The organism is Novosphingobium sp. Leaf2 (assembly GCF_001421325.1).
Lineage (GTDB): Bacteria > Pseudomonadota > Alphaproteobacteria > Sphingomonadales > Sphingomonadaceae > Novosphingobium.
This window is the reverse complement of the sequence record NZ_LMJY01000002.1, coordinates 1-57,671: the sequence shown is the minus strand read 5'-3', so window position 1 is coordinate 57,671 and position 57,671 is coordinate 1. Positions and strand designations below refer to the sequence as shown.

The following is a 57,671-nucleotide window of genomic DNA, read 5'->3' as shown; positions in this document are numbered from 1 at the left end:
TTCTTCTCCGGGCGGGAAACCACCGTGCTGCTGGTGGATGACATGACCGCATCGGGCGACGTGCGCGATTCGCAGCTCCACAGCCTGTGCCACGGGGTAATCACGCTGGAACGCCTGACGCTGGAGTTCGGCGCGGCACGCCGGCGCATGCAGGTGCAGAAGCTGCGCGGCGTCGATTTCATCGCCGGCTTCCACGACATGGTGATCCGCAAAGGCGGGGTCGAAATCTTCCCGCGCCTGATCGCGGCCGAGCATCATGCGTCTTACGCCGAAGATACCGTGCCAAGCGGGGTTGCCGAGCTGGACGCGCTGCTGGGCGGGGGGCCTTTACGCGGCAGCAGCATTCTCGTCACCGGTCCTGCCGGCTCGGGCAAGACCACTATCGCGCTGCAATACGTCTTCGCCGCGTGTGAGCGCGCGGAACGCGGCACGATCTTCCAGTTCGATGAGCGGGTTACCACCCTCATCTCCCGGTCGCGCGCGTTCGGCCTCGATATTGCCGGTCATCTCGAGTCCGGCTGCCTGAAGCTGGAGCAGATCGACCCGGCCGAAATCTCGCCCGGTGAGTTCGCGGCCCGCGTACGCCATGAGGTGGAACAGCGCGGCGTGCGCATGATCGTGATCGACAGCCTGAACGGCTACGTGGCCGCGATGCCGCAGGAACAACAGCTGATCCTGCAGATGCACGAACTGCTGTCCTATCTCAGCCAGCGCGGGGTGATCACCTTCCTGATCAATCCCCAGCACGGGCTGGTCGGATCGATGATCACCAATCTCAACGTCTCTTACGTGGCGGACGCGGTGGTGCTGCTGCGCTTCTTCGAGGCGGAAGGGCGCATCCGCAAGGCAATTTCGGTCCTCAAGAACCGGGGCGGCCAGCACGAGGATGCGATCCGCGAATTCCGCATCGACGGTCAGGGACTGCGCGTGGGCGATACCTTGCGGGGCTTCAAGGGCGTGCTGACCGGCACGCCCGAATACACCGGCGCCAGCGAACCGCTGATGGAGGACCGCCTGCATGGCGGCTAGAACCGCGGCCGAAGGCTACCGCGTTCTGGTTTGCGCACCGTATGGCCGCGATGCCCAAAGCGTGGCCGAATTGCTGGGCAGGCAGAATTACACAGTGCGTATCTGCGATGATATCGTCGCGGTGGCGCAGGCGCTGGACGATCATGTGGGCACCGTGCTGGTCACCGAAGAGGCGCTGAACGGCAATCTTGAACCGCTATCACGTGCGCTGGCGCAGCAGCCGGCGTGGTCGGATCTGCCGTTCGTCATCCTCAAGGCCCAGCGATCGACCTATAATGCGCGCTACGCCGCCCGCGAACTGAACTTCGATGACCTGCCTGGCAACAAGGTCGTGCTGGAACGCCCCTTGGGCGTCGCCTCGCTCGTCAGCACCATCGCTTCGGCCTTGCGCGCCCGGCAAAAGCAGTTCGAGATGCGCGACCGGCTCGCCGAGCTGGCCAACAGCGAAAGCCGCCTGCGCCTGGCTACCGCCGCCGCCAATATCGGCACTTGGGATTATGATCCGGTTTCCGGCGAACTGCGCTGGGACGAGCGCTGCAAGGCGATGTTCGGCCTGTCCCCCGATGCGCCCATCACGTTCGACGGCAGTTTCCTGGCCGGCCTGCATCCTGATGACCGGGCTTTCACTGAAAACGCGGTGCGCCTTGCGCTCGATCCCAGCGGCGATGGGTCCTATGACATCCACTATCGCACGATCGGTCTGGAGGACGGGGTCGAGCGCTACGTTTCGGCGCGCGGCGGCGCGGTGTTCGAAAACGGCGTGGCTGTGCGTTTCATCGGCACCGTGATCGACATCACCGCAGCCAAGGAAGCCGAAGCCGCGCTGGCCGCCTCCGAAGCCGCACTGCGCGAGGAAAGCCGCGCGCTGGAAACGCTGAACCAGACCGGCGAGCGGGTGGCGGCAGAGCTTGATCTCGATACGCTGGTCCAGTCCGTCGTCGATGCCGGGCGCGACCTTACGGGGGCGCAATACGGCGCGTTCTTCTACAACCAGGTGGATGAGCGCGGCGAGACCTACAAGCTTTACAGCCTTTCGGGCGCACCGATGGAGGCGTTCAGGAACTTCACCACGCCGCGCAACACCACCTTGTTTGGCCCCACGTTCAACGGGGAAGGCATTGTGCGCTCAGGCAACATCACCAAGGATCCTCGCTATGGCAACAATGCGCCGCATTGGGGAATGCCCAAGGGCCACTTGAAAGTCTTAAGCTACCTTGCGATCCCGGTCGTTGCCCGTTCGGGCGAAGTGATCGGCGCCCTGTTCTTCGGCCACCGCGAGGCGGACCGGTTCGATACGCGGTCCGAACGCCTGGCCGCCGGGCTTGCCGCGCAGGCCGCGATCGCCATCGACAATGCCAGGCTGATCAAGACCGCGAACCGCCTCAACCAGACGCTTGAGCAGAAGGTGATCGAACGCACGCAGGCGCTGGAAGAGGAAATGGCCAACCGCGCGAATGCCGAAGCCGCGCTGCGGCAAAGCCAGAAAATGGAAGCCGTGGGGCAGCTGACTGGCGGCATCGCCCACGATTTCAACAACATGCTCACCGGCGTCATCGGCAGTCTGGACCTGATGAAGCGGCGCATCGCGTCCAACCGGATGGACGGTCTGGACCGCTACATGGACGCGGCGTCCACGTCAGCGCAGCGCGCCGCCGCGCTCACCGCGCGGCTGCTGGCGTTTTCACGCCGCCAGTCGCTCGATGCCAAGCCGGTGGATGTCAACGCGCTGGTCCAGTCGCTGGACGATCTGCTGCGGCGGACCATCTCCGAAAACATTCGGCTGGACATCGTCGAAGCGCCAGGAAACCCGCACGCCATCGCGGATGCCAATCAGTTGGAAAGCGCGATCATCAACCTGGCGATCAATGCGCGCGATGCCATGCCGGACGGGGGCCAGCTCACGGTGGAGGTGGCCACCGTAGACCTCGACCCCTCGTACGCAATCGCCGAGCCCGACATAAAGCCGGGTCCGTATGTGATCATCGCCGTGTCGGACACAGGCGTGGGCATGTCCAGCGACGTCATGGAAAAGGTGTTCGAGCCGTTCTTCACCACCAAGCCGATCGGCCAGGGCACCGGGCTTGGCCTGTCGATGGTGTACGGGTTTGCCCGCCAGTCTGGCGGCCAGGTGCGCATTCACAGCAAGCCGGGCGGCGGCACCTCGGTCAAGCTCTACCTCCCGGCGGGCGAAGGCGTGCACCAGCCGACCAAGGCGGCGCCAGCTGCCACCAGCACCGGTAGCGGCCAGACCGTGCTGGTCGTGGAAGACGATCCGGCGGTGCGCCTGCTGGTGTGTGACGTGCTGCGGGAACTCGGCTACACCACGCTGGAGGCAGGCGATGCCGTGGAAGCGATTCCGATCCTGCGCTCGGACGATCATCTCAATCTGATGGTGTCCGATGTCGGCCTGCCCGGCATGAACGGGCGGCAACTTGCCGAAGTGGCGCGTGGACACCGCCCCGATCTGCCGATCCTGTTCGTCACCGGTTATGCCGAGAACGCCGCGATCCGCGCCGGCTTTTTGGGCACGAACATGGGGATGATCACTAAGCCCTTCGCGCTGGACGATCTCGCGTCCAAGGTCGCAGAAATGATGGCCTGACAAGCAGGGGAGCAGGCGACAGCCCGCTCCCCGTCTTTGCGCGCTTACAGGCCGTCCAGCCCCTTGCTGACCAACACGTTCACCGAAACGCGGCGGTTCTGCGCCTTGCCTTCGGGCGTGCTGTTGTCCGCCAGCGGGTCCGCTTCGGACATGCCGGTGGGGGTCAGCATCCGGTAGGGCTTCCAGTGGCAGGCCTGCTGGAGATAGTTCACGACATTACCCGCTCGCTTTTCGCTAAGCGTCTGGTTGAATTCGGGGGTGCCGGTGGAATCGGTGTAACCCACGACCAGCAGCAACGCGTTGTCCATGCCGTCCGCGGCCGTAGCAGCGGCACACAGATCGGCCTTGGCCTGAGGTGAGAGCACAGCCTTGCCGGTGTCGAAGTTCACATTGATCGTGTTCTTGACGTTATATTTGTCGATATCCCCCATGCGACCGCGCAAGGCCTCGGTAGCGGCGGTCTGTTCGGAGAACCGCTGGTCGGTGCCGTTGTGGATCATTGCGGCGGTGCGCAGATCCTTGCCCTGCAGGGTAATGTCGCTAGCGAGCAGTCCGTCGCCGCCCTGCACGGTCTTGACCGTCACCGGCAGGCCATTGAGCAGCGAGGTGGACGCCAGCTTGCTGCGGTTCATGCCGAACAGGCCTTTGACCGCGGTGATCTTGGTCCCGTCGTCGATAGTCACCACGGTCTTGGTGCCATCATCGGCAGTAACCTGCATCCTGTCGCCGCTGCGCGCGGAGATGATGCCCTTGATTTCCGGCCCCTGCACGGGCCGGGTGCCCGGTACGGTTGCGGTGACATCGGCCGGCGGCGGCGCTTCAGGAGCTGGGGCTGCCGCATCTGCTGGCGGGGGCGCATCCTGCGATTGCGCGGACACGCCTGCGCCAGCGGTGCCGGCCAGCAATGCTACTGCCATAAGCATCTTTGGGTGTTTGGAAACGATCATTGCGGTACTCCTTCAAACTCGACCATCGGGCCTGCATGACCGCAGCTTCGTCCGGCTGCCCGGCCTTGAAAAGTGCCGTGAGCCGCCGGAGCCCCCGTGTATAAATCTTCCCCGGAGGTGCGGCATGACGCCGCACCTGAATGCCGTGGAGCCCTTGCGTGTTCAGGATATCCTTTCGGATACATGAACACTCCGCCATACCACATTGCTGCACGGGCCGTGCGGGCGCGGGGTGCGACGAACGGAGGCGCGCTTGGCCGATACGCTCGCGACTGCCGGCCTCCATTTTAGTTGATCTGTGATGGGCGACCGGATCTTGCGGCGGGCTTCGAACGCTGGGGGATCAACACGATCTGCACGGGCAGACGCAAGAAAAGGAGACGATCATGAGCATCGAAGGCAAAGCCAAGGAAGCCGCCGGTTTCATCAAGGAAGAGATGAACGAGCACGGCAAATCAGCCGAGAGCCAGAAGAAGGCCGAGGAAGGCCGCGAACTTCGCAATGAAGGCCGGATCGAAGACGGCAAGGCCCCCAAGACCACAGAGCCCGGCACCGGCGCGAAGTAACTTCGCACAAGGTTGCACCATTACCCCCGCTTTGGCGGGGGTAATTTTTTGCCTGCCGACAAAAAAACGGCGCGGATGATAACCCACCCGCGCCGCTCTTTGTTCGCCGTCAACTTCGCTGTAAGCCAGCGGGCTTCGCGTCGAGATCGACCTTCATTTCACGCGGCCAATGGCGCAGGGCGCGGCAGGCTTGCACGAACGCCGCGGTGTCCTTTGCATTTTCCAAAGGCATGCACGCCTCGTCCAGGTCACCGGCAATGCCCGCCTTGGCGAAGAGGGGCTCGGCCTCCGGCGTAAACGCGATGAACTTGCAGTGCGCGAAGGCATCCGTCACGAAATCCTTCGCCGCCGCATCCATCGACAACAGGTCCGCCCCTTGCGCGGACACCACGATCGCTACTGCATCGAACAGTACGGACGGCCCGCCATCCACCTTCTGCTTGGCCGCAACGGTAGTACCATCGGACAAGGTAACCCCCGAAATCCGGGGCGCGATGACTTCGTACACCGCATCTTCGGCCTCCACGGCCTTGAGCAGGGCCTTGAATACCGCCACATCGGCGCCATCGCTGAGCAGGATACCCAGCTTGCGGCCCTTGAAGCTGTCAGGCCCGTTCTTGAGGATGCTCAGCTTTTCAGATGCCGGCAGGTCGGTAATCGGCGGGCGGGCAGCAACCGCCGCATCCGGCACCGCCAGACCCAGCCCATCGGCTACCGTTGCCGCAAGCCCGGCATCGATGTTCACAAGGTGAGACACGGTCCGCGAGCGGATGTCCGGCCGCTCGACTTTAGAAAGCTCGAACACCAGCGCATCGCCGATGTGCTTTTGCTCCACAGGCGTCTGGCTGACGAAGAACTGCCGGGCCTGACTGTAATGGTCAGCGAACGTTTCGGAGCGTACCCGTTGCTTCGGGCCGTCCGCCACTTCGGCAAAGCTGGTGAAGCCGCGGGCCGGATCTTCGCGCGGGCCGCCTTGCGTTGCACCCCAGCTATTGGGCTCGTAATTCGCGCGGCCCTTGGGGTTGTGCATCGCCATGTGCCCATCCTGCTGGAAGTGCGCCATCGGGCACTTGGGCGCATTGATCGGAATGTGCGTGAAGTTGGGGCCGCCCAGCCGCTTGAGCTGCGTATCCAGATACGAGAAATTGCGCCCCTGCAGCAGCGGATCGTTGGAAAAATCGATCCCCGGCGGCACGTTCTGGGTGCAGAACGCCACCTGCTCGGTCTCAGCAAAGAAGTTGTCCACCACGCGGTCCAGCACGAGACGACCGACGATACGCACCGGCACCAGTTCTTCGGGGATCAGCTTGGTCGCGTCCAGGACGTCGAAATCGAAACTGTCGGCAAAGGCATCGTCGAACAACTGCACGCCCAGTTCCCACTCGGGGAAGTCCCCGGCACTGATGGCATCCCACAAGTCGCGGCGATGGAAATCGGGATCGGCGCCATTGATCTTGACCGCCTCGTTCCAGACCACCGATTGCAGACCCTGCTTGGGCTTCCAGTGGAACTTGACGAAAGTGGACTTGCCTTGCGCATCCACCAGACGGAACGTGTGAACCCCGAAGCCTTCCATGGTGCGCAGCGAACGCGGAATGGCCCGATCGGACATCGTCCACATCACCATGTGGAAGCTTTCCGGCGTCAGGCTGATGAAATCCCAGAAATTGTCATGCGCAGTTTGCGCCTGCGGAAAGGCGCGGTCAGGCTCAGGCTTGGCTGAATGGATAAGATCGGGAAACTTGATCGCATCCTGGATGAAGAACACCGGGATATTGTTGCCCACCAGATCCCAGTTGCCTTCCTGCGTGTATATTTTCACGGCAAACCCGCGCACGTCGCGGGCTAGATCCGCCGAACCCTTGGAGCCCGCCACGGTGGAGAACCTGACGAACGCGGGCGTACGCTCGCCCACACGCTGGAACACATCGGCACGGGTTACGTCGGACAGGCTGTCGGTCAGCTCGAAGAACCCGTGCGCGCCATAGCCGCGGGCATGCACCACGCGCTCGGGGATGCGCTCATGATCGAAATGGAACATCTTTTCGCGGAAGTGGAAGTCTTCCAACAGCGACGGACCGCGCGCACCCTGCTTCAGGCTGTTCTGATCGTCGGCAACCGGGATGCCCTGCTGCGTGGTCATCGTGGCCACACCGTTGCCGGCGATCTGGTGCGTTTCACCGCCAGCGCCTTGCGGACCGTCGAACGCATACGCGATATCGGCGTCCGCCGGAACGGGAGTAGCCTTCTTCGCGGTCTCGCCGCCGATATCTGCGCCGGCAATATCTGCCGGCTTGGTGGATGACTTCGTGTTCGGCTTGGGGGGCGTTTTGGCCATGGGCAGTACCTCTTGTGCTTCACCCTAGGCAACCACCCCGCCCGTTCGCAGTTGCCGCAAGGTCTGCTCGCCTAAACCTCGATCAGGACAATCGTCAGTCTGAGCGCGGGCGGCGGCGGGATTTGGTGTTGGTGTGGAGATCGGGCTTTGCCGGCGGCTTCCAGCCCGGTGGCGGCGCCGTGCGAAGGTGATTGGTGCCAAGCCCCATCGCGCCGGGCTGCTGGCGCACCATGCCGGAAAGGTCCGCCGCGCTGGCCTCTGCTGAAGACGCGCCGCCCCTCAGCAGGCTGATCTGGTCGCGCAGCCGCCGCGCCTCCTCGAAATCGAGAGCCTTGGCGGCGGCATCCATGCGCGCGTACAAACTGGCAAGATCGTCGGACATGCAACCCTAACGCCGCCGGGCGCCACTTGGTGGCAGATCGCAAACCCGCCGGCCGCGCCCCGCGAGCGTCTGCGCACGGATCAGCGGCAGTGGCTTGCCCGCCATCGCAGGCAAACCGCCCGCCTGGCAAGCAATCCCAACCACGGCTCAGTCGCGTTCCTGGGCTCGCATAGTTTCGAACTTGCGGACCTTTGCACCAGAACCGTCGCGTTGGAGCAGCGCGTCGCGCAAGGTGACTGAACTGGCGATGGCCGCCTAGTGATTGACTGTTTGCAAGTGCGGCTGACCCTGGCGCCACGTTGCTCCAGCCACATCGTGCGACGGATCGTCACTTCCACCGGGCAATCCAGATACGCAACCGCCTCCAGCGGGGCGTTCATGCCCTTGACGTAGTGCGCACAAAGGGCGGCGCTGGGCCACCCAGCGGCGTTGCGCCATCAGAGCGGTGCCGCGCGGGTTGGACCCGGCGCAGCGCGCACGCCCACGCACGGTTGAGGTATGCGTCCTGGCGCGCGAATTCCGCCTGATAGCACCGGACATTGCCGGATGGCGGGGTCGCGGCGTCTCGGCGTCTCGGCAGGCCTTCGACTGGGCCGTGTAGCGGCGCTGGATCGCCGGATTGACCGGCCCTCCTTCGGCGTCACGCGCAAGGTATACGCAAGTGCGTCGGTTTGCGCGCTGGCGACCGGGATCGCCACCGGCCTCAGGCTAGGTGGTATCCGCTCACCCGACTCGCCGCGTCTTGAGGGATGACGCGGACTAGTAATCGATCCTTGTCGCCTTTCGTTCAACTACATCAGGCGATGGGCAAAAAACTGGCAAACGCCAGGTTCGTTCCGGATCGCCGGGCAATACTGGCCGGTACGATTGCGCCGACATGCCCCGCTATTCGTCACGCGTCCCGTGGCGCGGACCTACCATCCCGAACGGATAGTGCTGCGGATCGACGAGCTTGACCGAATAGTTACCACCCGGGATCTGGTCCGGCCCCTGGATGACTGCGCCACCGTTCGCGCGCACCGCCTCGACCGCGTCGTCGATATCGGCGACCTCGACATACCAGGTCCACCCAGCCGGCGCGCCCGTTGCGGTGCTGGACATGATCGCGCCGGGGTTCAGAGCACCGGCGCCGATGAAGGCATAGTCGCCCATCGGGCCCATCGGCATCGCACCGGCTTTCGTCCATCCGAACAGGTCGCCGTAGAAGACGAAGGCAGCATCAGTATCCGGCGTCGCCAGTTCGATCCAGACTGCATGGCCCAGGCTACCCCCGCCCTCCATCTGCAGGAAAGCCTTGCTGGTATCTTCGCCCGCACCGGTCATGATGAAAAACACGACGCCTTGGGGGTCGGCGCACACCGCGAACCGGCCCACGTGCGGAATGTCCATCGGGCCGAAGTTCACGCTGCCGCCCAGCGCCTTTACCCTTGCGGCGAAGGCATCGGTATCATCGACACCGAGATAGACTGCCCAGCCGCCGAATGCGGGCGCACCTGGCGGCGAGGTCATCATCCCGGCCACCGGCATTCCGTCCGGCGCGCTGGCGATGCGGTAGCCGCCATGCTCCGCCACAGGCGATTGCGCGACGCTCCACCCCGTAATTGCTGTGTAGAAACGCTCTGCCGCGCCAGTGTCGGGCACGTTAAGTTCGAACCAGACTGGCGTACCGCTGCCGGTTGTCATTGCGTCCACTCCTGCCTCATGCGTCTACGATGGTCGAAAAACCGCCGAAGATCATGCGCTCGCCATCGAAGGGCGGAACCCGGTCTGCCAGACGCGGATCGTCCATGATCTTGCCCCAGCCGGCGTCGCGTGTAGGCTTGTCGGGCCACTCGACCCACCCGAACGCAGGAATTTCGCCGTCCTCCACGTTCACCGCGCGCAGGAAATCCGTTACCTCGCCGGCCGCCACATCGTCGGCTACAGAGTCCAGAATCCGCAGCGCGCCATGATCGAGAAACGTGGCCGTGGTCGCCGCCGCAAACCCGGCGTATTCGTCGCATCGGTCGGCCTTGAGCGGCAGCACAACGCCATCGACATACCCCGGTGCACACGCTTCACCCGCTTCGCTGACGCTTTCGAACCCGCCCCAGACCATCCGCTGTGTATCGAAGGGCACCGCGTCCATCATGCCCGCCAGGCGTGGATCGTTCATCAGTTTGCCGACCGTCGCATCGCGCGTCGCACGGTCGGGATACTCGAACCATGAAAACACCACGGTCTCGTCTTCGCGCGCGTCCACCGCCATCCACATGTCGTTGACCTTGCCGCGCGGAACGTCATCGCCCCAAGCCTCGACGATGCGCACGACGCCAAGGTCGCGCAGCACCGGCGTGGCCTGACGGGCATGGGCAATGTATGCCTCCTTGTTGGCGAGCGGAACGGGCGAGAGGAACCCCTCTACATACGTCATGCGGCGTCTCCGTCAGAAGCGGGCGGCGCCGCATTCATGTCCATATGGAACGGGCCCCAGCCGTGGCCGTCCAGATCCTCGAACGCGCGGCTGTACATGTAGCCCATGTCCTCTGCCTCGTGCGCCTCGCGGCCACCGGCGTCGATCGCGGCCTGCGTGATCGCATCCACTTGCGCGCGATCGTCGAGCGAGAGCGCGAACACCGCGCTGGTGTGCGTGCGTGGATCGACGATGGTCTTGGGCGTGATCACCGAAAAGAACGCATGATCCATCAGCATCACATGGATCGTGTCGGACCAGTTCATCGCAGAGACCTGCGCGTTCGAGAACGCCTCGTTCTTCACGAAGCCGACCGCTTCGTAGAACGCCGTCGCCTTGGCCACGTCCGTGACGGGCAGGTTTACAAAAATCATCTTCGCCATTTCATCCGCTCCCTTGCAACCGACTCAACGACGCAATATCTGCACTTGGTAGTTATAAAAGGCAACCATGTCGTTAGAAAAGATAACTTTGATTGATTCAGCCCCATCCAAGCGGCGGTACGACGACGCGTGCGCGGCTGTGCATGCGATGGACCTGGTGGGGGAACGGTGGGCGCTGCCCGTCATCCGCGAACTCATGCTGGGGCCGCGTCGCTTCTCGGAATTGCGCCGCAGCCTGCCCGGTATCAGCGCGAATGTCCTCACCCAGCGGCTTGAAGGACTGGAAGCGGCGGGCGTGGTACTGCGTGAAACACTGCCGTCCCCTGCCCGCGTCCAGGTCTATGGATTGACCGAATGGGGCCAGGAATCGCTTCCGGTGTTCGAAGCGCTGGGGCGCTGGGCGGCGCGATCCCCGCGCCACGACCCCACCGCCCCGTTCAGCCCGGTGGCCTTGATCTTGTCGCTGCGCACGATGATCGATCCTGTGCTCGCAAAGGCCCTGAACCTGCGACTAGGCTTCCGGTTCGACGATGATACCTTCCATTTCGTCCTTAGCGACGGCACCGTCACCGCCGGCAGGGGATTGCCCGACGACCCGGAAATCGTGTTCTCCGGCAATCCCAGCGGGGTGGCCGCGCTTATCTACACCGATGCGTCCATAGCTATGCTGGAATCAGCAGGCCTTCTGCTGGTAGAGGGCAACCGCGAACGCGCAGCCGGGCTGGGGCACTATTTCCCCCTCCCCGACAAGGCCTTGGTCTGCTGATCGCCCTACGCCATAGCCCCAGCCAAGAGGGCTGCGGTCAGACGTTGGCGATGTGCGTGCCCAGATGCCGACCGGCGATATAGCCGAACGTCATTCCCGGCCCCAGGGTACCGCCCGCACCGCCATACGCCTCGCCCAGCACCGCCGCCATGGCATTGCCGGCCGCGTATAGCCCGGGAATCGGATTGCCGCTCCAGTCCAGCACTTGCGCCTCCGCATTGGTGCGCGGACCACCGGCAGTCCCCAATGCTCCAGCCTCCATCTTCACCGCATAGTACGGCGCCTGATCGATGACCCCCAGCGTGCGATATGGCGGCTCAAAATCGGCGTCGCCCCACATGTAGAAGTTGTCGTAGGAATTGTCGCCGCGATTGAAATCGTCATCGTGGCCGTTGCGGACCATTGCGTTGAAGCGGGCCACGCTGGCCACCAGACCCTCGGCATCAATGCCGGCCATCGTCGCCAGTTCCTCCAGCGTATCGGCCTGCATCATGAAGCCGGGCGTGGGGCCTGCGGGCGGTGTGTTGAAAGTCTGGTACTTGTTGCGGTACCGCTGGTCGATGATCAGCCAGTACGGCAGGTTCGCATAGGTGTGCGTGCCCGCATCGAACGCGTGCAGCGCCTTACCCATCGCGTTGTAGTTGGCTGCCTCATTTACGAACCGCTTGCCGGCGCGGTTCACCAGGATCGCCCCTGGCCGTGCGCGCTCGTCAGAGCCCAGCAGGTAATTGGGCTTTGCGGCGCGGTGCTGGGGTTCGTATTCCAGAACGCTCTGCTGCCAGAAGGCATGCTGCATGTTCCCCAGTTGCGCGCCCGCTTCTATCGCCATCAGCAGGCCGTCGCCCTCATTCTCCGGCACGCTGACGGGGCCTGTCAGCGGACCGCGCAGGAAGGTTTTGACCAGCATTTCGTTCCACTCGAAACCGCCGGTGGCGATCACCACCCCCCGGCGCGCGCGCACGCGGAAATCCTTGCCGGTGGCATCCTGCGCAATCACGCCGATCACCCGGCTGCCGTCCTTGACCAGCTTGCGGGCGCGCTTTTCGAACGCCACCGGGATCTCGCGGTCCAGCACCGCCTTGAACAGCGCCCCGGCCAGCGCCTGACCAAGCCCGCGATAATCGCCGGCCTCCCGCTCGGCCAGGGTCGCATCGTCCAGCGTGCCGTTGATCGCTTCCATCAGGCTGCCACGCACCGGATAGGCCATCTTGGTGGGGTTGACCCGGCTCGCCCATTTGCCAAGCCGGGCGAACGAAAACGCGTCGTTGTCCAAAGAACGGCCGCCGTCCGGCTTGGCGCCCGGCATGTAGGGCTGGTAATCGGGAAAGTCGGGGTAGGCGTGGAAACGCACCGGCGTGCGTTCCGCCAGATAGCGGATCATTTCCGGCCCTGTCTCCATGAACGCCATCAAGGTGTCCGGGTCCAGCGTTCCCGGCGCGAGCGCGTCGAGATACGCGACGACGTCCTCGTCATTCTCCGTGATGCCGGCCTCAAGCTGATGGTGGTTGCCGGGGATCCACAGCATGCCGCCGGACATCGCCGTGGTGCCGCCGACCATGCCGGTCTTCTCCAGAATGACCACATCCTTGGCGCCGAAGTCATGCGCGGCAATGGCCGCGATCATTGCCGCTCCGCCCGAACCCAGAACGACGACGTCGGCCTCCAGATCCCACTTGGTATCGTCAGTCATCCCGGTTCTCCCGGCAGCGCGCGATTCAGTTTTTTGTGTTCAGATTATCAAGAGCGCTGCGTCCCCGGGCATCTTACGCGCGCGGTCGGGTCTGACGCCTGTCAGATTAAACAGGTCCGCCCTAGGCGGCGCGGCTGCCCCACCCCGCTCACGCGCATCCAGCCCTGTTCCAACACTCGGGGGCCGGTCCGATCAGAGCGGCAGGCCAACGTAATTCTCGGCGATCGTCGTCTGCGCGGCGGTTGACGATGCGATGTAATCAAGGTCCGCCATCTGCATCCGCCGATCGAAGGGTGTCGTGCCGGGAAAACGGTGCATCAGCGAAGTGAGTTGCCAGGAGAAGCGCTCGGCCTTCCAGACCCGCGCCAGCGCCCGGTCCGAATACTGGGCGATGGCATCATTGTCATGCGCGTTGAAGAAAGCGGTAAGCGCACGCGTGAGATAGGCGACATCGGAAGCGGCGAGATTCAGCCCTTTCGCACCGGTCGGCGGCACGATGTGGGCGCTGTCTCCTGCCAGAAACAGGCTGCCATGCCGCATCGGTTCGAACACGAAGGATCGCAGCGGCGCGATGGATTTTTCGATCGCGGGTCCACGCGTGATGTTGCCCGCCACATCGGGCCCGAGCCGCACAGCCAGTTCGTCCCACACCCGGTCATCGGGCCATGCCTCGATCTTCTCGTCGAGGGGCACCTGGATATAATAGCGGCTGCGCGTGTTGGAACGCATCGATGCCAGCGCGAAGCCATTGTCATGGCTTGCGTAGATCAGTTCGTGGTTGCATGGCGGCACATCAGCCAGAATGCCGAGCCAGCCGAACGGATAGACCTTCTCGAAAGCCTGCGCGACATGGGCCGGCATTGCCTGGCGCGACGGTCCGTGAAATCCGTCGCAGCCGACGATGAAACGGGCATCAATGCGCTTTGGCACCCCGTTTTCGCGGAAGGTCACAAACGGCGCATCGCCTTCGATGCCGTGCAGTGTAACGTCCGCGGCCTCGTAGATGATCTGCAAACCACGCTCGGTCGCGGCCGTCATCAGATCGCGCGTCACCTCGGTCTGGCCGTAAACGGTCACATGCCGGCCAGTCAGCGCCGCGACATCGATCCGGATCAGTCGCTCGCCGTCGGCAAGATTGAAGCCATCGTGCGGCAACCCTTCCGCGTTCAGCCGCTCATCGATGCCAAGTTGGTGCAAAAGATCGGTCAGCGTCGTTTCCAGCACGCCAGCGCGTATCCGGCCCAGCACATAATCGGCTGACGCGCGCTCCACCAGGATGGCGTCGATACCTTCCGCGAGCAGGAGATGGCCTAGCAGCAGCCCGGCCGGGCCAGCCCCGATGATGACGACTTGGGTGCGCATGCTTCAGATCCTCTCACCGACCTTCATCGGGCCGTGCACATGGAGTGATCCGAATGCGGCGAAGTGGACATGTCGGTTCAAACCGAATACTTGGACTATTCAACCGTCATGACCAGCGCCTCCTCCCCATCTTCCGCCGAGCGCGCCAGCATACCGGCGTTCTATCTCTACGGCGAACCCCAGCGCGATGTGGAAACCGGCTTCGTTCATGTCGAAAGTCTGGACGATCGATCGCGGCCCAGCGAATGGACGATCGAACCGCACATTCACCGGCATCTCGCGCACATCATCCTGATCGCCGACGGCGGCGGATCGATGCGCGCGGAAGGCAGCGAGAAGCGCTTTGGCGGGCCCTGCCTGCTGTTCGTGCCGGCTGCAGTGGTGCATGGCTTTCGCTGGCATTCGGAATCCAATGGCTTCGTGGTGACGCTCGCCGTCGATTACCTTGCCGATCTGCTCGCACGGCACCCAGACCTGTCGCCGCTGTTTACGACGGCCCATGTCGTCACGTTGCCGGCAGACCGCTGCGCCGGCATGCAAAGGTTGATCGCCGAGACGGAGCGGGAACTGAGCTGGAACACGCCGGGCCAACGGGCCGCAATCGAGATCGCGCTGCTCTCGATCATGACCCATAGCCTGCGCCTGATGGGTGCATCTGCCGAGCCTCCGATGTCGCCAGGAGGGCGCAGGGTATCTCTTGTCGCCCGGCTTCGCGAGCGGATCGACGCGCGGTTTCGCCTGCGTGAACCCATCCAGGCCCATGCCGCCGCGCTGGGCGTCAGCCCCACCGCGCTGCGCGTCGCCTGCGCCCAAGTGGCCGGGCGCAGTCCCGCAGCTATTCTTGACGACCGCGCCCTGCTGGAAGCGCGGCGCCTGCTTCTGTATTCCAATCTCACCGTAGCGCAGATCGGCTATGCCGTCGGCTTCGAGGATCCGGCGTATTTTTCCCGGTTCTTCACGCGCCATACCGGCCAGCCGCCCCGCCGCTACCGCGAACGGGGCGGCGCCATCACCGTTAAGCCCTGAGCTGCTCGTCAAGTTCAGCGAGCACCCGATAGCAATCGAAAACCTTTGCGACCGAGCTTTCCGGTTCCCGACCTTCCCGGATCGCGGCGATGAATTCCCGGTCCTGCAATTCGATGCCGTTCATCGACACGTCCACGTGCGACACGTCGATCGGCTCTTCCTTCCCGTTCACCAGGTCGTCGTATCGCGCGATATACGTGCCGTTATCGCAGATATAGCGGAAGAAGGTGCCGAGCGGGCCATCGTTGTTGAAGCTGAGCGACAGCGTGCAGATGGCCCCACTCTCACTCTTGAGCTGGATCGACATGTCCATGGCGATACCCAGTTCCGGATGAATCGGTCCCTGGATGGCATTGGCCTGAACGATCCGCCCAGCCTGATAGGCAAACAGATCCACGGTATGTGCCGCGTGGTGCCACAGGAGGTGGTCAGTCCAGCTGCGCGGCTGACCCTTGGCGTTGATGTTTTTCCGCCGAAAGAAATACGTCTGCACGTCCATCTGCTGGACGGCGATCTCACCCGCCGTAATCTTTTTGTGAACGAATTGGTGGCTTGGATTGAAGCGGCGGGTGTGGCCTACCATGCAGGTAAGGCCGGTTTCCTGCTGCACCTTGAGCACGTCCTGCGCATCGGCCCAGTTGTCCGCCAGCGGGATCTCCACCTGCACGTGCTTGCCCGCCTTCATGCATGCGATCGCCTGCTCGGCATGCATCTGCGTGGGCGTGCAAAGGATCACCGCATCGACATCATCGCGTGCAAGCGCTTCGGCAAGGTCGGTGGTTGCATGGGCGGCGCCATATTTGTCGGCCACTCCCCGCGCCTGATCCAGGTCGCGGCTGATGATCGAACTGACTGACACGTCCGCGATGTTGCGGAGGCCATCGAGATGTTTTTCGCCGAAGGCGCCGGCTCCGGCCAAGGCAATGCGCATGAATGCTATTCCTGTTCGGGTTGAAGAACGACGTGACCGACGGCAGTGTTGCTGGCGGGTACGTGATAATGACGATGAAGCATGCGCGTCGTCTTGCCGAGCGCACCGCGCATAATCAGCCACATGACCAGCTCGATCCCTTCAGATCCCGCTTCGCGCAGATATTCGATGTGGGGTATGTAACGCAGCTCTTGCGTATCACCTTCCAGCTTATCGATGAAAGCGTTGTCCCATGCCTTGTTGATCAGACCGGCGCGCGGTCCCTGCAGCTGGTGGCTCATGCCGCCGGTCCCCCATATCTGCACATTCAGATCCTCGGGAAAGCTGGCGACGGCCTTGGCGATGGCCTCGCCAAGCATCCAGCACCGGTTGCCTGAAGGCGGCGGGTAGGTGACCACATTCACCGCGATCGGTATGACCCGGCACGGCCATGCGGCGGGTTTGCCGAACATCATCGAGAGCGGCACGGTAAGTCCGTGATCGACCGGCATCTCATTGATGATGGTCATGTCGAACTCATCCAGGATACAGCTTTGCGCGATATGCCAGGCTAGATCGGGATGGCCCTTCACCACCGGCACCGGGCGCGGACCCCAGCCTTCGTCCGCCGGCTGGAATTCCTCTGCGCAGGCAATGGCGAAAGTCGGGATGATGTTCATGTCAAACGCCGAGGCATGATCGTTGAAGACCAGGATCACGACATCCGGCTTCTGCTCAGCTTCCCAGGCCCGGGTCCATTCGTAGCCAGCGAACGCCGGCGTCCAATAAGGTTCGCTCGTCTTGTCGAAGTCCGACGCATAACCCAGTGCGGGAATATGGCTGGACGCCACGCCGGCGGTAATGCGGGCCATCAGTATTTGTCCTTGATCGATCGCTGCCCTTCGGGCGAGCGGCCACCGGCAACCATCATTGCCGAATAGTCCTCAAGCGTCATGCCGCTCATGGTGCTGACCGCCTGCAGAAAGCTGAGCCCATCCGTCGAAAAGAGCTTCGCAACGAAGTAGATGTTCCCCCCCAGATCGAGCAAGCGGTTGTAATCGCGATCCAGCACCGCCTGCTTCTGTTCCTCGCTCATCGGCCAGGCATCGAGATAGGCGCGTTCGTCCGCTTTCCAGCGCTCGCGGTTTTCGGCCTTCATCAGGCTCATCGCGAACTGGTTGAGATGGAAGCCCTGACGCGCCCGCTTGGCGGTGAACACGCGCGTGCCGGGGATATCGTCGAACTGAGCGAGATAATCGTGGATGTCGGTCGAACCGGTCATAGGCCGCGCGCTTTCAGTTGTGCGTCAAGCCGCGGGAAGACGCGGCGCGCATTGCCCTCGAAGATCGCATGCCGCTGCGCATCGCTGATATCGAGCGCATCGACATACCGCTTGGTATCGTCGAAATAGTGACCCGTCTCGGGATCGATACCGCGCACCGCGCCGACCATTTCCGAGCCGAAAAGAATGTTCTCGTTCGAGATGACGTTTGCCAGAAGGTCGATGCCGGGCTGGTGATAGACGCAGGTGTCGAAGAAGATGTTGTTCATCAGATGCGTCGCCAGCGCGGGCTTTTTTAGCATGTCCGCAAGGCCGCGATAGCGCCCCCAGTGATAGGGCACCGCGCCGCCGCCGTGCGGAATGATGAAGCGCAGCGTCGGGAAGTCGGCGAACAGATCGCCCTCAAGCAACTGCATGAAAGCGATCGTGTCCGCCGCGATGTAATACGCGCCCGTGGCGTGAAGCCCCGGATTACAGCTGCCGGAGACGTGGATCATCGCCGGCACGTCGAGTTCGACCATCTTCTCGTAGAAGGGATACCAGAACGGATCGGTCAGCGGCGGATGCTTGAAATGACCGCCGCCGGGATCGGGATTGAGGTTGCATCCCACGAAGCCCATGTCCACGCAGCGCTGCAATTCGGCGATCGAGCCTTGCATATCCGCCGACGGGGACTGCGGCAGCATACAGACCGGCGCGAACAGGTCTGGATACAGATCGGCACAGCGCTTGATGAGGTCGTTATTCGCCCGCGCCCATGCGAGCGAAACGCTCTCGTCGCCAACATGCGGCGCCATTGCTGACGCGCGCGGCGAGAAGATGGTCATATCCGCGCCGCGTTCCTTCAGCAGGCGGATCTGGTTCTTTTCCAGGGTCTCGCGGATTTCATCGTCGGCGATCACCGGATAGGGCGGCGCGGACTGGCCCGCGCGGAACGCCGCCTTCTGTTCTTCACGCCATGCGGTGTGGGGCTCAGGGGCGGTCGTATAATGCCCGTGACAATCGATGACCATGGTCATGCGGCCTGTGTCCTATCCTTGTCTGCCGTTTTTGCACGGATCTGGTCGACCTTGCCGGAAAGGCCCGAAGCGGGATGGCCGAGCTGCAGAGCACCGATGGCACGCTGACGCTCCACGGTGGCGCGCGTCATCGCACTTCCCGTGCCGAGCGCATCCAGCGTCTTCACCACTTCTTCCATTTCGGCAGCCCGCCGCAGGCCATGGATCATCATGCGGTCAAGATTATAGTCGGCCCGGTCGGTCCAGGTGGCCGGCTTGGAACTGGCGTCAAGCGAGGCGAGCACTTCGGCCGATACCCCCGCCGCAGCAGCAGCCAGCACGCATTCCGCGCTCAGCGCCTCGATCCCCTTGACGATCACCGAGCGGATCATCTTGATCGACGACGCGCGGCCCACCTCGTCGCCGACGATCCCGACACCAACGAAACCCAGAGCTTCAAGCCGCATCCTGGCCTCGTCGGCATGGGCTCCGCTGACGAGCAGAGGTACGGACAGCCGTGCCGGGTTGACGGGCGCCATGACCGCGACGTCGCTGTAACGCCCGCCTGCCGCCTCGATCAGCCGCGCGGCCTCACGCTTGGTGTCGGGAGCGACGCTGTTCATGTCGCAATACGCCGTGCCGGGGTTAATTCTCTCGGCGACCGACGCGGCAACGGCGAGCGCCTGATCGGCCGTGACCAGCGAGAGTATTGCAGACGCCTGGCCAACCACCTCATCCAAGGTTTCGCATCCGGCGATGCCGACCTCGGCATATTCGGCGCGCTTGGCGTCACGCGCACGCGCATCGGTGGTCAGACGGTCAAAGACCTGGGCATCGCGCCAGCCCCCCGCAGCAGCGAAGGTGCGTCCGGCTTCACCGAAACCTATCAGGCCGAGCATCGTCATCATGTGGACAGGCTGTGCCGTCTCTGCCTGCTCGCTGCCAATCGATTTGCCGTAAAGATCATTAGAATATACGAAGTGTCATGAGATTGGACGGTTCATCAGCGTAGCCTGCTCCGCAAGCGCCTTGGTGAAAAGGCTTTGCAACGCCGTAGGTCTCCAGTCTTCCCGCGTGGAAATTCCTATGGTCCGGCTGACGTCGCCAAGCGCATTGCCGATAGCCACCAGCCATCCCGCATCCAGTTCCACCCGCACCTGATCCGCCGACAGCAAGGTCAGGAAATCGCTGTCGACCAGGATCTGGCGCACCATGATGACCGACCCGCATTCGATCGGCACGCGCGGCGGCTCGACACCGGCGCTTTCGAACATCACATGCCACTGCGTGCGCAGCGGTGTGCCAGGCGCGGGCACGATCCAGGGAAAGCGCACCAGATCCGCCGGGTTGGCGGCCCATGGTTTTGCCAGAGGGTGCCCGGCCCGGCCAATGATGATCGGGTGATCCTCGAACAGCGCCTGTTGCGCGATGCCTTCCGGCTGATGCGGACGTAAGGCCCCGACGAGCAGGTCGATCTCCCCATCCCGTAAAGGGCCGATCAGTTCGCCGTACGACCCCTCGACGATCGACAGGTCCACCTCGGGATGGCGTGCATGGAACAGACTGATTACCTTGGGCAATAGTCGCGCCCGTGACAGGGGCATCGCACCCACCACGATCCGCCCGGTTTCACGCCCCTGCAGGCTTGAAAGCTCCGCTATCGCCGATCGCATTTCGCTGCGCGCAAGCCGGAAGTTGCGCGCAAGCGCAGCGCCCCGGGCGGTCAAGACGATCCCGCGCCCGCGCCGTTCGACCAGCTTTTGCCCCACCGTTGTCGAAAGGTCGCTGACCGCGCGGTGCAAGGATGCCTGGCTAAGCCCGGTCATGGCTGCCGCCGCTGCGTAGCTCCCCGTTTCGGCAAGCGCGAGATACGCGCGCATCTGGGCGCCGGTAGCGCGGCGGTTGCCAATCAACCGCAACGCGGCCTGCACCCGCGGGGCGAGGACGCGGGCAGCTTCGGTGGGCAACATCCCGTCAGGCCGGCGATCGAACAGCGGCAGGCCGATCTGCGCCTCAAGCTTGGCGATACCCTGGGTCACGGCGGGTTGCGTGAGATTGACGGCGCGCGCCGCGCTGCTGATGCGCCGACTACCAACGATCTCCACCATTGCGCGCAGATGCCGGGTATTAAGGGTAAGCGGATCCATCTTGCATACTTAGCAAAAATTTATGCCCTGCACACAATTCGCATTTGTCGTCGTTCGGGACCAGTCCCATCAGCGATGGCAGGATCGCCGAGAGGGAATGAGATGTCGGGTATAGTTGTCCGGAATATCGAGCGTGCGCCGCAGGACGTTATCGATGGGCTGGCTCATTGCGGTGTCGCCACGGTGCATGAGGCGCAGGGGCGCACGGGTCTGCTGGCGCCCCATATGCGCCCTATTTATGCAGGCGCGCGCATCGCTGGCAGCGCCGTCACCATCTCTGCCCCCCCGGGCGATAACTGGATGATCCATGTCGCGATCGAGCAGCTTGCGCCGGGGGACATTCTGGTGCTGGCGCCCACCAGTCCGTGCACCGACGGCTATTTCGGCGATCTTCTCGCCACGTCCGCCATGGCGCGGGGCTGCCGCGGCCTGATCATCGATGCCGGCGTGCGCGATGTTCGCGATCTGACGCAAATGGGCTTTCCGGTATGGTCGAAGGCCGTGCATGCCCAAGGCACCGTCAAGGCAACGCTCGGTTCGGTCAACGTTCCCATCATTTGCGCAAATGCGTTGATTGCGCCAGGCGATGTCGTGATTGCCGATGATGACGGCGTATGCGTGGTGCCCCGCGCCGATGCCGCTGCCGTACTCGAAAAAGCCCAGGCACGCGAGGCGAACGAGGAATCAAAGCGGGTGCGCATGGCCAACGGCGAACTCGGGCTGGATATCTACGACATGCGTGGCAAGCTTGCGGCGATGGGCCTCAAATATGTCTGATCCCGCGGTGGACACGGCCCGGAATGAGGATACGGGGGTTCGCTGCATGTGGATGCGCGGCGGCACGTCGAAGGGCGCATATTTCCTGAAAGAGGATCTGCCCGGCGATACGGCGGCGCGCGATGCCTTCCTGCTCGGCATGATGGGTTCGCCCGATCCGCGCCAGATCGATGGCATGGGCGGCGCTGACCCGCTGACAAGCAAGGTCGCGGTCGTGTCCAGATCGGTGCGCGAGGGCATCGACGTCGATTATCTCTTTCTGCAGGTTTTCGTCGACAAGGCCTTGGTGAGCGATAGCCAGAATTGCGGCAACATCCTTGCCGGCATCGGCCCCTTTGCGATTGAGCGCGGGCTGATCATGGCGACCGGTGAGGAAACCCGCGTCTCGATCTTCATGGAGAATACCGGCCAGATTGCGGTCGCCACGGTGCAGACCCCCGGTGGGGTGGTGAGCTATGTCGGCGACGCACGCATCGACGGCGTGCCCGGGAGCGCTGCCCCTATTCCGCTGGCATTTCGCGACACCGCCGGCTCATCGTGCGGTGCCCTGCTCCCCTCCGGCCAGGCGTGCGACGTGGTCAACGGCGTCAGGGTCACCCTGATCGACAACGGCATGCCCTGCGTCGTGATGAAGGCCGAGGACGTGGGCGTCACCGGCTATGAGAGCCGCGAGGAACTGGACGATGCCACCGCCCTGAAAACTACGATCGAGGCGATCCGTCTCGCCGTGGGCGAGCGGATGAACCTGGGGGACGTCGCCGACAAATCGGTGCCCAAGATGATGCTGGTCGCACCGCCACGCAGCGGTGGCGCGGTGACGGTGCGCAGCTTCATTCCGCATCGCGCTCATGCCTCCATCGGCGTACTGGGCGCGGTCAGTGTGGCGACCGCCTGCCTGATCGAAGGATCGCCCGCAGCCGAGGTCGCCAGCATTCCGGCGGGCACCCGCAAGACGCTCTCGGTAGAGCATCCGACCGGCGAAACCAGTTGCGTGATCGAACTGGACGAAGCGGGCGCTGTGAAAACTGCCGCCGTGCTGCGCACCGCACGCAAGTTGATGGATGGAAAGGTTTTCGCATGAGCGCCGACACCACGGACCGGATCATCAGCTGGCATCCAAGTCCGTCCAAGCCGCGCTTCGTGCCGCCGCCTGGCGCGGTGGACGCGCATTGCCATGTGTTCGGTCCCATGGCCGACTTCCCGTTCAGCGCTCAGGCCAAATATCTCCCCGGCGATGCCGGACCGGAGATGCTGTTCGCGCTGCGCGACAAACTGGGCTTCGATCGCAACGTCATCGTTCAGGCGAGTTGCCACGGCACTGACAATGCCGCCACGCTCAACGCCATCGCCAGGTCCGGCGGCAAGGCGCGCGGCGTCGCCGTGGTCGATCCCGCCATCACGGACGCGCAGCTGGAAGCGCTGCACGAAGGCGGCATCCGGGGCGTGCGGTTCAATTTTCTCAAGCGCCTCGTCGATAATGCCCCCAAGGACACGTTCATCGAGATAGCGCACCGGATCCAGCAACTGGGCTGGCATGTCGTGATCTATTTCGAAGCGGACATCCTTGAGGAGCTGCGGCCTTTTCTCGACGCGATCCCCACTTTGATCGTGGTCGACCACATGGGCCGCCCCGATGTCACCCAAGGGCCCGACGGGCCTGAAATGTTGGCATTTCGTGCCCTGCTCGACAGCCGCGAAGACATCTGGACGAAGGTCACCTGCCCTGACCGTCTCGAAGAACCCAACGGCCCACCCTGGAACGCCTTCGCCGATGCGGTCTGCCCGCTGGTGGAGGATTATCCGAACCGCGTGCTGTGGGGCACGGACTGGCCCCACCCCAACATGCAGAACGCCGTGCCGGACGACGGCGCGCTCGTGGATATCATTCCCCGCATCGCAACGAGCGAGAGCTTGCAGCGCAAGTTGCTCGTGACCAATCCGATGCGACTGTACTGGCCCGATGAGCCGATCTAAATCGTGCTCGCTGCGTGCACATCACGGTTCCCGCGCACCAAATTAAATAATTGAAACGGCGTCTTGCGACAGCGGCAAGTACTTTTTTATAGCTGGACTTAAAAGTCCGAACCCGGCAGATCGCTTGGCAGGGCGGCGGTGCGGTCGCCCCATTACGGGGGTAATACCAAGATGATCGTCCGCAAAACGGTGCGCGTGCGCCGGTTGTCCTATGCGCTTGGTACCAGCGTGGCGGCGCTGGCGGCGGCTTCGGCCAGTCCCGCAGCAGCGCAGTGCACCCCCGATCCGACGCAGACTTACGGTTCCACCACCTGCACCGGCACGGACGAGGACGGCCTGGTCGTGGCAACGAACGGCACGCGGGTCATCGTGGCGGCGGACGCACTGGTGCATCCGGGCACGGCGCTCGGTGCGATCACCTCCGTCGCTAGCTACAACACCAGCCTCGTCGTGAACGGGCAGATCGACGGGCTGAGCAAAGCCGGCATCGCCGTGGTGGCGGGGCCGGACACCACCACATATTCATACTGCGACCCCTATTCGGGCGCCAGCGTTCCGACGTACACGTACTGCCCGCCTGCAACCCTCGTGACGAGTTCTCCCAGCGCATCGTTAAGCGTCGCGGTTGCCGAGGGGGCTACCGTCACCGGTGCACAAGCGCTGCTGCTGTCCAAGGACGCCGGCAATACCAGCGGCGCGGCATCCGCCACGGTCGACAACGCGGGCACGATGACCGGCAGTGCAGGGCCCGCACTCGTCAACGCTGCATCGAACGGGGGAACGCTCTCGGTTAACAACCGCGCCACCGGCACGATCGGAGGCATGACCGGAAACATCGACTTCGTTGCGAACACGGGTGTCATCGATGGCGGCACCAACGCCGCGATCGCCAGCAGCGCCGCCGCGCTCACCCTCCTCAACGACACAACGGGCCGGATCGTCTCGGACGTCACCACCCGCGGCGCGCTGCGCCTCACCAACGCGGGCACCATTACCGGTTCGGTGACATCCACTGCCGCCGCAGGCCAAAACAGCACGATCGACACCCGCACGGGCACCATCGGCGGCAACCTCGTGCTGGGGGCGGGCGACGACACCTTGTATGCGCCGTTCGACGTGGCCAGCAGCAAAGTATCCGCGATCGGCGGCACGATCGACGGCGGTGCGGGTATCGACCGGATCGTCCTGGACATCAAAGCCGATACCACCTTTGGCCCGCTGGCGCTGCCGACCAACTTCGAGGCGCTGGGTCTCGATCTTTCCAACAACGCCGTCGTCACCCTCACGCCCGCCTTCACCACCAGCACCGGCATCGCCCTCAGCGGCTATGGCAGCGTGATCAACCAGGCCGACCTGACCATTTCCGGTCCGGCGATAACCAGCGGTTTCAACACTTCGGTATCGTTGGACAACCGGGCGAACATCGCCGCTACGCTTTCCGATTCCGGACAGATGGCGGTAAGCGTCGCCGCCCTGACCAACACCGGCACGATCACAGCGTCAGGTGGCAACGGCGTGACCGCCAATTCGCGCATCGACAACAGCGGCACGATCACCGCAACCGGCACCGCCGTGACGACGGCGTACGGGGTACTGGCCAACACCGGCACGATCACGTCCACCGCTGGCATCGGCGTCACGATCTACAGCGGCTTTGGCAGCGGCCCGGCCACCAACGCGGGCACGATCAGCGGTGCCACTACCGGCATTGCGGTATCGAACCTTACCCTTGCCAATACCGGCACCATCACAGGTGGCACCACCGGCGTGGCGCTGAGTTCCGCGACCCTGGTGAATGCCGCCGGTGGCACTGTTAGTGGCGGGACCGACGGCGTACTCAACGCCGGCTTCTATGCCCGGGTGCAAAATGCCGGCACCATCAATGGAAACGTCAATCTGGCGGTGCCGGGGTACTTCGATAGCCCCTCCAACGACGTGTATGTGGACGCGGGCGGCACCGTCAACGGTGCCATCCGCCTGGGCAGCGGTGACGATCTGCTCGTCACCAGCCTTGATAGCGGCACCCGTCCGTTCGCCGGGGCTACCGGCGGCGTGGACGCCGGGACCGGCTTCGATACGCTGCGCTATCTGGTAAGCGCCGACGCCGACGCCGATCTGGCGCTCACCCACGGGTTCGAGGGACTGGGCTATGAAGTGGAACACGGTGCCACCCTCAACCTGACCGCCACCGTCCCGTTCACCGGCAGCATCGGGCTGGCGGGCACGGGCACGGTGACGCTGGACGGAACCATCGTGGCCGCAGGCGGTCCCGCGATCGACGCGTCGATCCCAACGGTTGGCAAGATGTTCAATTCTCAAACCCCAACCGTCACGGACCTGACGATCGTGAACAACGGAGCGATCTCCCTGACGAGAACCGATCGCTACAACTTTACTCCTATCGCCGCCGTGAATGCCGCCTCCGCCCGCTTCACCAATGCCGGAACCATCACGGTCGTCAACGTGGAGGGTGCCGCTTACTCCGCCTTCGCTATCTCGGGCGGCACGCTCGTCACCAATACCGGCACCATCACGCTGACCGGCTACGGCACTGCGATCAGCGCGAATGCGGTGGTCAACACCGGCACCATCAATGCGATCGACCCGACCGGATCGCGCGCAGCCGGCGTGGCATATTTCACCTCACTGAACAACAGCGGCACGATCACGGCGGACGGCACCGCCGTAGACGCGCGCAATAACGGCTATTACGGTGGAGCGGTCACCAACAGCGGTACCATCGCCAGCAGCGGCGGCAGCGCCGTGGTCCTGGGCGGGTACTATTCTTCGCTCGTCAACGATGCCACGGGCATGATCCGCAGCGACGCGGGCGGTCCGACAGTGGATATCACTGCAGGCGGTCTGATCGTCAACCGCGGCGCCATCGTGGGCGATGTCGCCACGTCCGGTTACAGCTACGGCCCTACCACGTATGTGGCGGATGGCGGAACGCTTACCGGAGACCTGACTTTCAGTAGCGGATCCGACTTCTTCGTGATGACGAGCGCGCAGTTGGCCAAGGGCGGCACCGGGGTGACCGGCACGATCGACGGCGGCACGGGATACAACACCTTCGGCTATGCGCTGACCTCCAGCGCCAGCGTTTCGCTCGATGCGAACGCACAGCTCGTGAATTTCCGCAATGCCTTCGTAGAGGTTGACGGCGCAGGTACGGTAGCAAGCATCACTGCCGCCGCGCCATTTGCAGGAACCGTATTTGCCAGCGGCAACGGCACGGTGGTGAATACCGCCACGATCAATGGCAGCCTGAATGTCCAGACGCCCGATCTGGGCGCGGCCATGCCCGAGGCAGATCACTACACGCTGGCCGCTTTCGATAATCGCGGCACCGTCAACCGCGATGTGTGGGGCAGCATCGGCACACTGACCAACCGGGGCACCCTTGGCCGCGATCCGTACGGCGGGGATACGCGGTCGACCGTCTCGCTTCTCAACGGCAACGATGCGGTAACCTTTAATAACAGCGGCAGCGTGTACGCGCACGTATTGCTTTCCAGCACTACCGCCATCACCGCGAACAACTCCGGCATCATCACCGCTACCGGCGACGGGTTCGATACCCCTACCCTTCTCCTGCAAGTAAGCCGCAGCGCAACCCCTTCGACCATGCCGCCCACCGTCTCGCTGGTTAATAGTGGCACGATCGCGGCCACGGTGCCCCAAGGCGTCACTCGGCAACCGACCACGGCGGTATGGATCACCAGCGACGATGGCACCGCCGCACAAATCACCAACACCGGCACCATCACGGCGGAAGGGGCATTCGGCGTCGGCCTGCTCGCCTACAACACCAGTCTGAATTTGAACAATTCAGGCACCATTCGCGGCGCGAACGCCGCGATCATAACCGGCAGTGCGATGCCCATTCATATCCTCAATTCCGGCACGATCGACGGGCTGGTGTATCTGGATGCCGGCAATGACAGCATCGAAAACCAGGGGACGATCACCGGGCCTGTCATGCTGGACGCCGGCAACGACACCTTCACCCAGTATTCCAACGCGAAGCTGGGCGGCGTGGTCGATGGCGGCGCGGGCGACGACCGGTTCGTGATGGTCAACTCCGGCGGGGGGGCGCTCGATGCCAGCCAGATCACCGGGTTCGAGCATCTGTCGCAGATCGGCGGCGGTGAGACGTCCGTGGCCTATTCCGGCTCGTTCGGCGTCGATACGATCGAACTGCTGGCGGGTGGCGCCGGGGTCAATGCCGGAAAGACGCTGGCGACCACCGGCCCGATCGTCTTCAACGGCGCAACCTCGACCAGCGACCTGGGCATCGACAACGCCGGCACCATCGCGGGCAGCGTGGTGCTGGGCAGCGGCAACGACACCGTCTACAATTTCGGCACCATCCGCGGCTCGGTGCTGCTGGGCGCAGGCAACGACCGCTATGTCGAAGGGCCGAACAGCGTGGTCACCGGCGTGGTCGATGGCGGCGCGGGCACCGACACGTACGCCATAACCATCAACGGCAACCATACCGGCCTGCAACCGCGCACCGGGTTCGAGCAGCTCGACGTGTCGGGGGTAGGTACGCTCTCGCTCACGCTGGACCAGAGCTTCCAGCAGGTGGTCGTGACGCAGGTGGGCCTGAACGTGAAGCTGAACGGCTTCACCCTCGATCACATCTACGGCAGCTCCGGGGCCGACCAGGTCACTGTGGACGGCGACGTACCCGACGTGTCGCTGGGCCTTGGCAACGATTTCCTGTCGCTTGGCGCATCCACCTTGGCCGGACGCTACGACAGCGCCTCCGGCACCTTGCGGTTCGCGGCTGCGACGCCCGTTACCCTGACCGGCACCGTCACCGATTTCTACACCATCGAACTGGCAAACGGCGCGCTGACCGTGGCCGGCACGCTGGGCAGCCCGGGGCAGCGCATGACTTTCGGCGACGGCGCGCAATCGCTGACGCTGGCCAAGGGGGGCGCCCTGAACGGCGAGATCAGCCTTGCCGGCGGCGACGATACCTTCCGCTGGATTCCCGGCGGCACCATCAACGGCACGCTGGACGGCGGCGCGGGCACCGATACCGCCACGCTGCAGATGGCCGCCAGCCCCTTCACCCTGACGGCCGGGCTGCTGACCGGGTTCGAGAAACTGCGCACCGAAGGCACCGGCACGCTGACGCTGGCCGGCGGCGGCTTCACGTTCGACACCGTGGACATGGCCGGCGACCTTACCATCGCGGCGCGCAGCGGGCTGACCACGCGGCTGCTCACGTTCGGGGCGCGCAACGATACGCTGACCATCGCCAACCTGTTCTCCGGCACGGCGGACCTGGGCGCGGGCGACGACACGCTGCTGCTCGACACCGCCTTCGGGGTCATCAGCGGCACGATCGACGGCGGCGCGGGCACCGATACCGCCACGCTGCAGATGGCCGCCCCCTATACCCTGTCGGCCCGCACGCTGACCGGGTTCGAGCGGCTGAACACCACCGGCGCCGGCGCGCTGACGCTGGCGGGCGGCGCCTTCGCGTTCGACACCGTGAACCCCGCAGGCGACCTTGCCGTGGCGCAGGGCGCATCGCTCACCGCAGGGCGGGTCGGCCTTGGCGCGGGCGACAATCGCCTGACCATCGCCGGCACTTTCGCCGGGTCGGTCGCAGGCGGCGCGGGAACGGATACCATTGAGGTATCCGGCAACGCCGCCTTCGCGACCGTCTCCGACATCGAGGCGCTGCGCATGAGCGCGGGTCTCGCCACGGTGTCCGGCACCGCATCGCTGGGCAGCATCGCGCTGGCCGGTGGCCGGCTGACCGGGCTGGCCGGCTCTACCATCACCGCATCGACCATCCAGGTCGCGCAAGGGGCCACTTTCGGATCGGCGGGCACCGTCAACGGCAACATCGCGGTGGCGGGCACGCTCAGCCCCGGCGCATCGCCCGGCACGATGACGGTCAACGGCAACGTGGCGCTGGCGGGAACGTCGGTCTCGGTGTTCGAAATCACGCCCACGGTCTCGGACAAGCTGGTGATCAACGGCGCGCTGTCGATCGCGCAGGGCGCCACCCTGCAGATCGTGGCAGACACCGCAGTGCAGCCGGGCCGCTCGCTCGACCTGATCACTGCCAGCGGCGGCATTACTGGCAGCTTCACCAATGTGATCAAGCCCGCCTCGCTGTTCGGCTTCCTCGTCCAGCGCGGCGGCACGATCGCGCTGCTTGGCCAGTTCCTCAACGATCCGGCCTTCAGCGCGCCAGTGCGCTCCACCATCGACTATGTGAACACGGTGCTGACGAGCGGGGCGGCAACAAGTGCGTTCCTGGCCGCGGCTCCGCGTCTGGTCACCGCCACCGGGGCCACCGACCAGACCGCCTTCGCGCTGCTGACGCCCGAAGCCTATGCCTCGGCCGGACAGATCGCGGTGGAACAGGGCCTGGAACTGGCGGCCACCGGGCGCAGCGCCGCCTTCGCCCCCAACCGCGAAGGGCCGGGCGCGTTCACCTTCGCCAGCGCGCTGGGCAGTACCCGCACGCTGGAGCGCGCCACCAACGGCACCGCACCTGCCCGCACCAACGGCTACGGCCTGCTCGGCGGTCTGGGCTATGCCGGGACGCAGTGGTCGATCGGCGGCTTCGTGGGCTACCTGAACAGCCGCCAGACCCTGCTGGGTCGCGGTGCGCGCACGGAACTGGACGGAATTGTCGCCGGCGTCCACGCGCGGTGGAGCGGGGACAGCGGTATCGGCGTCAAGGCCACGCTCGCCTACGCAGGCGGCAAGGCCGCCACGCGCCGCGCCCTGCCGCTTTCCGGTTCTGCCTCCGCGGATTACGACCTCACCGGATGGACCGCCGATGCCAGCGTGGACTACGCGCTGGCGCTTAGCGGAAACTGGACGGTGCGTCCCAGCCTTGGCGTCACCGCGATCCGCACCACGCGCGATGCCGTAACCGAGGACGGTGGCAGTCCCTTCGCTCTGGCGGTAGCGCGCGAACGCGACCATGCGGTGTTCGTGGACGGCGCGCTGACCTTCACCGGCGGGATGCGGCAGACCGCCACGGTGCGCCCCTACCTCTCGGTCGGCGTGCGCTATCAGGTGGACGGGCGCACGCCCTATGCGCTGGCGGCGCTGGGCGGCGGCGGATACGGACTGCTGGCGGCCGGCGCATCGCGCGCCGCCGTGCTGGCGACCGCCACGGTGGGCGCGGACGTGGCTCTCACTTCACGCTTGACGCTGTTCGGCTCACTGAGCGGGGAAGCGGGCGACGCCGACAACCGCGCCAGCGCCCGCACCGGCCTGCGCCTGGCGTTCTGACGTTCTGACGTTCTGACGTTCTGACGTCGGCGGACTAACCGCGGACGGGGCCGGGCACGACGTCCGGCTCCGCTGCTCGCAGCGTCACAACACGCGTGGCCCAATTCCGGCGCCGGCCTGCATCGGAATGGCCTAGCGCTACCGGATGCCCGGCAGCATCGGGCACATCGCTACCTTTCCGGTGCGCTTGCAGTGGTGCCGCGGACAATCAGTTCGTGCGGCAGCAGAAGGTGGGAGTGCGCGCCGCCTGCCTGCTTCCTGAACTGCGGATTCACCAATATATCAACCGCCGCGCCGGCCATTTCCGCCTTGGGTTGCCGGATCGTCGTCAACTGCGGCCACGCGGCGCGGGACGATGCCGAATCGTCGAAGCCGCAGATCGACAGCGCCTCCGGCACGGCGATGCCCAGCTTCATCGCGGTAATCAGAACGCCCAGCGCCATATCATCGTTCGCGGCGAAAATGGCGGTCGGGCGGCTGGGGCCTGAAAGCAATTGCTCGCCCAGTTCCAGGCCGGCGCGGAAGTTGAAGGTGCCGCGCAGGACCGTGCTCTCGTCCACCGCGATGCCGGCCTTCGCCATCGCCTCGCGAAAGCCACCTTCGCGCCGCGCCGAGGAACGGTGACTTTCCGGGCCCTGGATGAAGGCGATACGCCGGTGCCCGAGACCCAGCAGGTAGTCGGTCATCTCGCGCGCTGCGCTGCGATCGTCCATGCTCACGCTTCCCGATGCCTGGGCCTTCGCGCTGGGCGCAACGAGCACCATGGGCAACTCCGCCTCAGCGAACAGCGCGGTTAGCGCAGCATCGTCGCAAATGGGGGGGGCGATGATCGCCCCGTCAAGCCGCAGAGCGGTGATGCTGGAACGCACCTGCGCCGCCCAGTCCGCGCCGCCAAGGTCCACCGGCTCGACGACGAGGTGATAGCTGCGCTCGCGGCAGCGCATCAGCGCGCCGTGCTGGATATCCGCCGCATAGCCGGAAACCGGATCGTCGATGAACAGGCCAAGCAGGTAGGAGCGTGAGCTGGACAAGCTGCGGGCAAAGGCATTGGGCCGGTAATCGAGTTCGGCGACGACCTGCTCCACCCGTTCGCGCAGTTCTGCGCGGACATGCGCTTCGCCATTGATGACGCGCGAAACGGTCTTGGCAGAAACCCCGGCCCGGGCCGCGACGTCCTTGATGGTGATGACGCTCACGCCGCGATCTCGCGCGGGCGGGTGCAGGCGATCGCAAACACCGCGATGGCCACGTAGCACAGCGCCGGCAGCAGCAATGATGCCAGCAGGCCGATCGCATCGGCCAGCACCCCGGTCAGCATGGGGACGATCGCGCCCCCCACCACCGCCATGCACAGCCACATCGAGGCCAGCGGCGCAAGGCGGGCATCACGCGGCATCGCCATCGCGTAAATGGTCGGGTACATGATCGCATTGCACAAGCCTACCGCGATCAGGGCGGCGGACCCGGCCAGCCCCGGCAACACGATCGCCGCGCCGGTCAGCAGGACCGCTCCCAGCGCGGCGTACATAAGCAGCGCCGCTTCGCCCACGCGCGTCATCAGCCAGGCACCGGCAAAACGCCCCACCATCGCCCCCGCCCAGTACAGGCTCACCATGCGCCCGGCGCTGACGGGGGATAGCGAGAGACGTTCGGGCAGCATCAATACGTTGGTCATCAATGTCCCGATCGTCACTTCCGCGCCGACATAAACGAAGATGGCGACGGTCCCCCATAGTAGGCGCGGATCGCGCAGCACGGCAAATATCTTTCGGTTCCAACGCTCTGGCAAGCCGTCCGACCCGGACGCTGCATCGCGCAGCAATTCGCGGTGCCCCAGATACAACGCGCCAAGCGCCGCGAGCACGGCCCCGCAAGACACGAAAGGCAAAGACGCCCTGACCGCCGCATCGCTGCCCGGCGCCACGTCCGCCAGCAGGAACGGCGCGCTGAGCAGCGGCCCCAGAACCGTGCCGAGCGAATTGAATCCTTGTAGCAGCGTTAACCGAAACGCCGCACCGCGCGAGGGGCCGATCACGGTGACCACGGTGTTGGACGCGATCTGCAGCACGGTCTGCCCGGCGGACAACAGCAGCAGGGCGCCCAGCACCAGCACGAACTGGCGCGCGCCTTGCGCAACCGCCAGAGACAGGCAACCGGCGGTCATGACCGAAAGCCCCAAAGCGATCGCCCGCATGTAGCCGACTCGCACCACGGCCAATGCGGCAGGCAGCGCGAAAAACAGGTAGCTGGAATGAAACGCAAGCTGGATCAGCAGCGCGCCTTTGTAGTCCAGCGTCAGCATCGCCTTGAGCTGGGGCACCAGCAGGCTGACCGCTGAGCTTAGAAAACCGCCGACGAAGAACACCCCGATCGACAGCCAGAATAGCCGCTTCGCCACCAATTGCGGCGGCTTCGGCGCTGAAATCGACACTGGCGGGACGGTCATGACCGACATCTAGAATACCCTTCCCGCCATTGCAAAAGCCGCAAGAGGATAGAAGACGATTTCTGACATCGATGTCAAATCTCTATTGACAACGATGTCAGGATTTGGTCTTTGTACTACAAATAGACTACACAACAGGGAGGATGACCATGACGAGGCATGCACTCGTGGCAAGCACAGCGCTTGCGACTTGCCTATTTTCCGTATCCGCAGCGCACGCACAGGAGGCCGTCTCACCGCCGGCTGCGCCGCAAAGCGCCGCGCAAGCCGCAGCCGACGGCGATATCATCGTCACCGCGACCCGGCGCGAAACCACGCTGCAATCGACGCCCATCGCGGTTTCCGCCTTTACGCAGGATACGCTGAACAAGAACCAGGTGAAGGACGTCACCGACCTTGCCCGCTTCGTCCCCTCGCTCCAGTTCAACCAGCAGGGCGACCAGTCGGCGGTGCTGCTGACCTTGCGCGGCATCGGCAACGATAGCGCCTATACCGAAGTCGCCGACCCCGAAGTGGCCATCTACATCGACGGGATCTATTCGCCACGCTCGCAGGGCGCATCGGTGCTGATGTACGACATGGAGCGCGTCGAAGTGCTGCGTGGCCCGCAAGGCACGCTGTTCGGTCGCAACGCCACCGTGGGCGCGCTCAGCCTGATCTCGGCAAAGCCCAAGCTCGGCGTGTTCGAAGGCAACGTCGAGCTGACCGCCGGCAATTACAAGCGCTTCGGCGTGCGCGGCGCGATCAACATCCCGGTCACCGATACCCTGGCCTTCCGTGTCGCCTTCGTCAGCGACCGGCATGACGGCTATGCCTCGTACCAGCCCGCCCCGGACATCGCTGGCATCAACAGGTCAGCCTTCATCACCAGCGGCAAAAAGTACTATGCCGCCGACCAGCAATCGGGCCGCGTCTCGATGCTGTGGCAGCCGAGCGACCGGTTCAGCTGGAATCTTTCGGCCGAAGGCTACCTCGATAATGGCGCGCCGGTGATCGGCCTGCTGCAAACGCCGCGACCGGGCACCAAGCGCTGGTCGACCCTGTCCGACACCGCGCCGGACACCGACCGCTACTCGGTCGCCGTACGCAGCACTATGAATTATGACGTGACCGACGGCATCCAGTTGAGCTACATCGCCGGCTGGTCGCGCATCGGCGGCAGCACCCAGACCGACGCTGATGCGGGGGCCCTGCCGCCGACGGGCCTCAAAGATGCCAGCGGCAATGATCTGCCGCTGGGCGCCTTCAACGAAAACCGCACGCTATCCTCGCGCTATGATTTCCAGAGCCACGAGGTTCAGCTGAAATCGACCGGCGAACAGGCCGTGGATTGGATTTTGGGCGCGTACTACAGCCACGAAAAGAACAAGATCCGCTTCGATATCGACCAGCGCAACGGCTACCGCGACGGCACCTTCAGCTGGGCCGGCAGCTTCATCCAGGCCAACCGGCAGATCGACAGCCGCGCCGTGTTCGGCCAGGCCGTCTGGCATGCCACGGACTGGCTGCGCGTAACCGGTGGCCTGCGCTACACCTCGGACAAGAAGCAGGACATCGGCGGGCGCAACGTCACGTTCTCGGGCGACGGCTGCTCGGCTGCGGATTCGGCCCCCGGCGGCGCCTGCCAGGCCGGCATCTTCGGCGCCTATCCCGGCGCTACCGCCGCGGAACTGGTCGCCCTGCTGCCCGGCTTCGCGATTTCCAACAACGACGTGAAGGGCAAGTGGAGCAAGCTGACGTATCTGGCCCGCGTCGATGCCGACCTTGCACCCGACACCCTGGGCTACGCCAGCCTCTCGACCGGGTTCAAGTCTGGCAACATCCAGGATAACGCGGGGCTGACCGACCCTGAAACCCTGACCAACTACGAAGTGGGCCTGAAGACCCGCTTCCTTGATCGCCGGGTCACGCTGAACCTGGCCGCCTATTACTCCGACTTCAAGGGATACCAGGTCAACCAGGCTGTTACGTTCCGCGATGCGGCGGGCAACGTGGTGCGCAGCCAGATCGTGACGCAGAACGCCAAGGGCGCGAAGGCGTACGGTCTCGAAGCGGAACTCACCGCCAACTTGAGCCCCGCAGACCGCCTGCAGTTCTCCGGCACGATCCAGAAGACCAAACTGGAAGAACTGGAAAGCGTCGATGGCCGTCTTTACGATGGCGGCAAGGCGTCCTCAATCGTGGAGCTGCAAGGCAACGAACTGGCGCACGCGCCGCGCTTTTCGGCCAGCATCAGCTACGAGCATGACTTCGAACTGGCGAGCGGCGCGACGATTACCCCGCGCTTCACCACGCATTACGAAACCAAGAGCTGGCTGAGCTACTTCAACGGCGACGCCAACCCCTTCGTCAACGCCAACGATCCGGCCGACAACATGCCCAATCGTGGCACCAACGGCACTGACTGGGACCGACAGAAGGCCTACTTCCGTTCCGACGCCTCGCTGCGCTTCACGTCGGCGGACCAGAAATACACGGTCGAGGCCTTCGTCCAGAACATCGAGAACGGCAAGATCCGCACCGGCGCCAGCGCCTTCGGTGCACCGCGCTACGACCCGGTGTTCCTGTCCAACCTCCAGCCGCCGCGCACCTGGGGTCTTCGCGCCCGCGCGAGCTTCTGACCTGAACTGACGAGGCAAGGTATGACGACCGACACTCCCTCCTCCTGTCGTGTCGTTATACTGGGCGGCGGCACAGCCGGATGGCTGGCCGCCGCCTATCTTTCCCGCACGCTGGGGCTGAGCGACATCACGCTGGTGGAATCCAGCGAGATCGGCATCGTCGGCGTGGGGGAAGGCACCTTCCCCACGATCCGCGCAACCCTGGCCGGGCTGGGCATCAGCGAGGCGGAATTCCTCGTGCGCGCCGATGCCACGTTCAAGCAGGGCGTCCTGTTCGAAGGCTGGGCCACCGGCACCGACAGCTATTTCCATCCCTTCAACCTGCCCATCGGCGGCGAGGATGAAGCGCTGCTGCCGCACTGGCTGGCCGATACGAGCGCGCAGCGTCCCGCCTGGGCCGATGCCGTCACCGTCCAGGAGCAGGCGATCCGCGCCGGACGCGCGCCCAAGCGGCCCGAAGACCCTGACTTCTCCGGGCCGATGAATTACGCCTATCATTTCGACGCCGCCCGCTTTGCCGACTATTTGCGCGACATCTCCATTGCCGCCGGCGTCGTGCGGATCGAAGGCACCGTCGCCACTGTGCAGCGCCAGGCCGATGGCGACATCGGCGCACTGGACCTGGCCGACGGGCGCACGGTTGCCGGCGATTTCTTCCTGGACTGTTCCGGCTTTCGCGCCCTGCTGATCGGGCAGACGCTGGGCGCCGATTTCACGTCGTGCAGCGACAGCCTGTTCAACGACCGCGCGCTGGCGATGCAGGTGCCTTATGCCCAGCCCGGCGCCCCGGTGCGCCCCTACACGCTGGCGACCGCCCACGAGGCCGGATGGACCTGGGACATCGGCCTGACCACGCGGCGTGGAATCGGCTATGTCTATTCCAGCCGCCATTGTTCCGACGATGAAGCCGAGGCGACCTTGCGCCGCTACGTGGGGTCGCAAGGCGATGCGCTGAGCCCGCGCCAGCTACGCTTTGAAACCGGCTACCGTCAGCGCCAGTGGATCGGCAACTGCGTGGCCGTAGGCTTGTCCGCCGGGTTCTTCGAGCCGCTGGAATCGACGGGCATCATGCTGATCGAAGCGGCGCTGCGGATGGTCGGCGATTTCCTGGCCCCCAATCTCCTTGCCCCCGGCAACCGCGATGCCCGCAACGGCGCCGCGCGCAGCTTCAACCGGCTGATGGCGGCGCGGTTCGCGCGCATTGTCCATTTCCTCAAGCTCCACTACTGCATCACCCGCCGCAGCGACACCGCCTACTGGCGCGACAATGCAGACCCTGCGACCATTCCCGAACCCTTGCGCGACATGCTGGCGCAGTGGCGCCATCGCCCGCCGTCACGGTTCGATTTCGTGGTCGACCTCGAAACATTTTTGCCGCCCAGCTACCACTACATCCTCTACGGCATGGGCTTCGAGACCAGCATGCCCGGCGCGCGCCATCCCGGCGCGGCGCAGGCGCGCGAGGCATTCGCCCGCGTGCGCGCCGCCCATGCCGGCGCGCGCAGTGGCCTGCCCGATCACCGCGCCCTGCTGAACCACTATCACGCCCGCACCGCCGTCCCGTCCAGCAAGGTTTCCTGATGAGCTTTTCCAAGCATGCCGCCCTGATCACCATCCTGATGGCCGGTGGGGTATCCTTTGCCGCACCGGTTTGTGCCCAGCCGCAGGCAGCTACCGTGGCGCAGCCCTCGTCCGAAACCGCGTCCGAAGCGCGGGCGGACGCGCTGGTCAAGGCGATGACGCTGGAAGAGAAGCTCCAGCTGGTTCACAGCTATTTCCCGCCCCTTGCCAAGCCGCAGCCGCCGATCGCGATGATCCCTTCCGCCGGGCACATGCCGGGCATCCCGCGCCTTCGCATCCCCACCCTGCGCGAGAGCGACGCCAGCCTAGGCGTTGCCAACCAGATCGAGCAGCGCAAGGGGGACGTTGCCACGGCACTGCCTGCCAGCATCGCCACGGCGGCCACCTTCAACCCGCGCCTGGCCTATGAAGGCGGCGCGATGATCGGCGCGGAGGCGCGCGCCAAAACCTTCAATGCCCTGCTTGCAGGCGGCGTGAACCTGACCCGTGATCCCTGGAACGGGCGCAACTTCGAATATCTGGGCGAAGACCCGCTGCTCGCCGGCGTCATGGCCGGCGCGCATATCAAGGGGGTGCAGAGCAACGCCATCGTCTCGACCGTCAAGCACTTCGTGCTCAATGCGCAGGAGACCGGCCGCACCGTTCTCGATGCGCGGATCGACAGGGCGGCCTTGCGCGAAAGCGACCTGCTCGCCTTCGAGATTGCTATCGAGCAGGGCAAGCCCGGTTCCGTCATGTGCGCCTACAACAAGGTCAACGGCGACTATGCCTGCGAGAACGACTGGCTGCTGAACACCGTCCTCAAGCAGGACTGGGGCTACAAGGGCTGGGTCATGTCCGACTGGGGCGCGGTCCATTCCACGCAGAAAGCGGCGAACAATGGCCTCGACCAGGATTCCGGCCAGGAACTGGACGATGCGATGTATTTCGACAAGGCGCTTGCCGCTGCGGTCAAGGACGGCAGCGTGCCGATGGCGCGGCTGGACGACATGGTCCGGCGCATCCTGTTCGGGGTGATCGACAGCGGCCTCATGGACAGGCCCGTGCCCGACCGTGCCCAGCCGATCGACTATGCCGCCCACGCGCAGGTCGCCCAGCGCGCGGCGGAGGAAGGCATCGTCCTGCTCAAGAACGAAGGCGATCTGCTGCCGCTGGCCAGAACCGCGAAACGGATCGTCCTGATCGGCGCCCATGCCGATGTCGGCGTGCTGTCGGGCGGCGGCTCGTCGCAAGTGCGCTCGGTAGGCGGCGCGCCGGTGGAAATCCCGCTGACCGAAGGTGCGGCGGCGTCTTTCGCGCGCATGACGTGGCACGCGTCGTCGCCGCTGCGGGCGATCCGGGCGTTGGCGCCGCAGGCCCGCGTGACGTACCTTGATGGCAGCGATCCGCAGGCGGCGGCCAAGGCTGTTCGCGGCGCCGACATGGCGATCGTCTTCGCGTGGGCCTGGCGCACCGAGGCGCAGGACCCCGAAAGCATGGCGTTGCCCGAGAAGCAGGACGCATTGATCGATGCCGTCGCCGCCGCCAACGCGAAAACGCTGGTGGTGCTGGAAAGCGGTGGCCCGGTGCTGATGCCCTGGGTGGACCGCGTGCCTGCGGTGCTCTCGGCCTGGTACCCCGGCCAGCGCGGCGGCGAGGCGATCGCCCGCATCCTGTTCGGCGATGTCGATCCCTCGGGCCGCCTGCCGATCACCTTTCCCGCCAGCGTGGATCAGCCCCCGCGTAGCGAACCTGCGGGGCTGGCCGAGCTGCACGCCGCCGATGCCCGCCGCAAAGCGGGCGACAAGACCGTCTATGGCATGAGCGGCGGCGTTGCGCCCTTTACCGTCGATTACCGGGAAGGCGCTGATGTGGGCTATCGCTGGTACGCCGCAAAGCAGCGCAAACCGCTGTTCCCCTTCGGCTACGGGCTCACCTATACTCGCTTCCGCTACGCCAACCTGCAGATCAAGGGCGGCGGCGAACTGACCGTTGGGTTCGACGTCACCAACACCGGCAAGCGTGCGGGCGCCGATGTCCCGCAATTGTATGTGGAGGCGAAAAGCGCAGCGGGCACGCGCGCCTATCGCCTTGCCGGCTTCGAGAAAGTCAGCCTTGCGCCGGGCGAGACCCGCCATGTCACCCTCACCGTCGACCCGCGCGTGATCGCCCGCTTCGACGAGAGCGCGCCGGGCTGGAAGGTCGATGCGGGCAGCTATCCGGTGGTCGTTGGCCATTTCGCCGGGGATGCCGCGCTGAAGGGCACCGCCACGCTAGACGCCCTGTCGGCGCGGCCCTGATCGTGCGCGCCGATACGCCATGACCGGGTCCACTCATCAGAGCGAGATGCTGCTGTTCACGGTGCTGTTGCAACTGATCGTGATGATCGGCGCGGCGCGGCTGATGCACGGGCTGTTCCGCCGCATGGGACAGCCCGGCGTGGTGGGTGAGATCGTCGCCGGGCTCCTGCTTGGCCCGTCGCTTTTCGGGTATCTCTTTCCCGGGGTCTCTCTCGCCCTTTTCGGCGCGAAGCCGGAACCTGCGATCACGGTACTGAGCCAGATCGGGCTGATCCTGCTGATGTTCCAGATCGGCGGCGGGTTCGAGTTCAGCCGCCTGCAGATAGCCCGACTGCGGCGCACTACCATCGCCGTCGCCCTCGCCTCGATCCTCGTACCGTTGCTGGCAGGCATGGGCATCGGCAAGCTATCGGCCGCCAGTCTGGCGCCGGGTATCGATCCGCTCGTCTACAGTCTGTTCTGCGGCGTGGCGGTGGCGATCACTGCTGTGCCGATCCTGGGGCGCATCCTGGGCGAATACGGGCTGACCCGCAGCGACGTGGGCATCGTCGCCATTTCCGCTGCAGCGGTGAACGACGTTGCCGGCTGGGTGCTGCTGGCCGGGATCGCCGCGTTCGCTGCCGCGCAGCTTTCGGTGACGTATCTGGCCATCCACCTGGGCGGTCTGGCGCTGTTCGTGCTCGCCCTGCGCTTTGTGGCGGCGCCACTTTGCAACCGGCTGGTCGCCTGCATGCCGCTGCGGGATGGCGCCATCCCGCCGCATCTGCTGGCGATCCTGCTGATCGTGATCTTCGCGCTGGCGCTGTGCACGTTCGCGCTGGGGATCTTCGCGATCTTCGGCGGGTTTGCCGCCGGCCTGCTGTTTCATCGCCACCGTCCGCTGGTGGAGGCCTGGAACGCGCAAGTCGGGCACTTCGTGCTGGTCTTCTTCCTGCCGATCTTCTTCACCTTCACCGGCCTTCGCACCAGTCTGCTGGGCCTTTCCGCCGGCCCGGAACTGGCCTGGCTCGCCGCCGTCTGCCTGATCGCGGTGCTGGCCAAGATCGTCCCGGTCTATTGCGCCGGGCGCGCCAACGGCCTTGCCCATCCTGAAAGCCTCACTCTGGGCGCGCTGATGAATACGCGCGGCCTGATGGAGCTGATCGTGCTCAACGTCGGCTACGACCTGGGCTTCCTGCCACGATCGATGTTCACGATCCTGGTCGTGATGGCCGTGGTCACAACGGTTATGACCGGCCCCATCCTGCGCGCGCTGCGTGACACGCGCGCCCATTCCCCTCACACCCCCCACGCGCGGCCGCAGCTGTACGGCGCACAGGAGCGACCATGACCACCAACCGATCGAGCGCCTCTCTCCTGATCCTTGCCCTGATGCTGACGGCGATGCCGGGTGCCGGACGGGCCCAGACCCCATCGGCGGACCAGCCCGCCGCGTCGATCGCCAACCCGGCGATCTGGCCGAAAGTACGCGCCCGCCCTGCCCGCGATCCGGCGATTGAAAAGAAGATCGACGCCCTGCTTGCCGCGATGTCGATCGAGGACAAGGTCGCCCAGATCATCCAGGTCGATATCGGCTCGATCAAGCCAGCTGACGTCGTGACCTACAAGCTGGGCTCGATCCTCAACGGTGGCAACAGCGGTCCGTACGACGACGAATATGCCTCTCCGGCCAAATGGCTGCAGCTGGCGGACGAATTCTATGATGCCTCGATGACCCGCAGCGATGGTCGCCCGAAGATCCCGATCATCTGGGGCACGGATTCGGTTCACGGCAACAACAACATCGTGGGCGCCACCCTGTTTCCCCACAACATCGGCCTTGGCGCGGCGCGCAACCGTGACCTGATCCGCCAGATCGGCCAGGTCACCGCACTGGAAACCGCCGCCGCCGGGCTCGACTGGACGTTCGCGCCTACCCTGGCGGTGGTGCAGGACGACCGCTGGGGCCGCACATACGAAAGCTATTCCGAAGAGCCGCAGATCGCCGCCGACTATGCCGGTGCGATGATCGAGGGCGTGCAGGGCAAGGTGGGCACGAAGGAATTTCTTGCGCCCGACCACCTGATTGCCACGACCAAGCACTTCCTGGGTGACGGCGGCACCGGCGGGCGCGACCAGGGCGATACGCGGGTGCCCGAAACGGTGCTGCGCGACGTGCATCTGGGTGGCTATCCCGCCGCGATCGAGGCGGGCACGCAGTCGGTGATGGCCAGCTTCTCCAGCTGGAACGGCGAGAAGATGAGCGGCAACAAAAGCCTGCTTACCGGCGTACTGAAAGAGCGCATGGGCTTCGACGGTTTCGTGGTAGGAGACTGGAACAGCCACGGCCAGGTCAAGGGGTGCAGCAACGAGGATTGCCCGCAGGCGATCAATGCCGGGCTGGACATGTTCATGTATTCCGGCCCTGGCTGGAAGCAGCTTTACGACAACACCCTGGCCGAAGCGAAGGCGGGCACCATCCCGCCTGCGCGGCTTGACGATGCGGTGCGGCGCATCCTGCGTGTAAAGCTGCGCGCCGGAACGTTCGATCGGGGCAGGCCATCATCGCGCGCCTTCGCCGCCAAATTCGACGTCATCGCCTCGCCGCAGCACCGCGCGATCGCCCGCGAGGCGGTGCGCGAATCCCTGGTGCTGCTCAAGAACGACGGCGTGCTGCCGCTTAAGCCGGCTGCCAACATCCTGGTGGCCGGTGCTGCGGCGGACAGCATCAGCCAGCAGGCGGGCGGCTGGTCGATCACTTGGCAGGGCGCGGACCTGCCTAACACCGCCTTCCCCAATGCCACCTCGATCTGGAAGGGCATAGCGCAGACCGTCAAGGCTGGCGGCGGCACCGCCACCTATGCGCCGGACGGCACGTTCACGGCAAAGCCGGATGCCGCCATCGTCGTATTCGGCGAGCAGCCTTATGCCGAATTCAAGGGCGACGTCCCCAACCTGGAATACAGCCCAGGCGACAAGTCCGATCTGGCGCTGCTGCGCCGCCTCAAGGCGGCGGGCATTCCCGTCGTGGCGGTATTTCTGTCCGGTCGTCCGCTATGGGTGAATGCCGAAATGAACGCCTCCGACGCTTTCGTGGCCGCCTTCCTGCCCGGCAGCGAGGGCGGCGGGGTTGCCGACGTGCTGTTCGCAGGCGCGGACGGCAAACCCGCGCACGACTTTCGCGGCAAGCTGAGCTTCTCGTGGCCAAAGCGACCCGACCAGTACGTGCTCAATCGCCGCGACGCCGGCTACGATCCACTGTTCGCCTTCGGCTACGGCCTGTCCTACGCGGCGCCGGGCAAGGTTGCGCAGCTGGACGAAACCCGTCCCGCCGGCATGGCGGAGGCGACGCCCGGTGTCTTTTTCGGCAAGGGCCGCGTCCCCACGGGATGGTCGATCGACACGCAAATGGTCACGCAGGGCGGTGTCGACCGCCGCGCACAGGAAGATGCGCGCCGCTTCGTATGGGACGGCAAAGCAAGCGGCCGGGTCGCGATGGCAGCGCCCCGCGCCATCAACCTTGCGCGCGAAAGCAACGGCGAAATCAGCTTGGTCTTCGAATACCGTGTCGACACCAAGGCCAATGGGCCGGTCGCATTGGGCATCGAAAGCGGTGACAAGACGGTGTCCGTCCCGATCGGCAACACCCTTGGGCGCGCGGCGCCGGGCGAATGGACGCGCATGGCCGTGCCGCTGCAATGTTTCGCCAGCCGCGGCGCAGACATGTCAGCCATCACCGCGCCTTTCGTACTGAGCACCAACGGCCCGCTGACCATCTCGATATCCGACGTGAAGCTGGACTACGTCAGCATGCCGATGAACGCTTGCGGCGATTGAGGCCTGAACTTTCTACTTGAGCAGCGCTACCGCCACGCCCGCCAGCGCGTGCAGCACCAGGGCGCTGGCGACCAGCGTGCCGCTATGGCGCATTGCCCTTTCCAGACCGTCGCCCGAGGTGGTCCTGTCCTCGCGTTCCAACCGGGCGGTAGCGGCCCGGAGCAGGCGCGGGGCATCTGCGGACAATCGGGACAGCTCCAGCAGCAACGCTTCGATCCGCGCCGGCTCGGCCAGCTTGGTCAGGCGCGAGGCAACCATGCGGCCGCGCAGGGCGGTCAGCGCCTCGGACAGATCGAAGTCCGCCACGATGTTGGAAAGGACGCCGTCCATTGTCACCATGGCCTTGAAGATCAGCACCAGGTCGGGCGGGAGCACCAGGCCTTCCTTGCGCAGCAGCGGGAAGAAGTCGGCCACCATCGCGTTCAACACCAGGGCACCGGTGCCGTGGCGGGCGACGAGCCGCTCGGATGCGGCGAGCAGCCGCTCTCGCGGAACTTCGCCGGCTTGCGACCATAGCGCCAGCATGTCCGCCACGCCCGCAGGATCATTGTTGCGCAGCGCAAGGATGAAGGTCAGAAATTCGTGCTGGCGGCGCGGTGAGACGAAACCGACCGAGCCGAGATCGAGCAGGGCCAGCCGGCTGCCGCCATCCTTTGTCGCCGGCGGCAGGCACAGCAGGTTGCCGGGGTGCGGATCGGCATGGAAGCGGCCGTTGACGAGGACCATCTCCAGCACCAGCTGCGCGCCCAGGTCGGCGATGGACGAGGGGTCGATGCCCGCAGAGCGCAAGGTCTCGGGATCACGCGGGCTTACCCCGGCTATATAATCCATCACCAGCACGCCGCCGGAGCAGTGCTGCCAATGGATACGCGGCACGACGACACGGTCGATGTCGGCAAGATCGGCGCGCAGCAGGTCGGCGTTGCGACCTTCGCTGGTGAAGTCCAGCTCGTCCAGAATTTCGCGGCCCAGCTGATCGATCATGGCGGTGGGCATGATCCGCCGCGCCGCAGCGCTGTGCGCCTCGATGAGGGCAGCGAGGTGGCGCAGCAGGCGCAAGTCGGCCTCCATGGCGCGGCGGATGCCGGGGCGGCGGATCTTGACCACTACGTCAGTGCCGTCGTGCAGCGTGGCGCGGTGGACTTGCGCGATCGAGGCGGCGGCAAGCGGCGCGGTATCGAAGGCGGCGAAGGCGGTCTCCGGCGGCTCGCCCAGCGCGGCTTCCACCGCAGGGCGCAGGACATCGAAGGACAAGCGAGGCGCATCGCTCTGCAGCTGCTCGAAGGCGACGATCCATTCATCAGAGAGCATGTCGCGCCGGGTGGCAAGGATCTGGCCAAGCTTCACATAGGTCGGGCCCAGTGCCTCCAGGGCGCGGCGGGTGCGCGTCGGCAGGGCAGGCTCGTCTTCCCCCGTCCGATCGCCGCGCCCAGGGCTTGGCCCCAGTCGCGCCCACAGCGAATCCAGGCCGAAGCGGGCGATAATGGCGCTCACTTCGGCCATGCGCGCGCGATCACGCGCGGCGACGGTCACAGTTTCGAGGATCGAGGGCATGACAGGGGTAACCGACCGGCGATGTCCGGGTTCCTTTCACCACGCTCCGATCGGCAAAGCCGGTATTCAACGCTGGCGCCCGAGCACCGGCGCCACCTCAACGGCATGGCGCTTCAACGGCGGGCGCGAGCGGCGGAACGAAGGCGGCGTGCGGATCGAGGTGGAGACCAACCGCATCGTCACCGACCGCGCAACCGCACGTTCGCGGGGCTAGCGCTCGACGGTGAAATGAAGGCACGGGATGCCGAGCCGTGGTTCGGCGTGCTCGTGGTAGAGCTTGCCAGCGGCAGCATCGTCGCGTGGATCAAGCTGGAATGCTTCATCACCGAACCGTTCGACGTGGCGGTGCTGCTCGGTGTCGGTCGGAAACTGCTGGATGACCGGAGCAGCCCGACGATTGGCGTCCGATTTCGAAAGCCGCCCGAGGCGTCGGGTCAGGTTCGTTTTACCGATCGTGGATCGAAGGGACCAAGCCAAGGCGCTCGTCGTCTAGAGTTAGAAACAAATCTGCCCACGCTGGTATCATCCGTAAAATCTCAAGGCTACGACTTCCCATCTGATCCGCATGACGCGGATGAGGATGGAAGCGCTGACTAGAGACGAACGAAAAATGGCGCTCTGGCCGAAACCCCCGCCTCTGCACCACCGGCACCGGCATGGCGCAGACTCCCGCAGAGCGCGGTCCCTTCGGGCGATGGCAATCCGGAAGCGGTGCGCGCCCCGCTGCGGGCCTGCATGGCCGAAGGCGATATGTTCGAAGCCGTGTACGAAGCCGAACTGGACTGGATGAGCTAGTGAACAATAGGGTGCGCCATTAGCAGTCAAACCGTCGCTACCAAGACGCCGGCCCGAATGACATTCCGCATCTTAGACTACGCCTTGCGCGGATAGGCACTCGATCTTGCACCGATAGAGCATCCGGCTTATACGAACGTATAGCTATTGATAGGTGCCGCGATATCCAGCCAATTCGTTTGACGACGAATGATGCGAAAACGAAAATTCACTGCATTTCGATTACGGGGGGTAATCAATTGCAAGCATACAGATCCGACATCGATGGGCTGCGCGCTATCGCTGTAATTTCCGTCATAATAAATCATTTTTCGTCTAAGTTTCTCCCGGGTGGCTATCTGGGAGTTGACATATTTTTTGTCATATCCGGATTCGTCATAACCAGATCGTTAGAGAGCACAAATCGCGAAGAAACGTTCAGAGCGTTCATAGCGAGCTTCTATAGGAAACGAATTCGCCGGATCATGCCTGCTCTATTGTTGTGCGTGGCCGTGGGCAGTGTTGCGACGGTTCTAGTAAATCCCGATCCCTCACAGTCCCTCAAAACTGCCATAGCTTCCGTGGCCGGTATCGGAAACTTATATCTTTTTCATGCCGCTTCTGATTATTTTTCTAGCAGCACCAAGTTAAACAGTTTCACGCATACTTGGTCATTAGGTATAGAAGAGCAGTTTTACGTCTTCTACCCTGTTCTTTTTTGGATGTTCACAGCAAGTAAATTTCGGCAGCATCGCTACTGGTTCGAGGCAGTCTTGGGGGGCGCGTGTCTTGCATCCTTGATATGCTTCATCGTTTTTCAGGCGCAGCACTCAGTTGCCGTCTTCTACCTGCTCCCCTTTCGGTTTTGGGAACTGGGGTTAGGTTGTCTGATTGCGCGAGCGCGTCAGCCGCGCATCGGAAGCACGCGCCCAGTGGCGCCGGTGGCTGCGGGGCTGTTGGGCATTTGCCTCCTGTTGCCTGAACGGTTCATCATGCCGGCAACCATTCTCGCCGTGATGTCCACCGGCTGCATAATCCACTGGGGTGGGCGGTTATCTTTGATTGATCGGGCGCTATCGCTGCCAAAAATGCGATTCATCGGTAAGATCTCGTACTCTTTGTATCTTTGGCACTGGCCGGTCTTGGTGCTCAGCCGCTGGACAGTTGGCATCCAGTGGTGGACTGTACCTTTCCAAATTGCGGCGATGATAGGACTGGCAACTTTGAGCCAGCGGTACATTGAAACGCCTTGGCGAAAAGGCAGCGTTGGTGAGAGGCCGGGCCCCGTTATTTGGGCTGGCCTTGTGTCATCGGCAGCGCTGATCGCGGCCGTTGCTGTCCTGGCGGTCCCTTTGAAAGACAAGTTTTTCATGGGCCAACATGCCCCGCTGTCTCAACGGGGCCCGCAATCGCTCAACCAGCCTTATTCTATGGCCGGCTTTGGTGAATGGCGTGGAAGCGCGTGCATCTACCAAAGTGATGCGGATGCGGCTCGGCCCATAGATCCCGCATCATGCACCCTTGGCGCGCGCTCAGCGCAGCACCGCATGCTCGTGATTGGCAACTCCTATTCGGCCGCTTTCGTTCGTGGCTTCACATCTCTTGTCCGGGATCACGGGTTCGCTCTGACATTAGTGTCATCATGGGGCGCTTCGCCCACACCGTCGGTTCCGAACTACCGTCCACAAGCAAAGGCGAACGCGGCGCTATGGCATGATGTATACCCCGCTCTAGAAAAGTCTTTAAAGACCGGTGATGTCGTCGTACTTTTGAGCGACCTGATCGATCTTATGCCAGGGGGTATAAATCCTCACCCGGACCAAGCCGTCGCGCTCATGAAATCCGATCTTGAAAGGATGGGAGATCGTTTCCGCCGCCGGGGGGTGAAGCTCGTGGTCGTCGATAGCTTGCCGCTTGTGCGTGACTACAACTGCGCGCCAGACGCCGCGTTCAAGCAGTGGTATGCTCCCTCAGGGGGAACCTGTGTCTTCGAGCACCGAAAATATCATTTCGCCAGGCGCCAAGCAGTATCTGATATGCTCAGATCGTTGCATAGTCGGGGCTTGCTCTACCGGGTGGACCTGTTTTCGGTATTTTGTCCCGACGAAATTTGTTCATACTCAACGCGGAAAGTTAGCGCGCTCTATCGAGACGAATACTCCCATCCATCTGTTGAAGCGATGCCAGCGGTAGATCGTGCTTTCGTATTGAATTTCCAAAAGGCGGGTTTGATCAGATAGCCCGATTTCATGGCTCAGCTGTCGGCACGGCAGGCGGGCCTTGATAAGCTACTGACTTGTTGGCCACGCCTCTACCGTCGCCCTGTGCCTGCCGGCGCAGTCCCCATAGGTCGCGATAATCGCCTCTTCCCAGGTCCCCCTGTCGGGATCGACAAGCGACACGGGGGCGCCCGGAAGGTCAAGGCACCGCTGGCGCAGGTTGGCCTGCAGCTCGGGCGTCGGCGACCGCGTCGTTGAGCACGCTGACGGCAGCATCAGGAGCATCGCAGTCAGTGCTGACAGGGCGTTTCGCGGATGGTGCTTTCCCGCACCGTAGACTGGATTGATGCATCCTGCTTCTCCTGTTCGTAGGCGGTGGCCGCGCGATCGATGTTGGTACGGGCGGCATCGATCTTCTGGGCGGCGGCTTGCACGCCTTCCAGCACTTCGCTGTCCTGTTTCCAGTCGCGGACAGTCCAGCCGCTGACGCCGCCCGCAAGCAGCGCCGCCCCGGCGCCGGTGAGGAGCCAGCCTAAAGATATCGGGTTCATGGTTTGCTCCCCTGGTCGCAGGCTGACATCAGACCGCCAGACAATTAAATATCGTTCATTATGCGGGCGCATTAATTTGTGTAGGGTTGAGGAGCTTAGCGGACCGGGGGGCCAGCTTGATCAACGTAAAACGCATTCTCTGCCTGCTTGACCGGCATCGACCCCACCGCAAAGCGGAATGGGACGGCGATGATCGCGCGATCGGTAGACACGCCCGAGCGGCCTGTCTCCCGCCACCTACGCTCGGCGCGCTCGTTCATGATCGTCCTGAAGGCCGCGCCGAAACCGCGCGGCACATGCCCGCCGCCATATCCGCCCCGGATCAGCAGGGCGCGAAGGGTGTTCTCCGACATCGGTTTGAAAGGGTTGCGCTCGCTGGGGAAGATCAGCGGGAAATGCCCGGTGACCTGCCGGGCTGCTTCCAGCACTGCCGTGATAGCGGGACGATATGATCGCCATCCTCTTCGGCCTTGCTGTCCTCGTCGCCCTTCATGCGTCCAGAAGGGATCACCCAGCGCGGGTCTTTGCCATCGAGGTCGTGAAGCTCGTCCCAGCGTGCGCCGTGGACCTCGTTCGGTCGGACGGCCGTCAGGGCGATGAAGCGCAGGACTAGTTTCGTCGATGCCCGGCAGCGCTCGGCCTCACAGTCGACCATCATCTGGCGCACGGCGGCCAGCTGCTCCTCCGGCCCGCGCTTGCCGCCGATAATGGAGGCTGCTTGCGGGCCTTGGGTCGGTCTTTCAGGTTCGCGCGCAGACCAGCCGCCGGGTTTGTCTCGCATAGGCCGCCGCCGATACCGTAGGCGAAGACGCCTTCGCATCGCTGGCGCAGGCGCTGGGCAGTCTCAATCGCGCCGAGCCTCTCGACCTTCTGCAGCGCACCAAGTAATTTGGGAGCCTTGATAGAGGAGATCGGCAGATTGCCGATCTCCGGATAGATGTCCCGCTCCATGCTCTGAAGCACGTAAGCACGATGGACAGGCGACCAGCGCGCGCGGTGCACAGTCCAGTTGCAAGACGTCCGGTGGGACCATTTGCCCTCGCGTTCATCGCGATAGGCATTCAGCTCTCCAGCGACCAGCCGCTATTCAACTCCACCCAACGATCGGCCACGACGCGGAAGGTGTTCTCGACTTCAACGGTCTTGGCCTTGGCGGCAACCACCTTCTCGACGGCGGGGTCGCGGCCCTCGGCCAACATACCCTTCGCCTCGTCGCGCTTCGCCCGAGCGGCAACGAGCGTCATCACAGGATAAGTGCCGAAGGAGAGCGTCTTCTGCTGGGGCTTGCCAGGGGTGTTCTGGCCGAAGGTGTAATTCATCCGCCACGACCGCACGCCGGTCGTACTGACGTTCAAATAGAGCGAGCCCACATCCGCAATTTTGTAGGCCTTCTCGCGCGGCTAGGCCGCCTTCACCTTCGCGTCGTTCAGCATGATCCCGATACCATGGATCGACAGGCACGATACCATGTCGAATGCCATGGTATTGATTGCACGCCTATGCACCCTTAGGCATAGGCAAATGGCGGAGAGAGGGTGGACTTCAAATAACATTGTATTTATTGATAATATTTAAGATTATTTGCGTATATCTAATTTTGAGCATAACGTTTTTGCTGAACTTTGACACAGTTCCATGGTCTGCCGCGAACTTGATGGTACGTGACGCCCAAAGCTGGCGGATTGCCGCCTCCGTCGAATCTCATACGGATCGGCGAGGGTTTGCGGAGGTACCCATCTTCGACAACTCCGGCGGCGTCGGGTTGGGCTGCTGCTTGATCACTTTCAGGATGAAAGTGGCATGGTTCTCGATCTTCGCCGTGCGACAGTCGTCCCGTACCTTGCTAGCTGGCGTTCGATGCGCGAGCACTGGTTGCCGCCAGCGGATCGCGTTCGCCGCTCCGACCTCGAACCCCTGCGTCATCGATGCACGAATATCAACGTGAAACACATGCCCGCGAAGTTTTGTCAGCGTCGCAGCGGATAATTGGGAACATGCGTGGTAGCAAAATGCGCAATTAAATCGCGCATGCAGTATCGTTCCGCATACACCGGAATCCGCCATTTCCTTCGTAAAATAACCATGAAAAAGTGCGGGCATTTTCCGCAATTGCGTCCTGTATCGACCTCCTATTGTAATTTTTATTTGCACAATCATGCTTGCATTGGGTCAAATCTTCCGTAGCCTATGTAAATAACCGTATTCAGGGGCAAAAAATGAATCACCGCGTCGGGGGGAGCGCGTCGTTTAATCGGCGCGCGGCGAATCTGTTTCTCGGTTCTGCTTTGGCGAGCATGGCCGCTGCACTTGCTGTGCCAGCTTACGCGCAGGATGCTTGCGGGGCGCCTGTCGATGGCACGGTGACGTGCACGCCCGCCAGCAATCCTTATCCGAATGGTATCCAATATTATTCCCCCGCCGCAGATCCTGCACGCGATCCTGGGCTTGATCCCACGGCGCCCGTGCTGGACCTGACCGTGGTGCTGCAACCGGGCGTCCAAGTCGCGCCGACGAGCAATGTGCCGGGCGTGGCGCTGATCGGCTTCAACGATGGCGCAGTGACGCTCAATGCGGCTGACAATACCGCGATCGCGGTAAGCGGCACCGGTTCGATCGGCGTGCTGGGCCTGACCAATTATGGCGACCTGACGATCAATACCGACAGTATCGTCGCCAACGGACGCGCATCCACAGGCATCAATGCCAATTCCAACGAAGGCGCCATCACGATTAACGCCAACACCATTGCGGTGACGGGCAACAGCGGGGTGGGCATCAGCGCCAATTCCTATCGCGGCGACGTGACCATCGATGCGGGCACCGTGTCGGCTTCGGGTTACTACGTCGGCGGGATCAATGCCTATACCGGAAGCGGCAACATCGCGATCACCGCCGATCGGGTGAGCACGACAGGCGGCAGCTTCTACAATTACGGCTCTACCGCGATCGAGGCACGATCGGCGTACGGCTCCATCGCGATGGATCTGGGCACGGTATCGACCGAGGCGGACTATTCGAACGGCATCACGGCCGTATCGTTCGGCACCGATGGCGTGGTCGATATTCACGCAGACACGATCACCACCGCAGGCTTTGCCTCCATCGGCGTGCTGATGCAGGGCGCTACTGCCAACCTGTCGGTCGACAACCTCAGCACCAGCGGCGATGGGGCTTACGGCGCGGTTATGTTCGGCACTGGCCCGGGTGGCGTGAACTTCACATCGATCGGAACGGTATCGACCACCGGCGAGGATGCGATGGGCGTATTCGCCAAGGCATATGGCGGTGGCAGCACGGTCATCAACGTGGCCAACGTCACTACGCAGGGCGACAATTCCACTGCGGTCTATGGCTATTCGCAGTCGGGCGACGTAGCGATCACGGTCAACAACGCATCGACCGTGGGCAACAATTCTCCGGCGGTGCACGCAGTGGGCGTCAACGCCGCCGTCACCGTGACAGGCGCGGTATCGACGCAGGGCGTCAAGTCGGACGGCGTGATTGCGCTCGGCTTCGGGGGCAACGCCGATGTCGTCAACACCGGGTCGATCAGCACCAGCGGCGGTGGATCGCGCGGGATCTACGCAGGCGCCATTTATGACGTTTCGGTCAGCGGAACCGGCTCGGTGCAGACCAGCGGCTACGAGGCGACCGGCATCGAAGCCGTCAGCCTGTATGGCGGCATCAACATCGCAGCCGGCTCGGTAACGACGACCGGTGATTACGCAAGGGGCATACATGCCTATGCGATGAGCCCGAATGGCGGCAGCGACGTGTCGGTAAATGTGAGATCGGTCTCTACCAAAGGCGTCCTGTCAGACGGCATCGGGGCCTTGTCGCTCACCGGCAATGTCAACGTAACATCCACCGGGACGATCTCGACAGCGGGCGAAGGCGCGTTTGGCGCCTATGCCTTCAGCCTGCTGGGCGATGCCGCGATTACGGTCAACAACGTCACCACCACCGGCAACGACGCGGTTGGCGTGCAGGCCTATGGTTACAACGCCAGCGTCACCGTGAACGGCGCGCTTTCGACCAGCGGCACCGACGGTGCGTTCGGCTTCAGCGCTGACGGGGTGCAGGCGACGGGCTCGTTCGGGACCGCAACGGTCACCGTCAACGGTTCGGTCAAAACTTCCGGAGATTATGCCACGGGCGTTTTCGCGCGCGGCTATTACGGCGCCACCGTCACCAATTCCGGCACGATCACGACCAGCGGCGATTTCGCCAACGGCGTTAAGGCGCAGGCGGCCTACGGTCCGGCCGTCGTGGTGAACAACGGCACCATCGCAACATCCGGAGAGGGCAGCGCGGGTATCGTTGTCGAGGGTTACAGCGACGTTGCGGTGCGCGGCACAGGCTCGGTCAAGACGACGGGTAATTACGCCGCCGGCATTGCCGCATCCACCATCTACGGCACCGCATCGGTGGCGATGGGTTCGGTAACCACCACTGGCGCGGTCGCAACCGCGATCAACGCCTATGGCGCGCTGGGCACGACCGTGAACGTCGAGACCGTATCGACCCAGGGCGTGGATTCGATCGGTGTGCTGGCAGGCAGCTACGGCGACGTCAGCGTAACCGCAGGCAGCGTTTCCACCGCTGGCAACAACAGTGACGCGATCCGTGCGGCAACCTTTGGCGCAGGCAGCACCATCACCATCAATGCCGGCAAGCTGAGCACGACAGGGACCAACAGCAACGCGATTACCGCCCTTGGTTTCGGCGGGGACGTGAATGTCAATCTCACCGGCGCAGTCTCGGCAGCGCAGGATACTGCCGTCGTCATCCAGTCCGCCGGCAATGTCGGCGTGACCGTGGGGACCGCAGGCTCCGTCACCGGCGCGATCAACGGTATCGAGAGCGATGCCGTGGGCACCACCACGATCACCAACCGCGGCACGATCAACACCGGCAGCGGTTATGCAATCGTGGTGGCAGGTGGCCCGGCGGTGGTCGCCAACGCGGGCACCCTCAACGGGCGCGTGCTGCTGTCCTCGGGCAACGATCGCTTCACCAACACCGGGCTGTTCCACGCCAGCGCCAGCAGCGACTTTGGCGCCGGTAACGACGTGTTCACCAACACGGGCACAGTGCTTGTGGACGGCCCGGGCACCGCACCGCTCAACGTGACCTTCACCGGCTTGGAAACGTTCGCCAACTCCGGTTTGTTGGACTTGCGCAACGGCACCGTGGGCGACCAGCTGACGCTGCCGGGCACATTCACCGGATCTGGCGCAAGCACGCTGGGCCTCGACATCGCCTCCACCGCGGCGGGCGTGATGACCGCAGACCGGCTGAACGTGGGCACGGCGGCGGGGTCCACGCAGATCCAGCTTGGCGTGACCGGCAACGTATTCGTAACGCCGGGAGTGACGGTCGTGCAGGCATCGGCGGCATCGTCGGCGACCGCCTTCACGATTTCGCCGGCATCGGCCAATGTGGGCCTTGTCGCGCTGGATGTGGTGTATCGACCCACGACCTTCGCGTATCAGCTCGTCGGCACGCCGGGAGCGGGGGCGTATCGCGCCGCCAAGGTTCTCGAAGGCGCGCAAAGCCTGTGGTATCGCTCGGCGGACGCGGTAACGGCGCATCTAACCTCCGTGCGTGACGGGAGCTTCTCGAACGGTGCCAACGCGGGCGGTTTCTGGCTCCAGATGTCCGGCGGCGTCGACAAGAGGGACGACGCGCGCGCGGCCAGCCAGTTCGGCATTTCGCGCAGCTATGACCTTGGATACCGGCAGGACTATTTCGGCGGCCAGATCGGCTTCGATGTCGGGACGATGGGCGAAAATGGCGGCGTGGTCTTTGGCGTGACCGCCGGTTACCTGTCGTCCGCCCTGCGCTTTGAGGAGGCCACCCGGTTCCAGTACGACGTGGCCAATGTCGGTGCCTATGCATCGCTGCGGGCGGGCGGGTTCTTCGCCAACGGGCTGGTCAAGTATGACCACTTCTGGATCGACGCCAACGGGGGCTCAGCCGGTTACAAGGACCGCCTTGGCGGTGACGCGATCGGTGCCCAGGTCGAGGCGGGCTTCCGCCTTGGATCTGGCGGGTTCTTCGCCGAACCGGTGGCAAGCGTCGCGTACGTGCGTACCAGTCTCGATGATCTGCAAGCCTTGGGCCAGGTGCTCGACTACGACCGTGCCGACGGGCTGCGCGGCAAGGCGGGCGTGCGCATCGGCGGCACCATCGCGATCGGCGGGGGCAACATGCTCACCTTCTACGCCAGCGGCATGGCGGTGAAGGAGTTCAAGGGCCGGGACGGCGCGACCTTTGTCTCCGGACCGTATGCCTTGGCACTGGGCAACCGGCGCATCGGCACGTATGGACAAGGGACGTTGGGCATCAATGTAACGACGCCCGGCGGCATCAACGGCTTCATCGAAGGCACGCTTGACGCCAGCGGCAACTACAGTGGCGCAGGCGGCCGGGCCGGGATCAAGATCCCGTTCTGACCCGTCCCCGACAAGCAGGACTATATGACGGATACCGACAAGACCCCCGCGAACGGGCCGACCAACATATCGGTCTCTCGCGGGCTGGCGGAATGGCTGATCCGCAACCGCACGAGTTTCGCCTTCACCTCGTACCAGACGGGACAGCTGTTCCTGACCGGGGTGTTGGCGAACGGGACGATCTCGTTCAACCAGCAGAACTTCACCCGTGCGATGGGGGTCTGCTATCAGCCGGGCCGGCTGTATCTGGGCGCGCTTCATCAGGTCTGGCGGCTGGAAAACATGCTGAAAGCCGGGCAAATGGCCAACCAGCAGTTCGACATGGCACTCGTCCCACGCAACGCACAGACTACGGGCGACATCGACGTTCACGAAGTGGGCACCGATCAGGCCGGGCGCGTGCTGTTCGTCAATACCAAGTACAGTTGCCTGGCCACCCTGGATCTGAACCACAGCTTTCGACCGATCTGGAAGCCGTCGTTCATCTCGAAGCTGGCGCCCGAGGACCGCTGCCACCTCAACGGCATGGCGCTGCACGATGGTCGCCCCCGCTATGTCACTGCCGTCAGCCGCAGCGATATCGTCAACGGCTGGCGTGAGCGGCGGCACGAAGGCGGGGTGCTGATCGATGTGGAGACGGACCGCATCGTCACCGATCAGCTGTCGATGCCGCACAGCCCGCGCGTCGATGGTGCGAGCGTGCTGGCGCTCGACAGCGGGCGCGGGCAGATCATCCGCATCGACCCGCAAACCGGCGCCAAGACCGACATCGCGTTTTGCCCCGGTTTCCTGCGCGGCATGGCGCTGCACAACGGCCATGCACTCGTCACCGTATCCAAGCCGCGCAACGGGACATTCGCGGGCCTTGCGCTCGACGGTGAAATGCAGGCCCGCGATGCCGAGCCATGGTGCGGCGTGCTGGTGGTGGAGCTTGCCAGCGGCAGCATCGTCGAATGGATCAAGCTGGAAGGCTTCATCACCGAGCTGTTCGACGTGGCCGTGCTGCCCGGCGTGCGCTGCCCGATGTCGGTCGGACCGGACACGCTGGAGATTCGCTCGACGATCAGCTTCGATGAGACCGTGCGGCCGCTGGAATAAGACAGCGGATGGACCGCGTGATCACGCGCCGCTAGGTTTTCCTTCTTTTTGCCGGTGGACGGACAAGGGGCAGCTCGCGCAAGGCGGTATGTGTTTGCCACCGCCCGCGCACGGAGGTTAGGCAACTGTCCGACTTCGCCTGCGCCACCGGGCTTGTGAAGGATCGACGTTCCTAACCGATCCATCAACCATGGCACCGCCGCGGTCGCGTCGAGGATGCGCATCGCATCATCCAGGACAGCATGCGCGCAACAATATTCGCGAACCAGCATGCGCTGATTTTGGTGCGCGGCGCCGGCGCCGGCATTCGCCGGATCGACGCCAGCGGTGTTTTTGCAATTATTACCCCCGCCTTCCACAGGACAATGGTGTCTGCGCCGTCCGACGCACGCAAGTCCTCAGAAGCCGAGCCGACCATTCGACAAAGACATTGAAGGACATACGCCTGCGACCATCATCGCAAGCACGCTTCGCGCCGGGCGTTCGCGCCACCGTGGCCTTGGTGTAGGTGCAACAGGAATGCGCTTTCAATACGGCGGCTGCGTTTTTGCGCGCTGGGCGCGGGCGGCCTCGATCCACCAAGCCAGATCATCCGCGAAACGGGGGAACGCGCGGTCCAGAGCAGCACCGCCCTCGCCCGTCGGATTCGCATCAGCATCAAGCGCCTGACCGATCCCGCCGACTGCAAGCGCGCTGGAAATGACGACCATTCCCATTTCCGAAAGCGTCCCGTGCCACACCGTCGCAGCGCGTGCCCCGGCAAAGTGCCCCGCCGAATAGCTGACGACGGCGGCCGGTCGCCAGTACCATTCCTCCAGAAAGTGGTCCGTGAGGTTCTTGAGCCCCGGCTGCATCCCCCAGTTGTATTCGCCTGCGACGAACACGAAACCGTCGGCGGCACGGATTTTCTGCGCCAGCCGGTGCAGATTAGCAGGAGCCTCGCCTTCCGGATATTCCTTGTACATGCGATCAAGCATCGGAAGCCCGATTTCCCTGGCATCGATCAGTTCGACCTGTACACCCCGCTTCTGTAAAGCGCGAACCAGATAATGCGCCAGGCGAATACCTTGCCGATCGCGGCGATAGGAACCGTAAAACACCAATATACGGTCGGCCATCGTCATTCTCCCCCGATCAGCTGGTAAAGTGGCTGGACTACCGTGCAACGTCAATCTGCGTCATCAGCCGCATTTTGTAGCACTGGGACGACGAAAGCGACGCTGTTTCAAAAAGTCGAAGGTAGTACATTAGGGCGCGAACTCATAAATTGGGTTGAGCTGTCGGCATTGTCGTGATTCAGGCGCCCTTCGGAAACGGAGGATGTATGACGCGACGGCGGTATGAACTGACGGACAAGGAATG

At 64.0% G+C, this 57,671-nt stretch carries 43 protein-coding genes and 1 pseudogene (1 of these 44 running past the window's edge); 20 read left to right on the top strand and 24 right to left on the bottom strand.

Annotated elements, in window-relative coordinates:
* Positions 1–1,029 carry the 3' portion of an ATPase domain-containing protein gene (locus ASE49_RS03310; RefSeq protein ID WP_056768704.1) on the top strand. The gene continues 468 nt to the left of window position 1, outside the view, so the window shows 1,029 of its 1,497 coding nt (coding positions 469–1,497); its start codon lies beyond the left edge, outside the window; it ends in the stop codon at positions 1,027–1,029.
* Complete coding sequence (locus tag ASE49_RS03305) at positions 1,019–3,631, top strand: ATP-binding protein (RefSeq protein WP_056768703.1); 2,613 nt, start codon at positions 1,019–1,021, stop codon at positions 3,629–3,631. The genes ASE49_RS03310 and ASE49_RS03305 overlap by 11 nt, the downstream gene beginning before the upstream one ends.
* A 44-nt stretch (positions 3,632–3,675) precedes the next feature.
* Here the strand turns inward: ASE49_RS03305 and ASE49_RS03300 are convergent, their stop codons facing one another.
* Entirely contained in the window at positions 3,676–4,578 is a 903-nt protein-coding gene (locus tag ASE49_RS03300) for an OmpA family protein (RefSeq protein ID WP_056768702.1), read from the bottom strand.
* Positions 4,579–4,964: 386 nt separating this feature from the next.
* Here ASE49_RS03300 and ASE49_RS03295 point away from each other — a divergent pair, with 386 nt between their 5' ends.
* Positions 4,965–5,144 carry a hypothetical protein gene (locus ASE49_RS03295; RefSeq protein WP_056768701.1) on the top strand — a complete coding sequence of 60 codons (180 nt, stop codon included), beginning with the start codon at positions 4,965–4,967 and terminating at the stop codon, positions 5,142–5,144.
* 109 nt (positions 5,145–5,253) lie between these two features.
* Here the strand turns inward: ASE49_RS03295 and ASE49_RS03290 are convergent, their stop codons facing one another.
* The 5 genes from ASE49_RS03290 to ASE49_RS03270 all read right to left on the bottom strand — a co-directional run bounded on the left by ASE49_RS03290 (position 5,254) and on the right by ASE49_RS03270 (position 10,699).
* Positions 5,254–7,482 carry a catalase gene (locus ASE49_RS03290; protein ID WP_082456282.1) on the bottom strand — a complete coding sequence of 743 codons (2,229 nt, stop codon included), beginning with the start codon at positions 7,480–7,482 and terminating at the stop codon, positions 5,254–5,256.
* A 94-nt stretch (positions 7,483–7,576) separates the two neighbouring features.
* A complete protein-coding gene (locus ASE49_RS03285) occupies positions 7,577–7,864 on the bottom strand; it encodes a UvrB/UvrC motif-containing protein (RefSeq protein ID WP_056768700.1) in 288 nt (95 codons plus the stop codon).
* An 885-nt stretch (positions 7,865–8,749) separates the two neighbouring features.
* The gene (locus ASE49_RS03280; RefSeq protein WP_056768699.1) at positions 8,750–9,547 is read right to left on the bottom strand and encodes a VOC family protein; all 798 of its coding nucleotides are present in this window, start codon (positions 9,545–9,547) and stop codon (positions 8,750–8,752) included.
* Between the two features lie 16 nt (positions 9,548–9,563).
* Positions 9,564–10,277 (bottom strand): DUF1428 domain-containing protein, encoded by a 714-nt coding sequence (locus ASE49_RS17610; protein ID WP_082456281.1) that lies wholly within the window; start codon positions 10,275–10,277, stop codon positions 9,564–9,566.
* Positions 10,274–10,699, bottom strand: coding sequence for a VOC family protein (locus ASE49_RS03270; RefSeq protein WP_056768698.1), 426 nt, complete (start codon positions 10,697–10,699; stop codon positions 10,274–10,276). Before ASE49_RS03270 ends, ASE49_RS17610 begins: the two co-directional genes overlap by 4 nt.
* Before the next feature lie 88 nt (positions 10,700–10,787).
* Here ASE49_RS03270 and ASE49_RS03265 point away from each other — a divergent pair, with 88 nt between their 5' ends.
* Positions 10,788–11,465, top strand: a complete 678-nt coding sequence (locus tag ASE49_RS03265) for a winged helix-turn-helix transcriptional regulator (protein ID WP_235522811.1) — start codon at positions 10,788–10,790, stop codon at positions 11,463–11,465.
* Between the two features lie 37 nt (positions 11,466–11,502).
* On the opposite strand, the gene ASE49_RS03260 is transcribed toward ASE49_RS03265, so the two are convergent.
* Positions 11,503–13,155, bottom strand: a complete 1,653-nt coding sequence (locus ASE49_RS03260) for an FAD-binding protein (RefSeq protein WP_056768696.1) — start codon at positions 13,153–13,155, stop codon at positions 11,503–11,505.
* Positions 13,156–13,347: 192 nt separating this feature from the next.
* Complete coding sequence (pobA, locus tag ASE49_RS03255) at positions 13,348–14,517, bottom strand: 4-hydroxybenzoate 3-monooxygenase (RefSeq protein WP_056768695.1); 1,170 nt, start codon at positions 14,515–14,517, stop codon at positions 13,348–13,350.
* 108 nt (positions 14,518–14,625) lie between these two features.
* Between pobA and ASE49_RS03250 the strand changes: the two genes are divergently transcribed.
* Entirely contained in the window at positions 14,626–15,543 is a 918-nt protein-coding gene (locus tag ASE49_RS03250) for a helix-turn-helix domain-containing protein (RefSeq protein ID WP_056768765.1), read from the top strand.
* Here ASE49_RS03250 and ASE49_RS03245 read toward each other — a convergent pair.
* The 6 genes from ASE49_RS03245 to ASE49_RS03220 form a co-directional block, all read right to left on the bottom strand.
* Positions 15,533–16,474 (bottom strand): Gfo/Idh/MocA family oxidoreductase, encoded by a 942-nt coding sequence (locus ASE49_RS03245; protein WP_056768694.1) that lies wholly within the window; start codon positions 16,472–16,474, stop codon positions 15,533–15,535. The genes ASE49_RS03250 and ASE49_RS03245 overlap by 11 nt on opposite strands.
* Positions 16,475–16,479: 5 nt before the next feature.
* Positions 16,480–17,325: a class III extradiol dioxygenase subunit beta gene (locus tag ASE49_RS03240; RefSeq protein ID WP_056768693.1), complete on the bottom strand. Its 846-nt coding sequence runs from the start codon at positions 17,323–17,325 to the stop codon at positions 16,480–16,482.
* Complete coding sequence (gene ligA / locus ASE49_RS03235) at positions 17,325–17,735, bottom strand: protocatechuate 4,5-dioxygenase subunit alpha (RefSeq protein WP_056768692.1); 411 nt, start codon at positions 17,733–17,735, stop codon at positions 17,325–17,327. The genes ASE49_RS03240 and ligA overlap by 1 nt, the downstream gene beginning before the upstream one ends.
* Entirely contained in the window at positions 17,732–18,754 is a 1,023-nt protein-coding gene (locus ASE49_RS03230; protein ID WP_056768691.1) for an amidohydrolase family protein, read from the bottom strand. The genes ligA and ASE49_RS03230 overlap by 4 nt, the downstream gene beginning before the upstream one ends.
* Positions 18,751–19,641, bottom strand: coding sequence for a DUF1932 domain-containing protein (locus ASE49_RS03225; protein ID WP_056768690.1), 891 nt, complete (start codon positions 19,639–19,641; stop codon positions 18,751–18,753). Before ASE49_RS03225 ends, ASE49_RS03230 begins: the two co-directional genes overlap by 4 nt.
* Positions 19,642–19,716: 75 nt before the next feature.
* Positions 19,717–20,880, bottom strand: a complete 1,164-nt coding sequence (locus ASE49_RS03220) for a LysR family transcriptional regulator (RefSeq protein ID WP_056768689.1) — start codon at positions 20,878–20,880, stop codon at positions 19,717–19,719.
* A 102-nt stretch (positions 20,881–20,982) separates the two neighbouring features.
* Here ASE49_RS03220 and ligK point away from each other — a divergent pair, with 102 nt between their 5' ends.
* The 4 genes from ligK (at position 20,983) to ASE49_RS03200 (ending at position 30,912) form a co-directional block, all read left to right on the top strand.
* On the top strand, positions 20,983–21,657 hold the full coding sequence (gene ligK / locus ASE49_RS03215) for a 4-carboxy-4-hydroxy-2-oxoadipate aldolase/oxaloacetate decarboxylase (protein ID WP_056768688.1): 675 nt from the start codon (positions 20,983–20,985) through the stop codon (positions 21,655–21,657).
* Positions 21,650–22,738 carry a 4-oxalomesaconate tautomerase gene (locus ASE49_RS03210; RefSeq protein WP_056768687.1) on the top strand — a complete coding sequence of 363 codons (1,089 nt, stop codon included), beginning with the start codon at positions 21,650–21,652 and terminating at the stop codon, positions 22,736–22,738. The genes ligK and ASE49_RS03210 overlap by 8 nt, the downstream gene beginning before the upstream one ends.
* Positions 22,735–23,631 carry an amidohydrolase family protein gene (locus ASE49_RS03205; RefSeq protein ID WP_056768686.1) on the top strand — a complete coding sequence of 299 codons (897 nt, stop codon included), beginning with the start codon at positions 22,735–22,737 and terminating at the stop codon, positions 23,629–23,631. Before ASE49_RS03210 ends, ASE49_RS03205 begins: the two co-directional genes overlap by 4 nt.
* A gap of 171 nt (positions 23,632–23,802) precedes the next feature.
* Entirely contained in the window at positions 23,803–30,912 is a 7,110-nt protein-coding gene (locus ASE49_RS03200; RefSeq protein ID WP_056768685.1) for a hypothetical protein, read from the top strand.
* Between the two features lie 170 nt (positions 30,913–31,082).
* On the opposite strand, the gene ASE49_RS03195 is transcribed toward ASE49_RS03200, so the two are convergent.
* Together ASE49_RS03195 and ASE49_RS03190 are read right to left on the bottom strand one after the other, a co-directional pair.
* Complete coding sequence (locus tag ASE49_RS03195) at positions 31,083–32,108, bottom strand: LacI family DNA-binding transcriptional regulator (RefSeq protein WP_056768684.1); 1,026 nt, start codon at positions 32,106–32,108, stop codon at positions 31,083–31,085.
* Entirely contained in the window at positions 32,105–33,367 is a 1,263-nt protein-coding gene (locus ASE49_RS03190) for an MFS transporter (protein ID WP_056768683.1), read from the bottom strand. The genes ASE49_RS03195 and ASE49_RS03190 overlap by 4 nt, the downstream gene beginning before the upstream one ends.
* Positions 33,368–33,507: 140 nt before the next feature.
* Here ASE49_RS03190 and ASE49_RS03185 point away from each other — a divergent pair, with 140 nt between their 5' ends.
* The 5 genes from ASE49_RS03185 to ASE49_RS03165 are packed head-to-tail and all read left to right on the top strand — an operon-like array spanning position 33,508 to position 43,655.
* The gene (locus ASE49_RS03185) at positions 33,508–35,979 is read left to right on the top strand and encodes a TonB-dependent receptor (RefSeq protein WP_056768764.1); all 2,472 of its coding nucleotides are present in this window, start codon (positions 33,508–33,510) and stop codon (positions 35,977–35,979) included.
* A gap of 21 nt (positions 35,980–36,000) precedes the next feature.
* On the top strand, positions 36,001–37,560 hold the full coding sequence (locus ASE49_RS03180) for a tryptophan halogenase family protein (protein WP_056768682.1): 1,560 nt from the start codon (positions 36,001–36,003) through the stop codon (positions 37,558–37,560).
* Entirely contained in the window at positions 37,560–39,839 is a 2,280-nt protein-coding gene (locus ASE49_RS03175; protein ID WP_156370073.1) for a beta-glucosidase family protein, read from the top strand. The genes ASE49_RS03180 and ASE49_RS03175 overlap by 1 nt, the downstream gene beginning before the upstream one ends.
* Before the next feature lie 19 nt (positions 39,840–39,858).
* Positions 39,859–41,169, top strand: coding sequence for a cation:proton antiporter (locus ASE49_RS03170; RefSeq protein ID WP_056768681.1), 1,311 nt, complete (start codon positions 39,859–39,861; stop codon positions 41,167–41,169).
* Positions 41,166–43,655, top strand: a complete 2,490-nt coding sequence (locus ASE49_RS03165; RefSeq protein ID WP_056768680.1) for a glycoside hydrolase family 3 protein — start codon at positions 41,166–41,168, stop codon at positions 43,653–43,655. Before ASE49_RS03170 ends, ASE49_RS03165 begins: the two co-directional genes overlap by 4 nt.
* Positions 43,656–43,667: 12 nt before the next feature.
* Here the strand turns inward: ASE49_RS03165 and ASE49_RS03160 are convergent, their stop codons facing one another.
* Positions 43,668–45,209 (bottom strand): ABC1 kinase family protein, encoded by a 1,542-nt coding sequence (locus ASE49_RS03160; protein WP_235522810.1) that lies wholly within the window; start codon positions 45,207–45,209, stop codon positions 43,668–43,670.
* Here ASE49_RS03160 and ASE49_RS18610 point away from each other — a divergent pair.
* The 3 genes from ASE49_RS18610 (at position 45,208) to ASE49_RS17605 (ending at position 48,223) form a co-directional block, all read left to right on the top strand.
* Positions 45,208–45,423, top strand: coding sequence for a hypothetical protein (locus ASE49_RS18610; protein ID WP_056768679.1), 216 nt, complete (start codon positions 45,208–45,210; stop codon positions 45,421–45,423). The genes ASE49_RS03160 and ASE49_RS18610 overlap by 2 nt on opposite strands.
* Positions 45,424–45,437: 14 nt before the next feature.
* Positions 45,438–45,806 carry a hypothetical protein gene (locus tag ASE49_RS18605; protein ID WP_056768678.1) on the top strand — a complete coding sequence of 123 codons (369 nt, stop codon included), beginning with the start codon at positions 45,438–45,440 and terminating at the stop codon, positions 45,804–45,806.
* A 377-nt stretch (positions 45,807–46,183) separates the two neighbouring features.
* Positions 46,184–48,223, top strand: a complete 2,040-nt coding sequence (locus tag ASE49_RS17605; protein ID WP_162234219.1) for an acyltransferase family protein — start codon at positions 46,184–46,186, stop codon at positions 48,221–48,223.
* Between the two features lie 269 nt (positions 48,224–48,492).
* Here ASE49_RS17605 and ASE49_RS03135 read toward each other — a convergent pair whose 3' ends face one another.
* The 6 genes and pseudogenes from ASE49_RS03135 to ASE49_RS18040 form a co-directional block, all read right to left on the bottom strand.
* On the bottom strand, positions 48,493–48,753 hold the full coding sequence (locus ASE49_RS03135; RefSeq protein ID WP_056768675.1) for a hypothetical protein: 261 nt from the start codon (positions 48,751–48,753) through the stop codon (positions 48,493–48,495).
* A gap of 95 nt (positions 48,754–48,848) precedes the next feature.
* Complete coding sequence (locus tag ASE49_RS03130; RefSeq protein ID WP_156370071.1) at positions 48,849–49,106, bottom strand: hypothetical protein; 258 nt, start codon at positions 49,104–49,106, stop codon at positions 48,849–48,851.
* Positions 49,107–49,138: 32 nt separating this feature from the next.
* Entirely contained in the window at positions 49,139–49,534 is a 396-nt protein-coding gene (locus tag ASE49_RS18045) for a hypothetical protein (RefSeq protein ID WP_162234218.1), read from the bottom strand.
* Positions 49,535–49,560: 26 nt separating this feature from the next.
* Positions 49,561–49,704: pseudogene (locus ASE49_RS18905) on the bottom strand (phage integrase central domain-containing protein); the annotation flags it as partial.
* A 110-nt stretch (positions 49,705–49,814) separates the two neighbouring features.
* A complete protein-coding gene (locus ASE49_RS03120) occupies positions 49,815–50,123 on the bottom strand; it encodes an Arm DNA-binding domain-containing protein (RefSeq protein ID WP_268778236.1) in 309 nt (102 codons plus the stop codon).
* A 331-nt stretch (positions 50,124–50,454) separates the two neighbouring features.
* Complete coding sequence (locus ASE49_RS18040) at positions 50,455–50,853, bottom strand: hypothetical protein (RefSeq protein WP_156370067.1); 399 nt, start codon at positions 50,851–50,853, stop codon at positions 50,455–50,457.
* A gap of 194 nt (positions 50,854–51,047) precedes the next feature.
* On the opposite strand from ASE49_RS18040, the gene ASE49_RS03110 reads away from it, so the two are divergent.
* The 3 genes from ASE49_RS03110 to ASE49_RS18035 all read left to right on the top strand — a co-directional run bounded on the left by ASE49_RS03110 (position 51,048) and on the right by ASE49_RS18035 (position 56,743).
* The gene (locus ASE49_RS03110) at positions 51,048–55,211 is read left to right on the top strand and encodes a beta strand repeat-containing protein (RefSeq protein ID WP_056768670.1); all 4,164 of its coding nucleotides are present in this window, start codon (positions 51,048–51,050) and stop codon (positions 55,209–55,211) included.
* A 24-nt stretch (positions 55,212–55,235) separates the two neighbouring features.
* Complete coding sequence (locus ASE49_RS03105) at positions 55,236–56,309, top strand: TIGR03032 family protein (RefSeq protein WP_056768669.1); 1,074 nt, start codon at positions 55,236–55,238, stop codon at positions 56,307–56,309.
* A gap of 242 nt (positions 56,310–56,551) precedes the next feature.
* A complete protein-coding gene (locus ASE49_RS18035) occupies positions 56,552–56,743 on the top strand; it encodes a hypothetical protein (RefSeq protein ID WP_156370065.1) in 192 nt (63 codons plus the stop codon).
* 93 nt (positions 56,744–56,836) lie between these two features.
* Here the strand turns inward: ASE49_RS18035 and ASE49_RS03100 are convergent, their stop codons facing one another.
* A complete protein-coding gene (locus ASE49_RS03100; protein WP_056768761.1) occupies positions 56,837–57,427 on the bottom strand; it encodes an NADPH-dependent FMN reductase in 591 nt (196 codons plus the stop codon).
* Positions 57,428–57,671 lie beyond the last annotated feature (244 nt).

Coding starts and splice junctions, on each gene's coding strand:
- ASE49_RS03305 (WP_056768703.1), top strand. CDS start 1,019: ATGGCGGCTAGAACCGCGGCCGAAGGCTACCGCGTTCTGGTTTGCGCA.
- ASE49_RS03165 (WP_056768680.1), top strand. CDS start 41,166: ATGACCACCAACCGATCGAGCGCCTCTCTCCTGATCCTTGCCCTGATG.
- ASE49_RS03190 (WP_056768683.1), bottom strand. CDS start 33,367: ATGTCGGTCATGACCGTCCCGCCAGTGTCGATTTCAGCGCCGAAGCCG.
- pobA (WP_056768695.1), bottom strand. CDS start 14,517: ATGCGCACCCAAGTCGTCATCATCGGGGCTGGCCCGGCCGGGCTGCTG.
- ASE49_RS03245 (WP_056768694.1), bottom strand. CDS start 16,474: ATGCGCATTGCCTTGGCCGGAGCCGGCGCCTTCGGCGAAAAACATCTC.
- ASE49_RS03210 (WP_056768687.1), top strand. CDS start 21,650: ATGTCTGATCCCGCGGTGGACACGGCCCGGAATGAGGATACGGGGGTT.
- ASE49_RS03100 (WP_056768761.1), bottom strand. CDS start 57,427: ATGGCCGACCGTATATTGGTGTTTTACGGTTCCTATCGCCGCGATCGG.
- ASE49_RS03225 (WP_056768690.1), bottom strand. CDS start 19,641: ATGATGACGATGCTCGGCCTGATAGGTTTCGGTGAAGCCGGACGCACC.
- ASE49_RS03105 (WP_056768669.1), top strand. CDS start 55,236: ATGACGGATACCGACAAGACCCCCGCGAACGGGCCGACCAACATATCG.
- ASE49_RS03160 (WP_235522810.1), bottom strand. CDS start 45,209: ATGCCCTCGATCCTCGAAACTGTGACCGTCGCCGCGCGTGATCGCGCG.
- ASE49_RS03170 (WP_056768681.1), top strand. CDS start 39,859: ATGACCGGGTCCACTCATCAGAGCGAGATGCTGCTGTTCACGGTGCTG.
- ASE49_RS03295 (WP_056768701.1), top strand. CDS start 4,965: ATGAGCATCGAAGGCAAAGCCAAGGAAGCCGCCGGTTTCATCAAGGAA.
- ASE49_RS03135 (WP_056768675.1), bottom strand. CDS start 48,753: ATGAACCCGATATCTTTAGGCTGGCTCCTCACCGGCGCCGGGGCGGCG.
- ASE49_RS17610 (WP_082456281.1), bottom strand. CDS start 10,277: ATGACGTATGTAGAGGGGTTCCTCTCGCCCGTTCCGCTCGCCAACAAG.
- ASE49_RS18035 (WP_156370065.1), top strand. CDS start 56,552: ATGCGCGCAACAATATTCGCGAACCAGCATGCGCTGATTTTGGTGCGC.
- ASE49_RS03280 (WP_056768699.1), bottom strand. CDS start 9,547: ATGACAACCGGCAGCGGTACGCCAGTCTGGTTCGAACTTAACGTGCCC.
- ASE49_RS03300 (WP_056768702.1), bottom strand. CDS start 4,578: ATGATCGTTTCCAAACACCCAAAGATGCTTATGGCAGTAGCATTGCTG.
- ASE49_RS03200 (WP_056768685.1), top strand. CDS start 23,803: ATGATCGTCCGCAAAACGGTGCGCGTGCGCCGGTTGTCCTATGCGCTT.
- ASE49_RS03290 (WP_082456282.1), bottom strand. CDS start 7,482: ATGGCCAAAACGCCCCCCAAGCCGAACACGAAGTCATCCACCAAGCCG.
- ASE49_RS18610 (WP_056768679.1), top strand. CDS start 45,208: ATGACAGGGGTAACCGACCGGCGATGTCCGGGTTCCTTTCACCACGCT.
- ASE49_RS03110 (WP_056768670.1), top strand. CDS start 51,048: ATGGCCGCTGCACTTGCTGTGCCAGCTTACGCGCAGGATGCTTGCGGG.
- ASE49_RS03175 (WP_156370073.1), top strand. CDS start 37,560: ATGAGCTTTTCCAAGCATGCCGCCCTGATCACCATCCTGATGGCCGGT.
- ASE49_RS03260 (WP_056768696.1), bottom strand. CDS start 13,155: ATGACTGACGATACCAAGTGGGATCTGGAGGCCGACGTCGTCGTTCTG.
- ligA (WP_056768692.1), bottom strand. CDS start 17,735: ATGACCGGTTCGACCGACATCCACGATTATCTCGCTCAGTTCGACGAT.
- ASE49_RS03185 (WP_056768764.1), top strand. CDS start 33,508: ATGACGAGGCATGCACTCGTGGCAAGCACAGCGCTTGCGACTTGCCTA.
- ASE49_RS03250 (WP_056768765.1), top strand. CDS start 14,626: ATGACCAGCGCCTCCTCCCCATCTTCCGCCGAGCGCGCCAGCATACCG.
- ASE49_RS03230 (WP_056768691.1), bottom strand. CDS start 18,754: ATGACCATGGTCATCGATTGTCACGGGCATTATACGACCGCCCCTGAG.
- ASE49_RS18605 (WP_056768678.1), top strand. CDS start 45,438: ATGAAGGCACGGGATGCCGAGCCGTGGTTCGGCGTGCTCGTGGTAGAG.
- ligK (WP_056768688.1), top strand. CDS start 20,983: ATGTCGGGTATAGTTGTCCGGAATATCGAGCGTGCGCCGCAGGACGTT.
- ASE49_RS03270 (WP_056768698.1), bottom strand. CDS start 10,699: ATGGCGAAGATGATTTTTGTAAACCTGCCCGTCACGGACGTGGCCAAG.
- ASE49_RS03285 (WP_056768700.1), bottom strand. CDS start 7,864: ATGTCCGACGATCTTGCCAGTTTGTACGCGCGCATGGATGCCGCCGCC.
- ASE49_RS18040 (WP_156370067.1), bottom strand. CDS start 50,853: ATGCCCGCACTTTTTCATGGTTATTTTACGAAGGAAATGGCGGATTCC.
- ASE49_RS03240 (WP_056768693.1), bottom strand. CDS start 17,325: ATGGCCCGCATTACCGCCGGCGTGGCGTCCAGCCATATTCCCGCACTG.
- ASE49_RS03205 (WP_056768686.1), top strand. CDS start 22,735: ATGAGCGCCGACACCACGGACCGGATCATCAGCTGGCATCCAAGTCCG.
- ASE49_RS18045 (WP_162234218.1), bottom strand. CDS start 49,534: ATGCGAGACAAACCCGGCGGCTGGTCTGCGCGCGAACCTGAAAGACCG.
- ASE49_RS03130 (WP_156370071.1), bottom strand. CDS start 49,106: ATGTCGGAGAACACCCTTCGCGCCCTGCTGATCCGGGGCGGATATGGC.
- ASE49_RS03180 (WP_056768682.1), top strand. CDS start 36,001: ATGACGACCGACACTCCCTCCTCCTGTCGTGTCGTTATACTGGGCGGC.
- ASE49_RS03220 (WP_056768689.1), bottom strand. CDS start 20,880: ATGGATCCGCTTACCCTTAATACCCGGCATCTGCGCGCAATGGTGGAG.